Genomic DNA, 57,671 nt, shown 5'->3' with positions numbered 1-57,671 from the left:
ACTTATTGACGTGACCGCAACAGCTCCCGGAGGGTGGGGCTCCCGCATCGGGACACTCCCCACCCCCACCCTCCGGGAGGCACGCAGTGAGACGTCTTCGGGCATGTCTGGGCGCGGCGGCCGCCGTCACGCTCGCCGCCGCCGGCACCACCGCGCTCGTCGCGGGCAACGCCTCGGGCGCGACCACCGCGCTGAGCAACCGCTGGTACGCCGCGGCCCCGTATCTGATGCCGCTGGACAACGACCCGCCGGACCCGTCCGCCATCATGGACGCGACCGGCCTGAAGGCCTTCCAGCTGGCGTTCGTCCTCGCCCCCAACGGCGGTGGCTGCTCGCCCACATGGGGCGGCACCGCCGCCGTCTCCTCGGACACGGCCGTGCAGTCGGTGATCAACACCATCCGCGGCAAGGGCGGCGACGTCTCCGTCTCCATCGGCGGCTACGGCGGCACGAAGCTCGGCCAGGCCTGCGCGGACGCGACTTCCACGGCGGCGGCGTACCAGCAGGTCATCACCAAGTACGGCCTGCACGCGATCGACTTCGACCTGGAGGAGCCGGAGTACGAGAACACCGCGGCCATCAAGAACGAGATCGGCGCCGCGAAGATCCTCCAGCAGAACAACCCTGGCCTGTACGTCTCGGTGACGACGGCCGGCACGGCGGACGGCACGGGCTGGTTCGGCAAGCAGATGCTGCTGGAGGCCAAGTCCCAGGGCTTCACCCCGAACAACTTCTCCATCATGCCGTTCGATGGTGGCTTCAACGGGGCGGCCAGCCAGACCAGCGCGCTGACCAACTTCAACTCGATCCTCCAGTCGACCTTCGGCTGGGACCAGGCGACGGCCTACGCCCACGAGGGCTTCTCCGGCATGAACGGCCGCAGCGACACCGGCGAGTACTTCACCCAGGCCGACTTCCAGACCGTGCTGGACTACGCCACGAGCCACAACATGGACCGCTTCACGTTCTGGTCCCTGAACCGCGACCGGCAGTGCAGCCCGCCGGACAACGGCGGCCGTACGTCGGGCACGTGCTCCAGCGTGACACAGAACGACTGGGACTTCGCCACGTACTCCGTGAAGTTCGCCGGGGTGACCCCGCCGACCCCGACCCCGACCCCGACACCCACTCCCACCTCGTGCAAGACGGCCTGGAGCGCTTCGGCGGTGTACACGGCCGGCAACGAGGTCTCGTACGGGAACCACAACTGGAAGGCCAAGTGGTGGACCCAGAACGAGGTGCCCGGCGCCTCGCAGTGGGGGCCGTGGCAGGACGAGGGCACCTGCTGAACCTCTTGACGCCTTTGGTTCAGACCTTTAGGTTCACGGGTCACCAGCGGCCAAGGATGCGTTCAGCATTCATCATGCTGAACGCATCCGTCGGTTCGACCTCCGATCCGACGAAGGGACCCCCATGACCCGACCCCGGCTCCTCGCGGTGCCGACCACCGCCGGCCTCGCCCTCGCCCTCTGCCTGCTCGGCAGCCCCAGCGCGATCGCCGCCGATCCCCATGTCGCCCCCGGCGGCAACTTCGACCTGTCCGTCTGGGAACTCCAGGAACCCGTCGGCTCCCCCGGCAGCCCGACCACGATCCCGTCCTCCCGGCTCCAGGGCGCGAACGGCTACCAGGACGCGTACTTCTTCACCGACACCCGCGACGGGGCGATGACCTTCTGGGCACCGGAGAAGGGCGTCACCACCCCGAACTCCCGTTATGCCCGCTCCGAGTTGCGCGAGATGAACCGCGACGGCAGCGCCGCCGACTGGGCACTCGCCGGCTCGCACCGGTTGAGCGCGACCCTGCGCGTGGTGTCGGTGACGAAGAACGTGTGCGTGGGCCAGATCCACCTCGGCAGCGGCGGCTCCTCCACCAAGCCACTGCTGGAGCTGTACTACCACGCGAACGGCGACATCGTGCTCGGTACCGAGAACTCGCCGTCCGGCGGGCAGACGTCGCACAGCGTGGGCCACGTGGCGATCGGCAGGACGTGGAGCTACACCATCGCCGTCTCCGGCGGGAACACCGTCGACCTGACCGTGAACGGCACCACCACCCACTACGCCGTCCCGTCGTCCTTCCAGCAGTACAGGCAGTACTTCAAGGCCGGCTCCTACAACCAGTCCTCCTCCGACAGCACCACCGACGGCGCCCGTGTCGCGTTCTACGCCCTGACCGTCACGCACGACTGACACGCGGCCCGACCTGCGCGAGTGGTGCAAACGGCCGTACGGTCGTAGCGTCGACGTGGACGCGGTCGGACACAGCACAACGGTGGGAGCGACCATGCGTGGATCAGCAGTGGGAACGGCGGTGGCCCTGGCGGCAGGAACCCTGCTGACAGCGGCGATGACGACGGCGTCGGCCAGTCCGCCGACCACGGCCACCACCCCTGTCGCAGCCGCGCCGGCACAACCTGTGCTCGTCGACTGCTTCTTCCACCGCACCATCCGCCCGAACGACTTCATCCTGGCCTGCGGCGACGGCAACAGCCGGCTGACCGGACTCCACTGGACCGAGTGGGGTCCGGACGGGGCGAAGGCCGTCGGCGTGAACATGGTCAACGACTGCAAGCCGTACTGCGCGGCCGGCACCTTCCGCTCCTACCCGGTCATCATCCGGCTCAGCGGCGAACAGCCGTGGAAGAAGCATCCGCGCTTCGAGCGGTACACCAACATCAGCCTGACCTACACCGGCGCCCGGCCGGAGGCCTTCGGTCAGGTCGTGACCTACCCGCTCTGGGACTGAGCACCGCACCGGCCGGCACCCGGAAGCCCCGCCCGGGGCGCCGGGCGCTGAGCCGCACGTGCGACGGCGTGCGCCGCGGGCGGAGTCCGGCCGCGGCGCACCGGTGTGTCAGGCGATCTCGACGAGCAGGTCGCCGCCCTCCACCTGCTGGATGCGGTTGATGGCCAGCCGGGAGACCCGGCCCGCCTTCGGCGCGGTGATGGTGGCCTCCATCTTCATCGCCTCGATGGTGGCGATCGTGGCACCGGCGGCGACCTCGTCGCCCTCGGCCACCGCGAGGGTCACCACACCGGCGAACGGCGCCGCCACATGGCCGGGGTTGGCGCGGTCGGCCTTCTCCGTCACCGGCACGTCCGAGGCGGCCGCGCGGTCGCGGACCTGGATCGGGCGCAACTGGCCGTTGAGCGAGGACATCACGGTGCGCATCCCGCGCTCGTCGGCCTCGCCGACCGCCTGGAGCTCGATGAGCAGCCGGACGCCGGGCTCCAGGTCGACGGCGTACTCCTTGGCCGGCCGCAGACCGTAGAAGAAGTCCTTGCTGTCCAGGACGCTGGTGTCGCCGAAGGCCTGGCGGTGGGCGTCGAACTCGCGCGTGGGACCGGGGAACAGCAGCCGGTTGAGCGTGGCCCGGGTGTCCTTGGCGAGACCCTCACGGTCGTCGGCGGACAGTTCGGGAGCGGGCCTGGGCGCGCCGCGGCCCCGCAGCGCCTTGGTGCGGAACGGCTCGGGCCAGCCGCCGGGCGGGGTGCCCAGCTCACCGCGCAGGAAGCCGATCACCGAGTCGGGGATGTCGAACCTGTCGGGGGTCTCCTCGAAGGCCGCCGGGGAGACACCGGCACCGACCAGGTGCAGGGCGAGGTCGCCGACCACCTTGGAGGACGGGGTGACCTTGACCAGACGGCCCAGGATGCGGTCGGCGGCGGCGTACATGGCCTCGATGTCCTCGAAGCGGTCGCCGAGGCCGAGGGCGACGGCCTGGGTGCGCAGGTTGGACAGCTGGCCGCCGGGGATCTCGTGGTGGTAGACGCGGCCGGTCGGGGAGGCGAGGCCCGCCTCGAACGGGGCGTAGATCCTGCGGACGCCCTCCCAGTACGGCTCCAGGTCGCCGACGGCCTGGAGGTCGAGCCCGGTCGGACGGTCGGAGTGGTCCGTGGCGGCGACCAGCGCCGACAGCGACGGCTGCGAGGTCGTACCGGCCATCGAGGCGACCGCGCCGTCCACGGCGTCGGCGCCCGCCTGGATCGCGGCGAGGTAGGTGGCGAGCTGGCCGCCCGCCGTGTCGTGCGTGTGCAGATGCACGGGCAGGTCGAACTCGCGGCGCAGCGCGGAGACCAGCTTGGCGGCGGCCGGGGCGCGCAGCAGTCCGGCCATGTCCTTGACCGCGAGGACATGCGCACCCGCCGCCACGATCTGCTCGGCCAGGCGCAGGTAGTAGTCGAGGGTGTAGAGCCGCTCGGACGGGTCGTTGAGGTCGGCGGTGTAGCAGAGGGCGACCTCGGCGACCGCGGTGCCGGTCTCGCGTACGGCGTCGATGGCGGGGCGCATCTGGCGGACGTCGTTGAGGGCGTCGAAGATGCGGAAGATGTCGATGCCGGTGGCGGCGGCCTCCTGCACGAAGGCGTCGGTCACCTCGGTCGGATACGGGGTGTAACCGACGGTGTTACGGCCGCGCAGCAGCATCTGGAGGCAGATGTTGGGCACGGCCTCGCGCAGGGCGGCCAGGCGCTCCCAGGGATCCTCGGCGAGGAAGCGCAGCGCCACGTCGTACGTCGCGCCGCCCCAGCACTCCAGGGACAGCAGCTGCGGCAGGGTGCGGGCGACGACCGGGGCGACCGCGAGGAGGTCCTTGGTACGCACACGGGTGGCGAGCAGCGACTGGTGGGCGTCACGGAACGTGGTGTCGGTGACACCGAGGGTCGGTGACTCGCGCAGCTGCCGGGCGAAGCCCTCGGGGCCGAGGCCGACCAGGAGCTGACGGGAGCCGGCCGGGGGCTCGCCGGCCGGGAGCGGGGGCAGCTTGGTGACCGGGTCGAGCACGTCCGGGCGTTCGCCGTGCGGCTTGTTGACCGTCACGTCGGCGAGGTAGGTGAGCAGCTTGGTGCCGCGGTCGGCGGAGGAGCGGGCGGTGAGCAGGTGCGGGCGCTGCTCGATGAAGGAGGTGGTGACCCGGCCCGCCTGGAAGTCCGGGTCGTCGAGGACGGCCTGGAGGAAGGGGATGTTGGTGGCCACGCCGCGGATGCGGAACTCGGCCACGGCACGCCGGGCGCGTCCGACGGCGGCCTTGAAGTCGCGGCCCCGGCAGGTGAGCTTGACCAGCATCGAGTCGAAGTGTGCGCTGATCTCCGTACCGGCGTGGGTGGTGCCGCCGTCGAGCCGGATGCCGGAGCCGCCCGGGGAGCGGTAGGCGCTGATCCGGCCGGTGTCCGGGCGGAAGCCGTTGGCGGGGTCCTCGGTGGTGATACGGCACTGGAGGGCGGCGCCGCGCAGGGTGATGGTGTCCTGGGCGAGGCCGAGGTCGGCCAGGGTCTCGCCGGCGGCGATGCGCAGCTGGGCCTGGACCAGGTCCACGTCCGTGACTTCCTCGGTCACGGTGTGCTCGACCTGGATGCGCGGGTTCATCTCGATGAAGACGTGGTTGCCGTCGGGGTCGAGGAGGAACTCCACGGTGCCCGCGTTGCGGTAGCCGATCTCGCGGGCGAAGCGCACCGCGTCGTCGCAGATCCGCGCCCGCACCTCCGGGTCGAGGTTGGGCGCGGGCGCCAGCTCGATGACCTTCTGGTGGCGGCGCTGGAGGGAGCAGTCGCGCTCGTACAGGTGGATGACGTTGCCCTCGCCGTCGGCGAGGATCTGCACCTCGATGTGGCGCGGGTCCACGACGGCCTTCTCCAGGAAGACGGTCGGGTCGCCGAAGGCGGAGGCGGCCTCGCGGGAGGCGGCCTCGATGGACTCGCGCAGCTGGGCGGGGCCCTCGACCCGGCGCATACCGCGCCCGCCGCCGCCCGCGACCGCCTTGACGAAGACCGGGAAGCCGATCTCCTCGGCGGCGCGGACGAGTTCGTCGACGTCGGTGGAGGGCTGCGAGGAGCCGAGCACGGGGACGCCGGCCGCGCGGGCGGCGGCGACGGCGCGGGCCTTGTTGCCGGTCAGCTCCAGGGTCGCCGCGCTGGGGCCGACGAAGGTGATGCCCGCCTCCTCGCAGGCGCGGGCCAGCTCGGGGTTCTCGGACAGGAAGCCGTAGCCGGGGTAGACCGCGTCGGCGCCCGCGCGGCGGGCGGCGCTCACGATCTCCTCGACGGAGAGATAGGCCCGCACCGGGTGTCCCGGCTCCCCGATCTCGTACGCCTCGTCGGCCTTCAGCCGGTGCAGCGAGTTGCGGTCCTCGTGCGGAAACACGGCGACGGTACGCGCCCCGAGCTCGTAGCCCGCCCGGAACGCGCGGATCGCGATCTCACCACGGTTGGCGACCAGCACCTTGCGGAACATCCTGGATTCCCTTCAGCTGCCTGCCGGCGACGAACACCACGGTGTCTGCCACGCCTGCCGTATCTCGCGGCAACCATAGGGGTTCCCCCTGATATCGACGTGCGAAAACCGTCACACCGCCGAGGTGGCCCACGCCACAGCGAGCGCCACGGCCGCCGCCCCGGCCGGGCTCCGCGCAGGCGCCGGCCGGTCAGCGTTCCGCGGAGGTCATCGCCGCGTCCCCGCGCCGGTCGGCCCGAGCGGGGGCGGGCACGGTCCGCGACGGTGAGGGGGCGGGTGCGGGTGCCGGTGCCGTCCGGTCCGGCGCGGGCACCCGGTGGCGGGTGGGCAGCAGGGACCGCAGGAGCGCGCGCAGCCGCTCGCGGCGGCCGTGCAACAGGCCGAGGACGATCGCCGAGCCCACCGCGATCAGATGCTCGCGGCCGGCCAGGTTGGGAATGGCTATGGACTCCCACACCATGGAACCGCCGGTCAGGGTGAACACCACGGGGGCGCGCTTGATCACCGAGAGATAGGTGAACAGGCCGACGACGGCCGCCGAGGGTCCGGTGTCCAGCACATGTGCGGCCTCGGGCGGCAGCCCCAGGCCGCCCCAGCCGGGGCCCATCGCGATCATCACACGGGCGGTGAGCGTTCCGGCCAGCGTGGTGATGTAGGAGACCGCCAGCGTCCGGGCCCGGCCGAGGGTCAGTTCGGCCCAGGCGAAGGCGAGGAACAGCTGGGTGATGCCGGCCCACACCGGCAGGTCGAGCGCCGGGACGTACAGCGACACGGGTGTGCGCAGTAACGACAGCCACAGCGGCAGGTCGGCCTTGACGCCGCCGAGCCGGGTCACCCAGAGCCGGCCGAGGGGGTGCTGGGCGATGCCCTGGAAGAAGACGACGCCGAACGCGGCGACGAACGCCAGCAGCAGTCCCGACAGTCCGCGGCGCGCGAGCCGCTGGACCGGCTCGACGACGATCGCGTGCCATTCGCCGCGCAGTGTCCGCCCGGTGAACCGGGCGAGCCGCGCGAGCAGCGAGCGGCAGGCCTCGATGCGCCCCTCAGTCGTCATGAGGCACGGCAGCCCATCGCCTTCGACTCCCCCGTCATGCACACCGCCCCCTTCGCCACGGTCCCGGCATTCCCGCCGAGCGAGGCGCTTTCCCGACATCTGTCCTTTTCAGACGCCATCGTATAGATGTGCTTTTCTCCCCCGGTCGACCTACCCCCTGCGTGCGGGTCACGCCGCGCATGCCCGGTCCCTCCCCCGGTGTGGGCCTCTGTGGTGGTGAGGCCCGGTCGGTGACAGTTCAGCGACCCGAGCGGCGGGCGTCAAGATCCATGGCCGATGCACGGGTGTATGAAAAGACCCACAGGTCCGGGGCGCGGAAATCCGCGCACGGGAGGCAACCTGCGCCCCCGTGATTCCGTCCCCCCGTTCAAGACTTCTGTACGGCTCACCGGGCGTGCTCCGCCCGCCGCGGGGGCGTGAAGTGCCCCGAGTCATCCGGTTCGCGCTCAACGCACGGATATGACAGCCCACTTCATGGAACGAATGCGGAACCTTCCTTTTTCGATCACGAACTCTCGTATAGTGACCGCCAGTTCACCACTGAGTGTCACGTCACACCACCCGACCGTTCCCTCCAGCCCCCCACCGCCCGTCTCTGCCGCGAGGACCAGACCGGACCGATGACCCCGCCCACGCATCCCGGCGACCGACCCTCTCTCCGCATCTTCCTCACCGCCCTCGCCGTGACCGGCGCCCTGACGGCGCTCGTGGTCTGCGCGGCCGTGGCGGCGGCGCCGGGCTCGGTGCGTACCCCGCTGGCCTGGGGCGCGGGCGTGGCGGCGGTCGTGCTCAGCACGGCGGTCGCCACCGCCGTACACGCCCGGCGCAGCGCGCGCGGTCTGCGGCACCGGCTGGACGCCGTGACCCGGGACCTCGGGCGGCTCCTTCAGCAGCAGGCCCGTACGACCGACGAGGCCCGTCAGGAGCAGCAGCACCTCATCGACGAACTCGCCCGGCAGCGCACCGAGTTCACGGAGTCCTTCGCGGCCGAGCGGGCGCAGCTGGAGCAGGCGAGCGAGCAGGAGACGGACCGGCTGCGGCGGGAGAACGCCCGGCTCACCGGTGAGCTGGAGCGGGCCCGGCGTGAGCGGGCCGCGGCGGTCTCCGCGACCTCCAACGCCGCCGGCCGGATGCAGGCGCTCGCCACCGCCACGCTCGCCGACCTGCGCGCGATGGAGGACCGGCACTCCGACGAGGACGTCCTCGCCGACCTGCTCCGGCTCGACCACCGCACCGCACAGGCGGGCCGGCTCGCCGACTCCATCGCCGTGCTGACCGGGGCGCGTTCGGGGCGGCGGTGGGCGCGGCCGATCGGGATGGAGTCGATCCTGCGCGGTGCGATGGGGCGGATCGCCGGATATCAGCGGGTACGGGTGCACTCGGTCAGCGAGGCCGCCGTGGCCGGGCACGCCGCCGAGGGCGTGATGCACGCGCTGGCCGAACTCCTCGACAACGCCGCGAACTTCTCGCCGCCGAGCGCCGAGGTGCACGTCTACGTGGAGGAGGTGCCGGCCGGGGTCATCGTGTCCGTGGAGGACAGCGGCCTGGTGATGGGCGATGTCCAGCTGCGCCGCGCCGAGCGGGCGGTCTCCGGTGACGTCTCCGAGCTGGGTGGTCTGACCGGCACCCGGCTGGGCCTCGCCGTGGTGGGCCGGCTCGCCGCCAAGCACGGGCTGAAGGTGTCGTTCCGGCCGTCCGCGCGGGGCGGCACGGGTGTCCTGATGCGCATCCCCCAGGACATCCTCACCACCCCCACCCCGGCTGAACCCCCGGCCGCGACACCGCCGGCGCAGTCCCCCACGCCGGCCGAGGCTCCGTCCGCCGCGCCCGCCGCGGAAGCCACCCCGGTCCACGAGCCCGCCGCCCCGGCCCCGGAGGAGGGCCCGGCCGGCCTGCCCAAGCGCCGCCGCGGCCGCACCCTCGCCGAGGCCGAACGCTCCCGCTCGGGCCCCCGCACCGGCGGGACCCCGACGACCGGCCCCGACCCGGCCAAGACCCGCGCGGCCCGCTTCAGCAGCTTCCGCCAGGCGGTCCGCCCGACGGCCCAGGACAACACGGCCACCGCGCCGACACCGCCTGCCGAACGCACGGCATCTGCCGGCCGGACCGCCCGATCGGAAGCCCGCTCCGCCCACAGCCTCGCACCGGACACCGACCGGACCGCCGCCGCGCCGGACATCGAGCGGCACACGGCCGCTCCGGCCCTGCCGGACGCCGAGCGGCACACCGGCGCACCCGGCGTCCCGGCGGACACGGCTGTCTCCGGCGGCCGGACCGGCCGTACCCCGCAGGACGCCGTCCAGGAGGGCTCCTCCGGCACCCTTTCGCCGACCGCTCCCGCGCAGGCCGTACACCCCGCCGACCACCCCCGGCAGCACACCGCACCGGACGGCCGAGCCGGCCTCTTCCCGGCCACCCCCGCAGTGGTCGACGTATCCACCGCGCCCGCCGGCCACACCCCTGAGGGCGGCCCCCGCGACGGCCACGCGGCCGATGCCCCACAGGGCACGCTCCGGGACGGAGACGCGGCCGGAACCCCGCAGGGTGCCGCGCCCGCCGGTCCGGCCGCCGTGTCCGGCTCCGCCCACGCCCACGCACCGGAGAGCCGGCCCGATGACTCCACCACGGACACCCGTCCCGGTGGCTTCGCGCCGGACGGCGTATCGGGCGGCCGGGGCGGCGTTCCGCGCGGCACCGCCGGTGAGCACCCCTCCTCCACCCCCTCCCACCCGTATGCGCACCCGGAAGGCGACACCACTTCATGACCGGCCCGAGCACCGCCGACGACAAGCTCACCTGGCTCCTGGAGGGCCTGCTGGAGAGGACCCCGGGGACGCGGCACGCGCTCGTGCTCTCGCGGGACGGGCTGAAGCTGTGCCGCAGCCCTGAGCTGAGCGCCGACCAGGCCGACCAGCTCGCCGCGATCGCCGCCGGGATCCAGTCGCTGTCGCACGGGGCGTCGGTGGAGTTCGGTGACGGCAGCGGAGGCGTGCGCTCGGCGATGACCGAGTTCTACGGCGGCGTGCTGTTCATCGTGGAGGCCGGCGCCGGCGCCCATCTGGCCGTCGTCACAGGGGAGGAGGCCGATGCCGGGGTCGTCGGGCACAACATGACCGAGTTCGTGGAGCAGCTCGGCGAGCACCTGACCGCGCTGCCCCGTACCTCATGAGCGGTCCGGGGATGAACCGGCCGGGGCGCGATGATGCTCCCGACCGGCTGTACACCATCACCCAGGGGCGCAGCCGGACCGACCCCGACAGCCCCTTCGACCTCGTCACCCTCGTCGTCGCCGAGTCGAAGCCGGTCACCGGCATGCAGTCGGAGCACGTGGCGATCCTGCGGATGACCGAGTTCCCCGCCTCGGTGGCGGAGATCGCCGCCGAGCTGAAGCTGCCCGTGAGCATCACCAAGGTGCTGCTGTGCGATCTGCTGGCGGCGGGCCGCGTCAGCGCCCGGCATCCGCACAGACGGGCCATCACCGACCCCGACATCCTGGAGCAGGTGCTCGTTGGACTCCGCAACCTCTGACGCCCGCACCCCGTTGGGTGCCTCCGCCGACCACGGTTTCAAGATCGTGGTCGTGGGCGGCTTCGGCGTCGGCAAGACCACCCTGGTCCGCTCGGTCAGCGAGATCCGTCCCCTCAGCACCGAGGAGACGATGACCCAGGCGGGCGAGGCCGTGGACGACATCCGCCAGGTGCGCGGGAAGTCCGCCACCACGGTCGCCTTCGACTTCGGGCGGATCACCCTCGACACCCGCAATGTGCTGTACCTGTTCGGCGCGCCGGGGCAGGAGCGGTTCTGGTTCCTGTGGGACCGGCTGTTCTCCGGCACGCTCGGCGCGGTCGTCCTCGTCGACACCCGCCGCATCGACGACTCCTGGTACGCCATCGACCGCCTGGAGCACCACGGCACGCCGTTCATCGTGGCGTGCAACGACTTCGGTGGTCCCGTCCGCGCCGGCGAGGACGTCCGCGAGGCCCTCGACCTCGACCCGCACGTACCGCTGATCGACTGCGACGCCCGCTCCCGCGCCTCCGGCAAGCAGACCCTGATCACTCTGGTGCAGCACGTGAAGAACCGGTACGCCGACCCGTCCGCCCGGGCGGGCCTGCCCCGACAGGAGTTCGTGTGACCACCCCCGACGCCGTCCCGCTCGGCGGCCCCCGGTTCCAGACCGAACCCGCCCGCCTGTACCGGGAGATGCGGCGCGACCACGGCGCCGTCGTCCCGGTGCTGCTCGACGGCGACGTACCGGCCTGGCTGGTGCTGGGCTATCGCGAACTGCATCAAGTGACCGGCGATCCGGTGCTGTTCAGCCGGGACTCCGACCTGTGGAACCAGTGGGAGCACATTCCGGCCGACTGGCCGCTGCTGCCGATGATCGGCCGCAAGCAGCCGTCGATCCTCTACACCGTCGGCGAACGGCACCGGCAGCGCGCCGGGATGATCAGCGACGCGCTGGAGGCGGCGGACCCCTTCGAACTGCGGCGGCACGCCGAGCGGTTCGCGGACGAGCTGGTCGACGCGCTGTGCACGGCGGGCGAGGCCGACCTGGTCGCCCAGTACGCGATGCTGCTGCCCGTGCGCGTCCTCGCCCGGCTCTACGGCTTCCCGGACGAGGACGGTCCAGGGCTGGTCACGGCCCTGAACGACATGATCGACGGCCGCGAACGGGCCCTGGCCGGGCAGGCCCATCTGGCCACGTCCATGGGGCAGCTGATCGCCGACCGGAAGAAGGACCCGGCGCACGACGTGGTGACCCGGATGCTGGCCGACGGCAGCGGCTTCAGCGACGAGGAGATCACCCAGGACCTGATGGTGATGATGGCGGCCGGGCACCAGCCGACCGCCGACTGGATCGGCAACTCGCTGCGGCTGATGCTCACCGACGACCGGTTCGCCGCCTCGCTGTTCGGCGGTCGGCACAGCGTCGCCGAGGCGATGAACGAGGTGCTGTGGGAGGACACGCCCACCCAGAACGTGGCCGGCCGCTGGGCCGCCCGCGACACCCACCTCGGCGGCCGCCGCATCCAGGCCGGCGATCTGCTGCTGCTCGGGCTGCAGGGCGCCAACTCCGATCCCCAGGTGCGCACCGACGCCTCTGCGCTGACCGGCGGCAACAACGCGCACTTCTCCTTCGGCCACGGCGAGCACCGCTGTCCGTTCCCCGCGCAGGAGATCGCCGAGGTGATCGCGCGGACCGGCATCGAGGTCGTTCTGGACCGGCTGCCGGACATCGACCTGGCGGTGCCGGCCGAGTCCCTCACCCGCCGGCCCTCGCCCTGGCTCCGTGGACTGACCGAACTGCCGGTCCGGTTCACCCCGGTGCCGGCCCTCTTATCCCGCCCGTAGCCGCACGCCCGTCCCCTGCCACCCCCCTGCCCTGGAGGCACGTCACGATGACGACCGGTACCGAAGCATCGCGGATCGCCCTGGACCCCTTCGTCACCGACCTGGACGCCGAGAGCGCGGCGCTGCGCGCGGCCGGCCCGCTCGCCGCCGTCGAACTGCCGGGCGGCGTCCCGGTGTGGGCCGTCACGCATCATGCCGAGGCCAAGGCGCTGCTCACCGACCCGCGCCTGGTGAAGGACATCAACGTGTGGGGCGCCTGGCAGCGCGGCGAGATCCCCGCCGACTGGCCGCTGATCGGGCTCGCCAACCCGGGCCGCTCCATGCTCACTGTGGACGGCGCCGACCACCGCCGGCTGCGCTCGCTGGTGGCACAGGCGCTCACCCCGCGCCGGGTGGAGAAGATGCGCGAGCGCATCGAGAAGCTCACCCAGGACCTGCTGGACGCGCTGCCCGGGGACGGGGAGGTCGTCGACCTCAAGACGGCCTTCGCCTACCCGCTGCCCATGTATGTCGTCGCCGACCTCATGGGCCTGGAGGAGGCGCGGCTGCCCCGGCTGAAGGTGCTGTTCGAGAAGTTCTTCTCCACGCAGACCCCGCCCGAGGAGGTCATCGCCACGCTGACCGAGCTGGCGCAGATCATGGCCGAGGCGGTGGCGGCCAAGCGGGCCGCGCCCGGTGACGATCTGACCAGCGCCCTGATCCTCGCCTCCGAGGACGGCGACCACCTCACCGACGAGGAGATCGTCTCCACGCTCCAGCTGATGGTCGCGGCCGGCCACGAGACGACGATCTCCCTGATCGTGAACGCCGTCGTCAACCTCTCCACCCACCCGGAACAGCGCGCCCTGGTGCTGTCGGGCGCGGCCGACTGGTCCGCGGTGATCGAGGAGACTCTGCGCTGGTCCACCCCCACCTCGCACGTCCTGATCCGCTTCGCGACCGAGGACGTGCCGGTCGGCGACACGGTGATACCGGCCGGGGACGCCCTGATCGTGTCGTACGGCGCGATCGGCCGCGACGAGCGGGCGCACGGCCCGAGCGCCGGGGAGTTCGACATCACCCGGGAGTCGGAGAACCGGCACATCTCTTTCGGTCACGGCCCGCACGTCTGCCCGGGTGCCGCCCTGTCACGGCTGGAGGCGGGTGTGGCACTGCCCGCGCTCTACGCCCGCTTCCCCGGCCTGGACCTGGCGGTGCCGGCGGCCGAGCTGCGCAACAAGCCGGTGGTCACCCAGAACGACCTGTTCGAGCTGCCGGTGCGGCTGGATTCCTAGCCGGGCGCGGAGCGTTGCTTGACTTGGAGAGCGCTCCAACTCGTAGCGTCGCAGACGTACGGCACACGTGCGGGCTCCGCCCGCGTGCCGTACGGAGCGACCATCGAATATGCGGGAAAGGCTGGGACACCACATGCAGAAGCGCAGTCTGCGGGACCTCCAGGTATCGGCCATCGGCCTCGGATGCATGGGCATGTCCGCCTTCTACGGCACCGCCGACCAGGACGAGGGCATCGCGACCATCCGGCACGCCCTGGAGCTGGGCATCACCTTCCTCGACACCGCGCAGGTCTACGGCCCGCTCACCAACGAGTCGCTGGTCGGCGAGGCGATCCGGGGGCACCGCGACGAGTACGTCATCGCAACGAAGTTCAACTACCGGATGGACGACGCCGTACCGGGCGACATGAGCACCGTCGGCCGCCAGGACGGTTCCGCCGAGCATGTCCGGGAGTCGGTCCACGGCTCGCTGAAGCGGCTGGGCACCGATCACATCGACCTGTACTACCAGCACCGGGTCGACCCGAACGTGCCGATCGAGGAGACGGTCGGCGCGCTGGCCGAGCTGGTCGAGCAGGGCAAGGTGCGGCACATCGGGCTGAGCGAAGCGAGCGCGGAGACCATCCGGCGGGCCAACGCCGTGCACCCGATCACCGCCGTGCAGAGCGAGTACTCGCTGTGGACGCGGGACGTGGAGGCCGAGGTGCTGCCCGCCTGCCGGGACCTGGGCATCGGCTTCGTGCCGTACTCCCCGCTCGGCCGGGGCTTCCTCGCGGGCCGATTCACCTCGCCGGACGAGCTGGACGCGAACGACTTCCGGCGCAACAACCCGCGTTTCCAGGACGGCAACCTGGACGCGAACCTGCGTCTCGCGGCGAAGGTCAAGGAGATCGCGGCCGAGAAGGGCGTGACCCCGGCCCAGCTGGCCATCGCCTGGGTGCTGGCCCAGGGCGAGGACCTGGTGCCGATCCCGGGCACCAAGCGGCGCACCTACCTGGAGCAGAACGCCGGGGCGGTCGGCATCGAGCTGACCAAGGAGGACCTGGCCCGGATCGACGCCGAGCTGCCGCCGGTGTCGGGCGAGCGGTACGACGAGGCCGGGATGCGGGCGGTCAATCGCTGAACGCGCACCCCTGTGGGACCCTGCGCTCCCGCACCGCCTCTTCCGGTGCCGGAGATCCCCGGACAGGCTGACGTGCGGCCCGTCCGGCGGGGGAGCACGCTGTAGGAATGGGACCCCGGCTCGGGACCGGGGGTGTGCGGCAGCCGTTCCAGTCCTCGCACGCGCTGCTGCTGCTCCCGGTTCTGCTCATCGTGGTGATCACGGTGGTGGACGTGCGCGCACCCACCAGCGTGCACCTCGGCCCGGCGCTGGTGATCGCGCCCGCCCTGACCCCGTCCTTCGCCGGGCCCCGGACCACGGCGGCCATCGGAGCGATGGCCCTGGCCGCCCAGGTCATCATCGGCATCACGCACGGCGGGATCGCCACCACGAATCACGTCGTGCAGCTCATCACCCTCGCGGTGCTGTCGGTCCTGGTGGTGATCTACAGCGCCCTGCGCGAGCGCCGGGTGGCCACGCTGGCCCAGGTCCGTACGGTCGCCGAGGCCGCGCAGCACGTGCTGATGTGGCCGCTGCCCGAGCAGATCGGCCCGCTGCGGATCGCCTCGCTGTATCTCGCCGCCGAGGACGAGGCGCAGATCGGCGGCGACCTGTACGCGGTGACCCAGTACGAGGGCGGGATACGGGTCATGATCGGCGATGTGCGCGGCAAGGGCCTGTCGGCCATCGGCGAGGCCGCCCTGCTGCTCGGTGCGTTCCGGGAGAGCGCGCACCGGCGCATCCAGCTCGCCGAGCTGGCCACCCGGCTGGAGCAGAGTGTCACCCACTACATGGCGGACCTGGAGCCGCAGGAGGAGGCGGGCGAACGGTTCGCCACCGCGCTGCTGGTGGAGATACCGGACCGGGATCCGGTCACCCGTATGACCAGCTGCGGTCATCCGCCGCCCCTGCTGCTGAGCCCCGGCCACGCGGTCACGGTCCCGAGCCTGCACCCGTCACCGCCGCTCGGGGTGCACGGCGGCGCCGAGCACACGTTGGACGTGTTCTCCTTCGAGCCGGGCGACACCCTGCTGCTCTACACCGACGGCGTGGTGGAGGCCAGGGACGCCCGGGGCCGGTTCTATCCGCTCACCGACCGGGTCGTGAGCTGGACGGAGGACAGTCCCGAGGCGCTGATGCACCATCTGCGGCGCGATCTGCTCACCCATGCCGGTGGCCGGCTGGACGACGACGCCGCACTCATCGCGCTGCACCGCCACTCGGTCGACCGGCGCCGGCACCACGGCCGGGGCGGCGGCTAGGGCCGGTCCGGCGGATCGGGTCGGAGGAAATGCGCGGCTCCGTCCGGCCGGCCCGAGCGGGGACTGGTGCGTGCAGCTGCACGGCGGAGGAGGCCGTGACATCAGCCGCTGCCGCGGCGGGCGACGCGCTGGGGGTCCCCCGCGATGGGGGTCCCCCGCGCGAGCCCCGTTCGAGCCTGAGGGAGTCGGCGACCGGCGACAACGCCGCAGATGTGCGTGCCGGCCCCCGCGTCTCCGGCAGGATCCGCCGGACAGGCCCCAGGTCCTCCGGCTCGGGTGGCCGGGGAATCGCTCAAGGGCGTGGGCCCCGCTCCGAGTGGGGCGGGGCGGGGCCGCACGCCCCGGCTCAGCGGACCGGTACGGCGTCCGGGTTCAGCGGACCGGCTTGAGGTCGGTGATCTTCAGGGTCTTCAGGTCCGACTGGACGTCGATCCGGCTGACCTCCGGGTGCTTGCCGTCGCTCCAGGTGAGCGTGACCCGGCTGGTGGCGCGGCCCGCGCCGGAACCGGTGTACGTCACTTTCCACTTCACCGGGACGTTCTGCGCGAAGAGGATGCCGTCGGCGTGCTCCTTCTTCTCGAAGGCGGCGACCTTCTTCTGCGCGGCGGCGGTGAGGTAGAAGCCGCGCAGGGCCTTGGCGGCGGGCCCGGCGGACGTGTCGCCGGTGGCCCAGACGGCGTCGATGTAGGCACCGTAGAAGTCGGCCACGTGCTGGGTGGCGTTGCGCGGGTCGCCCTCGGCGGAGGACACGGCGGCGGCACGGGTGGTGTGGCTCGCGCCGGTCCCGGCGAGGGCGGGTGTCACGGCGGCCAGGGTGAGACCGCCGGTGAGGGCCACGGCGGTGAGCAGGATCTTACGGCTGTGCGTGCGACTGCTGACGGACATACGTCTCATTCCCCCGGTTACGGAACGACCAGGCCGATCCCGGCCGTCGGCGGACCTTAAGACCGCATTTCCCTCGCGTCGGTTCCGATTCCCGAGCCCCTCTTTTCCTCCCCCGCGGGCCGCCCGGCGCCCGGTCCCTCGACGAGCCGGGCGAGGTTGTCCAGGGCCATCCGGGTGCCCAGTTCGTTGTCCGCGCGGGGGATGTCGTCGGGGATGCCCTCGTGCAGGATCTCCACGTCCGTGCCGCCGCCGGCCGGGGTGAGCGTCGTCGTCATGGTCATGGTGCCGCGCACGGCGTCGTCGTCGGTCTCGAAGGCGAACACCTCCACGACCAGCTCGCCGGGCACGAGCCGGGCGAAGTGGCCGCGGTAGGTGTCGGTGCAGCCGCCGGACTTGCCCGGGGCGGAGTCGTCGTCGTAGGTGAGGGACACCCGGAAGGCGCCGCCCTCCCTGGCGTCGAAGTGGTGGACGCGGGCGGTCATCCCGTCCGGGACCCGCCAGGCCGCGATCGCGACCGGGTCGGTCAGCGCCCGGTAGACGACGTGCGGGGGCGCCTGCACACGCCGGGAGACTCGGGTGGCGTACATGGGCTCACGCTACCGGCCCCGGCCTCCCGACCGGTCACGGCTCACCGGCGACCACCCCGCCGCCGACGGCCCTGCTGGCGAACGTCCCCCATCCCCACGGCAGTTCACCTCTCCCGGTAGATTCACCAGTACCGTGTGACATCCACCCCCCTTCCCGGAGAGCCGACGTGACAGACACCGGATTCAGCCCGGAGCGGATAGACACCGGAAAGCCGCACTCCGCCCGGATGTACGACTGGTACCTCGACGGCAAGGACCACTACCCCGTCGACGCGGAGGCCGCGGAGGCGGTGCTGAGGCTGTTCCCCGACGTCAAGGACAGCGCCTGGGCCAACCGCGAGTTCATGCAACGGGCCGCCCGCTTCGTCGCCCGCCAGGGCGTGGACCAGTTCCTGGACGTGGGCACGGGGATCCCCACCGAGCCGAATCTGCACCAGGTCGTGCAGGAGGTGACCCCGAGCGCGCGGGTGGTGTACGCGGACAACGACCCGATCGTGCTGCGGCACGCCGAGGCCCTGCTCCGGGGCACACCCGAGGGCCGTACGGCCTATCTCCACGCCGACGTCCGCGAGCCGGAGCAGATCGTGGAGTACGCCCGCGAGCATCTCGACCTCACCCGGCCCGTCGGCCTGTCGCTGATCGCGCTGCTGCCGTTCGTGACGGACGAGCAGGACCCCTACGGCATCGTCCGGACCCTGCTGGACCCGCTGCCGTCGGGCAGCTTTCTGACGCTGTCCCACGGCGGCACGGAGCTGTTCGACCCGGAGGTGTGGGAGCGCATCGACGCCGTGTACCGCGCCGGGGGCACCGCGGTGCGGTTGCGCTCGCACGCCGGCGTGGTCCGGTTCTTCGACGGCCTGGAGCTGTGTGAGCCGGGAGTCGTCCAGGCCACCCACTGGCGCCCGGAGCCGGACATGCGGGTCCGCACGGACCAGCCGGTGTACGTGGGGGTGGCCCGCAAGCCCTGACCGCCCGCCGCGCCGCGCCGTCCCCGAGGACCTGTGCTGCGGAATGTCCGCCCCGTAGGGAGTCCCGATGGCCGACGTGCCGTCCAGCCCCGAGGAACTGACGCTCCGGCCCCTCGGCTTCGCGTACCTGGCCGCCGTCCGCGACCTCGGTCACCGGGTGTACGACACCGACGCCATGCCCTGCACCGGCTGGGCGCTGTCGGCGGTCGCCGGGCATCCGGACGCCCCGGACCCGGCCCGTCCGGTGATGCTCGCCGGCGACCGGGTGGCCGGGTTCGTGCTCGGGTCGCCGTCGTTCGAGCAGCGGGCCGACCGGGGTTGTCCGGAGTGGATCGCCGTCGACCCCGACTGACAAGGGCGCGGGATCGCCTCGCGCCTGGTGCGGGAGTGCTGTGCGCGGCCGGCGGCGGCCGGGGCGGTGTCCGTGGTCACGGACGTGGAGCGGGGCAACACCGCCTCCGCCGGGCTGATACGCCGTAACGGGTGCGTGGAGGAGGCGACCGTCAGCCTGTTCGTCCGGCCGCTCACCGAGGGCTCCGGCAGGGCCGAGCTCCGAGGCCAGGAGGCGCTGCCGGGCCTGTACGGCGGCGTCGACGGGTTGTCGGAGGGGCTGAACAACCCGCTGCCCGCCCCCGCTTGTGCACGCCCTCCACCTTCTCGGAGGAGGGCATGCGCATCGTCCGCGAGTTCCGCGCCTTCTCCGGCCTGCTCCACCACAACGTGCCGCAGGGCAAGGGCTCTTACGACGTCACCCCCGGTCGGAGCGCGGCAGCCGCCCGGGCGGTCACGGCACGCTGAGTGGGCTGCTGTCCGGGCGCCTCCCGGCCCTCACGCGCCGGGCATCAGTCCCGCCGCGACCGTGGCCCCCAGCTCCCAGCACGCCTGGATGTCGGCCTTGCCGGGCTCGCCGGTGACGGTCACCGGCTCGGCCGCGCCGCGCCAGCCGAGGCCCGTGGTGACGGCCTCGATGGCGCGGACGGCGCCGGTGACGTCGTTGCCGCCGTGGACGTAGTAGCCGAAGGGGCGGCCCCTGGTCTCGTCCAGGCAGGGGTAGTAGATCTGGTCGAAGAAGTGCTTGAGCGCGCCGGACATGTATCCGAGGTTCGCCGGTGTGCCGAGCACATAGCCGTCGGCTTCCAGGACGTCGCAGACGGTGGCGGCGAGGGCCGCGCGCCGCAGGACACGGACGCCCTCGATCTCCGGTGTCGTCGCGCCGGAGACGACGGCCTCGAACAGCGCCTGGCAGTTGGGCGACGGCGTGTGATGGACGATCAGCAAGGTAGGCACACCCGCACCCTGCCATGAAGCCGCGCTCGCATGCCACATGCGTACGGCGCCGTCGCTGCCCTCGGTTACAGTTGCGCCCTTGTCCAGGAGGGGAGAAGAACGGTGCAGGTCGGGGTGGGGTCCGTGGCAGGCCGTGTGGTCGTGGCGCTGACGCTGGCGGCGGTGCTCGGCGGGTGCGCGGGGTCGGGGGACGGCGACGGGAAGGCGGGGGCGAGCGCGTCGGCCGGCGCCGGCGCACGGGGTGCGAAGGGCACGGGGGGTGTGCCGAGCGGGGGCACGATCGGCGCGAGCGGGTCGGACTGCGAACTGCCTGTCACTTTCGACATCGCTGCGTCCTGGCAGGCCAAGGGCATCGACGCCGAGACCGAGCGGTCGAAGGCGTCGCAGAAGCCCGGCGGCGATCTGAGCGGAGCACTCGCCGACCGCTTCCTGCGCCAGGGGCCGGTCACCGCCGCCTGCGAGATCGACGCCAAGCCGGCCGGTCACATCGGGTTCCTGCGCGTGTGGACCGGGAAGGGCCCACACGCCGACGCGGGCACGGTGCTCCGGCAGTTCGTCACCGCGGAGGACAACACCAGCAAAGCGACGTACCGCTCCGTCCGGACCGGCGGCGGCCTGTCCGGCGTCGAGGTGGACTACCTCTACACCAGCAAGCTCCTGGACGAGACCAAGAAGGAGACCGCCCTCGCGGTGAGCACGCCCGACGGGCCGGTCGTCCTGCACCTCGGCGGGATGGACACCGAGGAGCACGAGGGAATGCGGCCCGCATACGAACTCGCCAAGCGGACGCTCAAGTTGGCCTGACGCCCCGCGTCATTCCGCGGTCGTGGAGCGCCCCAGGTACGTGAGGGGACCGGCGCCCTCGACCGCGATCTCGTGGAAACCGAGCCGGTCGTAGAAGGCGCGGGCGGCGGTATTGACGGTGACCATGCCGAGATGGACGGCCGCGACCCCCTGTCCGCGCAGAGCCCCGAGGCGGAAGTCTTCGACGAAACGCCCGGTGTCCGCCGTACCGACGATGTAGCCCACAGCCCGGCCCGTGCCGTCGTCCAGGACGAAGGCGAGGTCCGGGTCGAAGTGACCGTACGGCTCGGCGAACAGCGCCGGCATCAGGCGCAGGTCCGGGTAGACAGCTCGGCTTTCCAGGACGGGGAACTCGGGCGGGCGGAGTGAGGGTGGTCAGTAGGGCAGGCGCCGGGCGCGGAGATACATGATCAGGCCGGACAGAGCGAGCAGCGTGCCGAGGGCGGCGGGCCAGAGGTGGACGCCGCTCAGCACCGATCCGTCCCGCGCTGCGGTGAGTCGGGGTTGGGCGAGGGCGGGCGGAACGGTCGGGGACACCGGCGGCGCCACCTCTGTGCGGGCCGGTGGGGTCGACGTGCCGGCCCGCGGCAGCTCGCCCGCGGCAACCGTCGTACCCGCGCCGGGAGTTGCCGTCGGCGTGGGTGTCGTACCGGAGGCGCCACCTCTGGAGCCGCAGGCACGGCCGGAGTTGATGCAGTCGACCATCTCGCGCATGAGGTTGTCGTCGAAGACGTCGATGAAGTCGCCGTGGTCGGTGACGGGCTTGTGGAGTTGCTCGGGGAAGGAGTCGATCGCGAAGAGCGGGACGGTACGGCCGCCGTCCGTCAGGCTCGGGGCCGAGACGTCGTAGACGATGCGCTGCACCAGTTGCGGGATGGCACGGAATCCCGGCGGGCAGGAGCCGTCGGGGGCGGTGAACGCCACATGGGTACGGTGGTTGGCGCTGTCGGTGTTACGGCCGTCCCAGCAGCTCTGGAACCGGAAGGTGCGCACGACGTCGCTGCCCGGCGGGCACAGCGGGTACTTGTCCGTCAGCTGCCGGTCCTCGTAACCGGTGCAGCTCCAGGACGCGTTGGCGTTGCCGGGACCATTGACGAAGGCCTTGGCGTCGCCGGTGACGATGCGCAGGAAGCGCGGCATGGCGGTGACCTTGCCGCGCGGGTTGCCCACGAAGGTCAGCGTGACCTGCTTGGGTGTGACGATCCGGCCCGCGTTGCCCTCCGTGCCGCCGCCGGGGGACCGGGCGTCGCGCTCCTGTGTGCCGTTCTGCAGGCGCAGCACGGGCCAGTAGTACGAGGACTTGTCCCCTCGATCCGTGCAGCTCGTGCCCGCCTTCGCCAGGTCGTCGTCGCTCGCGAAGGCGTTGGTGCCCTGGTTGCCGACGTAGTCGTGGACGTGGTGGGCGCCGTTGGAGACGCCGGGCGCGACGATGACATTGTCGGAGTTGAACAGGCCGCCCGCGTCGACACCGCAGTCGGAGGTGAACGTGCCGCGCGAGGCGTCCGCTTGCTGGGGCGGGTTCGGCAGGCGGGGTTCCACGGAGGTGATGTTCGCGTAGTCGGAGACGACGGGTCCGTTGCCGGCCTGACCGGCGCCGCTCGGGTGCTGCGTGTGGCTCTGGCTCTGGCTCGGGTTCTGGCCTTGACTCTGGCTCTGGCCGGTGGTGTCCGCGCCGGGTCCGTCGCCCCGCCCTTCGGTCGCCGAGGCGTAGACGTTCGCCACGTTCGCCGCGACGAGTCCGGCGCCGCTCAGCATCAGGGCGACCGCCGCGAAGGTCGCGCGTCGTGCGCCGGTCCGGCGTCTGCGGGTGGTGCGTGCCAAGGTCGTGGTCCTCTGTCTGTTCGCCGGTCCGGGCATGGAGCTCCCCCGCCTTATACGAGGGACGGCGGCGCCGTGTTCAACAGGATCGCGAATTCACGTGGATCTCACAGGAAAACGCGATTCCCGCCTCTTCCCTCTCGAACGTCACCGCGAACATCACAATTACGTATCGGACATTCCACGCTCCGACCTTCACACGAGGTACACACTTTGGCTAGGTTGACGCGAGGCCGCCCGGCTCAGCCGGACGCAACGGCCCAACTGCCCTGCGGGGCAAGGAAGGAGCACGTCTTCCATGGCGCCGGAGAGCCGCGACGAGGTTCGGCAGCGGATCGCATCCCTCTACGACCAGGCCGAGGACGCGACGGGCAACTACAACGCGACCCGGGCCATGGCGGCGGTGACGCGCTCACGGGGCGTACCGCTCGCCAAGCGGTCGGGGCGGCGGCCGGATCCCGCGCTCGACGCGATGGCCCGGCAGTGGTTCGACGCGGCACGCGCCAAGCTGGGCCCGACCGTCCCGGCCGCGCTCCCCGCCGATCGACTCCCCGACCGCCCGTCGGCTCCGGCACCCTCCCGGAGCCGTTCGGGGAGCAGCGAACGGGACGCCCTGGACACGGGCCTGTCCGTACGGCAGCCCCGGGCGCTGGAGCGAGCCGACGACCGCCGGCCGGCCGAACTCACGACCGGCGGCACGGCATCGGATCCGACGAGTCCCCCCGGGGCCGACCTGAACACCCCCGGCCGCGCAGCCTTGCTCGCGCCCAGGCGACCCGAACTGCCGGGAATCGCAACGAACTTGGCGGGGTCGGCCGCTGAGGCAGGCCCGCTCGACGCCCCTCGCACCGCGCAGCCGACGACGTCAGGCACGGGGGCGTTCACTCTGCCGGGCCTCGGGGCGGCGCAGGGGGCGGCAGTTTCAACCGCCCCTGCCACGGAGCCGACCGCGACTTTGATGACCCCCGGGGCGCGGGGGGCGGGGTCCTTGATGGCGCCCGGCGCGCAGGAGGCCGGGATGCCGATGGCCCCTGGTGCACAGGAGGCTGCGGTACTGATGGCCCCCGCAGGGCAAGAGGCTGCGGCCGTGACGACTTCCGACACACAGGGAACGGCCACCTTGATGGCGCCCGGCACGCAGGGGGATTGGGCCGTGATGACACCTGGCGCAGGCGGGGCCACGGCCGTGATGACCGCCGGCGTGCAGGAGGATTGGGCTGCGACGACGCCCGACGCAGGCGGGGCTGCGGCCGTGATGACTCCCGACACGCAGGGGGATTGGGCCGTGATGACACCTGGCGCAGGCGGGGCCACGGCCGTGATGACCGCCGGCGTGCAGGAGGATTGGGCTGCGACGACGCCCGACGCAGGCGGGGCTGCGGCCGTGATGACGCCCGGCACGCAGGGCACGGCCACCTTGATGGCGCCCGGCACGTGGGAAGCGTCGGCCCTGACGACACCTGGTGCGCAGGGAACTCCGCTCGGAGGAGGCACCGCCGAGACCGCTGCCCTGCCGGTCACCGAGCCGGCCGCCGCCCCGGGCGCACCGGTCCGGGAACCCGGCTCCCTCCCCGGTGCCGCTGTGCCCGGCCGACCCTCCCCCGCCACGTCGAAGGCGTACAACCAGCGCAAGCTCGCCGCCGCGAGCGACCAGCTCACCCGGCACACCAGCCGCCTCGCGGCAGCGACAACGGCCGTACAATCCACCCCTGTTCAGGCCACACAGCCCGATGCGGGCCAAGCAGGGCAGACAACCGGTCAGTGGCAGCAGTCGCAGTGGGCGGCGCCCGACGGATCGGCAACGACACCGCAAGCACCGGCCGGAACCATCTGGCCGGACGCCGCCGCCTCCCCCATCACCACCGGGTCCTTCCCGTCACCGGCCATCCCCGCGCCCACTGCCACGGACACCGGCTCCGTCCCCTACCCGGCCAACGCCACAGGCTCGTTCCCGTCCCCCGCGATCCCCGCGCCCACCACCACCGACACCGGCTCGGTCCCGGTCGCGTACCCCGGCGGCACAGCCCTCACCGCCACCGGTTCCTTCCAGGCTCCCGGCACACCCGCTTCCCCTCTCGACACGGGCTCCTTCCAGACCCTCGGCCCCGCTTCCACCGCCGGTACCGGTGTCCTCCCGCAGACATCCCCGGTCACGCGGGCCGCCAAGGCCATCGCGTTCGCCCGGGCGCAGATCGGGAAGCCATGCGTGTGGGGGGCGACGGGGCCGGACTCGTACGACTGCTCCAGCCTGACGCAGGCCGCCTGGCGGGCCGCCGGGGTCACGGTGCCGCGTGCCGCGCACGAGCAGGCGTTCGCCGGCGCCCCGGTCACGCCGGAGGGTATCGAGCCCGGTGACCTCGTGCTCTTCTTCGACGACGACCGGCACGTGGGTCTGCATGTCGGCGGCGGCATGATGGTCCATGCCCCTGGTCCGGGATCGACCATCCGCGAGGAGTCGATCTACGGCGCCGGGGAGTCCGCGATCCACCGCATCGTGCGGCCCGCCTGAGATGACGGATCCGCCCGCGGAACAGGCGGCCCCGGTTCAGCCGTGGCGTCGCCGTGTGCGTCGGCTCACGTAGTGGTCGATGAGCGTCTCCTCCAACGGCCGGTAGACAAGGCCGAGTTCCTGGATGCTGCGGCTGTTGTCGACACGGAAGCGGATGCCGAGGTGTTTGCGGATGTAGTCCTGGGTGAGGCCGAAGGCGGGGCCCAGGACGCGCACCGGCCAGTGCGGGAGCCTGGTACGCGGCAACCGCAGGTCGTAGGGGTGATGGGCGCGGATGATGCGGGACATCTCGTGTAACGACGCCATCGTCTCGGCGGCCACGATGTAGCGTCCCTTGGCCGCCGGATTCTCCGCCGCCGCTATGTGCGCGTCCGCCACGTCCCGCACGTCCGCCGTGGTGAAGCTGAAGTCCGGTGCGCCGTAGCAGAAGTAGCCCTGAAACAGCTCGTCGAGCAGGAACAGACTGCCGGAGTCGGAGGCGGGCGTGAACGAAGGGCCGAGGATCAGGCCGGGGTTGACCGACACCATGCGCCAGCGGTGCTGCGCGGCCTCCGCCTCCCAGGCGGCGCGTTCCGCGACAGTCTTGGCGTAGTGGTACGGGTTGTTCGCCACCGTGCTGGTGGTGTTGAAGTAGCGTTCCGACAGCACCTGGCCGTCCATCGCGAGCACGTCGGAGTAGTCGCCGAAGATCGCGCCGGCGGTCGACGTGAAGATCAGGGTGTGGACCTCCGCGGTCCGCTGAACGGCCGCCAGGACGTTACGGGTGCCGAGCAGCGCCGGGTCCACGACGTCCCGTCGGCCGTCCCGGATGCGCTCCGGCATCAGGAACGGTGAGGCCACATGGAAGACGGTCGTGCAGCCGTGGAACGCCTGGTCGAAAGCCCCCTCCCGCAGCAAGTCCGCCTCGAAGAGGGCGAGTTGGCCGGGGAAGGCTTCCTGCAGGTCCCACAGCGGGCGGACCTTGCGGGCATCGGCCCTGTTGCGTACTGTCGCGTGCACCCGGTAGCCGCGTTCCAGCAGTCGCCGTACCAGGTGGCTGCCGACGAAGCCGCTGCCCCCCGTCACCGCCACGGTCGCCCCCGCGCCTTCGTGCACGCTGACTCACCCCTCGCCGCCGGTCACCGTCGCATCCCCGAGCAGGATGCCCCGCGACCACCCCCATAAGGAACCCCTGAACCAGCCATAAGATCACCTTATGGGGTCATAGACCGGACCCCCGTACTGACTTAGGTCTGCCTTAGTTTAGGCTTCATCCCATTCGAGCCGCCCTGTCCACGTTCGAAGGGAACCTGATCATGCCGCGCCCCCTGCGGGTAGCCATCGTCGGAGCCGGCCCCGCCGGGATCTACGCCGCCGACGCCCTGCTCAAGTCCGAGGTGGCCGCCGACCCCGGCGTGTCCATCGACCTCTTCGAGCGGATGCCCGCCCCGTTCGGCCTGATCCGGTACGGCGTCGCCCCCGACCACCCGCGCATCAAGGGCATCATCACCGCCCTGCACCAGGTGCTCGACAAGCCGCAGATCCGGCTGTTCGGCAACGTCGACTACCCGACCGACATCAGCCTGGACGACCTGCGCGACTTCTACGACGCGGTGATCTTCTCCACCGGCGCGATGGCCGACCGTGAGCTGCCGCTGCCCGGCATCGACCTGGACGGCTCCTACGGCGCCGCCGACTTCGTCTCCTGGTACGACGGACACCCGGACGTCCCGCGCACCTGGCCCCTGGAGGCCGAGAAGGTCGCCGTGCTCGGCGTCGGCAACGTCGCCCTCGACGTGGCCCGCGTCCTCGCCAAGACCGCGCACGAGCTGCTGCCGACCGAGATCCCGCCGAACGTCTACGACGGTCTGAAGGCCAACAAGGCCGTGGAGATCCACGTCTTCGGCCGCCGGGGCCCCGCCCAGGCGAAGTTCAGCCCGATGGAGCTGCGCGAGCTCGACCACTCCCCGAACATCGAGGTCATCGTCGACCCCGAGGACATCGACTACGACGAGGGCTCGATCGAGACCCGGCGCGGCAACAAGCAGGCCGACATGGTCGCCAAGACGCTGGAGAACTGGGCGATCCGCGACGTCGGCGACCGTCCGCACAAGCTGTTCCTGCACTTCTTCGAGTCCCCCGCGGAGATCCTCGGCGAGGACGGCAAGGTCGTCGGCCTGCGCACCGAGCGCACCGCCCTCGACGGCACCGGCAACGTCAAGGGCACCGGCGAGTTCAAGGACTGGGACGTCACGGCGGTCTACCGCGCGGTCGGCTACCTCTCCGAGAAGCTGCCCAAGCTGCCCTGGGACGTCGACTCGGGCACCGTCCCGGACGAGGGCGGCCGGGTCATCGAGGAGGGCGGCAGCCATCTGCAGTCCACCTACGTCACCGGCTGGATCCGGCGCGGCCCCATCGGCCTGATCGGTCACACCAAGGGCGACGCCAACGAGACCGTCGCCAACCTGCTGGACGACCACGCCAACGGCCGTCTGCACACCCCGGCCTCGCCCGAGCCGGAGGCCGTCGACGCCTTCCTCGCCGAGCGCGAGATCCGCTTCACCACCTGGGAGGGCTGGTACAAGCTGGACGCCGCCGAGCGTGCGCTGGGCGAGCCGCAGGGCCGTGAGCGCGTGAAGATCGTCGAGCGCGAGGACATGCTGCGGGAGAGCGGGGCGTAAATCCCGGATCCGGGTGAGTCCCGCCTTTCTGTGAGGCTCCGAGGGGGCCGGCGTCACCGCGCCGGTCCCCTCCCTCCGTTCAGGTCCCCCTCCCCTCGTCAGCCCTCCGCGGCCCGCGCGAACAGCTCGTGCAACGGCACCGGCGGCAGCAGCCGTACGAACGGGCCGTGCACACCGCCCAGGCCCGTCGGCGAGGCCAGGTGGGTGGCCAACTTTCCCCGTTCCAGCGGCAGATGGGGCGCCTTCAGGGTCTCCCATGCGTCGCGTATGAAGACGGTGCGGCCGGCGCGGGCCCGGCGGGCGGTCTCGACCGCGCCCACGGCCAGCAGCTCCGCCTGCGCCGCCTTGTGCCGGGCGGCCGTCCAGCCGTTCCAGCGGCGGATGTTGCGGTCTGTCGGCCGGGCGAGCGCGCGCAGTTGGAGGTGGAGCGCGGCCGCGTCCGTGCCGACGCCGAGCCGACGGGCGGTGGCAGCGACTGCGTCGGGCGCGCTGAGCAGGGGATTCGCCTCATAGCCGCCAACGGGAACGGGAGTTGCGGTGGCACGGTCGGCCATTCTGGCCAGGCCGTCGAGGACCGTCCGGAACTGCTCGACGTCCGGCCGCAGCCAGGACACGCCCGTGCGGTCGCACACCTCCAGGGCCCGCGCCACGCCCTCCGGATCGGCGAGCGCGGCCGGGCGCAGGAAGATGTCGCCGGTCGGGACGGCCACCACGAACACCCCGTCGTCCACCACCTCCGCCACCTCGGTCACGCCGTCGTGGAGCGGCTCCGGGCAGGGCAGCACCGTGCCGTCGTAGAGCTGGAACGCCACGTCGGCCTCGGCCACCTGGGCCACCGCGCGCTGCCCGGTCAGCTGGATGAGCGTGCCGGGGTCCGCGCACCGTGCCCGCAGCCCGGCGTGGAGCCGGAGCGCGCCGTCGGCCGCCGGATCGCCGACCGGCCGCTCGGTCAGCGCCCAGGCGATCACGGACAGTTCCTGGACGTACGGCACCCGGTCACGCCATGGCCGCTCCCCGAGCGAACCGTCGGGCAGCACCGGGCGCAGGTCGAGCCTGCCGTTGCGGGTGCCCACCAGCACGGACCCGGTCTCCTCGACGGGCGGTCGCCCGGCGGGCAGGGTGCGGGCCCAGTCGACGGGCAGGCCGAGGTCCGTCTCCAGCGTCTCGGCCAGGTCCTCGTCGACGTACTGCTCTGCGCCGAGCAGTTCGGCCCAGACCGCGGCCATGCGTGCGGCCGCCCGCTGCGGGCCCTGCGGTGTCCAGAGGTCGGCCGGGTCCTCGGGCACACCGGCGGCGAGCACCGCGCGCCGGCCCCGCTCGCCGAGCCGGTGGCAGAAGCTGTCGTACTCCGCGGCCGTGGTCTTGTTCGCCTTGTAGGGCGCGGAGCGCAGCATCTTGGTGTGCTCGTCGTGCTGTGCGCGGCGCGGGAGGCCGCCGAGGACGAGGGCGGCGACGGAGCGCCGTACTCCGGTGCTCCGGCAGAAGACGGTCAGCGCCTCGGGCGTCAGCGGGAGCGGGCCGTTGCCGTCGGTCAGCTCCAGCAGGCGGGTGAGGCGTGCGGCATCGTCCGCGGTGACGGTGACGGTCCGCTCCTCCTCGGTGTGCCCGGGGGCGGGGTCGGCGGCCGGTTGCAGGAAGCGGGCGAGACCGCGGCGTTCGGGACCGGCTGCCGCGCCCGGGGCGGCGGCCAGGGCGTCCAGTGGGGCCCGGCCGGTGCGCCAGCTGCCGCCGGGCGCGGCGAACGGCTGTCCGCTCCAGGTCCGCAACAGGGCCTGCAGGGCCGCGCGTTCGTCGTCGGGGGTGGTCGCGACGGCGGCCCGCCAGGCGACGGCGTCGATGTCGCCCAGGAGCACCTGCCACTCCACGGGCCGCACGGGCGGGGCGAGGGCACGGGTCTCGTCGTCGATCTCCCCGCGCAGGAACCGGCCGTCGGCGGCGACGGCGGTGAGGGTGCCGGGATGCCTCTCGGGCGTGTGAGCCTCGTAGGAGCGCAGGTCGGGCAGGAGTCCGGCCAGGGCCGGGGCGAGGGTGGTGTCGGGGACGGCGGCGGGAAGGGTCACGACGGGGCCTGACCGCATGACGCCGACCCGGCGGGACAGCTCCTCGCGGCGGCGCAGCACGCCGGCCGCGAGCAGGGCGGCGCGTGCCACGCCGGCGCGCACCCGGGCGTCCCCCGCCTCCGGCAGCAGTCGCGCGGCGGCGGCGTCCAGGTGCGCGGGGTCCGCGCTCTCCAGGGCGGCGTCCAGGAGGGCGCGCACGGTGGTGTCGGCCACGGTGCGCAGCGCCTTGGAGGAGCGCTCGTCGCGTGCGGTGAGGAAGTGCCAGTAGGCGGGCGGCGGCACCGGGCCGGCGTCCTCGCCGAGGGTGGGCGGGCGGTCCCGGTCGCGGTCGGCGGGCGGGACGAAGCCGTGGACCTGCCACAGCAGCGAGTTGTCGTCCGCCGCGTGGCAGCGCACCGTCGTCTGCCCGACGAGGACGGCCTGCTCGCCGCCCTCGGGCAGCCCGATGATGCCCCAGGGGCGGCGGCCGAGGCGACGGCTGCGGTAGTGCGCGGTGCGGCCGTCGGCCGACTCCAGCAGGAAGTCCGTCGGGGACGGGCCGCGGTACGGCGTGCGGTGGTAGACGCGGCAGCCGACGAGCCGGCCGTGCCGGCCGAGCGGGGAGGCCGGGGCGTCCTCAGGGAGCGCGGCGAGCGAGTAGCTGCCGCCGAACACGCCCCTGCCGGGCGGGAGTTCGATGTCGCGGTGGAATTCCGGGAGACCGGGCTCGCCGGTCCGGTCCCCCGTGACCGGGTCGTACGGCATCCAGCCCGCGCGCGTGTGGAACACCTGGGCGCTCCAGAACCGGTGCCCGTCGCTCAACTGGAGGTCATGGTGGCCGATGCCCTCCCGGCCGCCGGGCCGCAGCACCCGCTCCCCGTCGAACCGTCCGCCGCGGTCCGGGGTCTCGAACTGGTAGCCGAGGCCCCCCTGGATCAGTCCGCCGTAGGGCCGCAGGCCGAAGGTGTCCTGCGGGGTGAACACCTCGTCCGGCCGGTCGGTCCAGAAGGCCCGGTCGGCGCCGGAGTGGCGGTCGCCGGTGCGCCAGCTGACGAGGAACTGCCCGCCGACGTAATGGACGGCGTGTCCGGTCGCCTCGTCAGGCACCCGGAAGGTGCACGACGCGCGTGTGCCCGCGTGGTCGACGGCCACCGCGCGGCCGGCGCCGAAGACGGTCAGCACGGGCCAGGTGCAGGTCACACGGAGGGTGTCGGCCGGGTCGAAGCCGGCGAGGGCGGCCTCCAGAGCGGGCCAGCCCAGCTCCTCGGGGAGTCCGGCGCGCAGGGTGCGGGCGAGTGGTCCGGTGAGGTCGAGGGCGGCCAGCGCCTCCTCGATGCCGTCGAGGGCGGTGGCCGTGGGCCGGTCGAGCAGCGTGGCAAGCTCGGTCACCGCCTCGTCGGCCGCGGCGAGGCCGCCGCCGCGCAGGGAGCCGAGCAGGGCCTCGATACGGGTGTGCACCTCGGCGGCGATACCGGCGTTCTCCGGAAGCCGCGTGATCGCCGTACCGGCGCCGCGCAGCCCGGCGTGCACGGTGCCCTCCAGGCGCCGGCCGAACAGCGGGTCGGCGGCCAGCGCCTTGAGGTCGCGGCGGGAGCGGTCGCCCCAGAAGGTCAGCCCCACCGCGTCGCCGGGATCCTCGACGGCGACGCCCTCGGCGAGGCAGGCGTCCAGGAGGTCGGCGTCCAGGCCCGGCCAGTGGTACTGGTCCTCGTGGATGCGCACCGGGGTGCCCGCCGCCCGGAGCCGGGGCGCGAACCGGGCGACGATCTCGAAGAGTTCGGCCGGCATGGGCTGGCGCTCCACTCCGCCGTAGGCCGCCCTGCGGTGCCGGTACGCGCGTGTGTAGCGGCCGAGCCAGCCGGCCGCGCCGCCGTCCGGGGTGAGGTGTCCGGCCGCCACCGCGTCGACGACGCCGGCGCTCAGCAGCAGGCGCAGCCAGGACGCCGCGTCGTTCCTGCTCTCCGGGAACAGGTCGAGCAGCGCGGCCTGCACGCCGGGGTCCTGGGGGTGTTCGGTCAGGGGCGCGGTGGCGGCCTCCAGCAGGGCGTCCGGGACCGCCTTGCCGCGCGCTCCGCCGAGGAGAAGGCCCAGCACACGGGCGTCCTCGGCGGTGCCGAGCCCGGCGGCGCGCGCGGAGGCCCGGACGCGGCAGGCAAGGTCGGCCGGGAGCTCGCCCGGCGAGGCGGCCCACGCGGTGAGGACGCGCATGTACTCCTCGTGGGCCTCGGCGGCCGGCAACTGCCCGGCCAGCCAGCGCTGATGTTGGCTCAGCTCCTTGACGGGCAGCTCCCCGCGGGCCGCGCACAGCAGTGCCTGCGCCCGCCGCCAGTCGGGGTCGACCGCCAGCGCGTGCTGCTGCTCCGCCTTGCGCGCCAGGGTGTAGGCCTTGGCGGCCGTGCCGCCGGGATAGCCCAGCAGGCGGTGCGTCACGGTGTCCCAGAACCAGGGCAGATGGGCGGGCGGCACCGAGTGTGCGCGACGCCGCAGTTGGTCGAGGCAGCGGCCCATCTTCGGATAGGCGCGGGACACGGCCGTACCCACCTCGTCGAGGAGCGCCAGTGCGGCGCTGTGCTCCGCCGGGTCGTGGGCGGCGGCCCAGAGGGCGTACGTCGTCGAACGGTGGGGTTCCGCGGGCAGCAGGGCGTGCTTGTGCATACGGCCGATCTTGGCACGCGGGTCTGACACTCCGTCCGGGCCTGTGGACAACTCGCCCCGGCCCGGGGTGACATGCGCCGCGTCAGCGTGCCGCCAGTTCCCGGCGGCCGGCGACCGCCAGCGCCACGGTCAGCAGGGCGAGGGCGCTCGTCTGGCCGAGGCTGCTGTTCCAGTAGCCGGCGGGGACGGGCACGCCGAGCCAGGGGTAGAGAGCGGCGACACGTACGGCCAGGAGCAGCAGGCCGAGCACGGCGAGCGCGAGGCCGCCGCCGGGGGCGCCGCGGTCCGGGCGGCGGACGGTCCACACCAGCCAGCCGAGGGCGCCGACGACGAAGCAGTTGGCCGGGGCCCACACCAGGTCCGTCGCGGCGGGCAGCAGCACGAGGGACGCTCCCGTCAGGACACAGGCCGTCATGAAGACCAGGCCGGGGGTGCCGGCGGGGAGCCGGGCCGGGGGCGCATCGCGGTGGTGGGCGGCGCACAAGGCGAGCGCCGGCAGCCAGACGAGGAGCGCCAGCATGGCGACGAACGCCGGTTCCGTGAGGATCGTCGCGCCCGTCAGCGAGCCGATCAGCGGCCACAGGCTGGGCAGCGCCGCCACCAGGGCGCCGGTCCGGGCGAGTCGGCGACGGTCGTGCAGGAGGGCGAAGTAGGCGACCGTCCAGCCGAGCGGCAGGATCCACTGGGCGACGACTGCCGTGTCGGTGACGATCCCGTGGCCGGTGAAGTCCGAGAGGAACAAGCGCCGTTCGGCGCTGCCCCGGGTGAAGGTCCAGGTCAGCCGCAGCACCGGCTCGACGACGGCGGAGGCCGCGAGCAGGAGCACGGCGGACAGGGCGACGAGCCGGACGCCCGAACCGAGCACGGCGTAGCGCCGGGGCGCGCCGGCGGCGCCGAGGCGGCAGCGCACCGCCAGGGCGGCGATGCTCGCCACCTCGCCGGCCGTGGGCCGGCTCTGGTCCTGGGTGTCGCGGTCGACTCCCCACAGGTACGTCTCGACCATCTCCTCCTCCCGTTCGCGCCGGTAGTAGGCGGGGAGCAGGCGCAGCACCGTGCGGTAGCGGGCTTCCAGCAGCGTGGTCATGCGAGTCCTCCCGCGAGTCCAGGTGCGGTCGGGGGTTCGAGGCCGGCCGGGCCGTGGAGAGGCGTGCCCGCACGGCCCTCGGCGATGCGCCGGCGGGCGGCCCCGGCACCGGCGGCCATCCGCTCGGCCTCCGCCTCCAGGGCGGCCACCCCCTCGTCGGTCAGCCGGTAGTAGCGCCGCAGCCGGCCCTGCTGGACCTCCTCCCGGTCCAGCACGATCAGGCCGTCCGCGGTGAGCCGGTCCAGCACGCCGTACAGCGTGCCGACCCGCAACTGGACGTCCCCGCCGGACAGTTCCTCGACCTCGCGCAGGATGCCGTAGCCGTGCCGCGGCTGGTCGGCGAGGGCCGTGAGGACGAAGAACGCCGCCCGCGTCATGCTCTTCGCTGTCATGCAGCCAGGATATATCGAGAGCCGATATATATCGAGAGGGTGCGCCTTCCGGCGAACGGCGGCCACACGCGCGTGCCGTCGGACATGTGCCGCGCCTGGAAAACCGGGCCGCGCGTGTCCAGGGGGAATCACGCGCGCGTGTCCAGGGGAAAGGTGTGCCGCGCGTCCACGCGCGCGTGCCGTGGGAACGGGGTCCACCCCTGAGCGGATGGACGGGCGGACCCCGTTCGCCGGACCATTGTGGGCACCGGAGAACGGTCCGGCCACGTGCGCACAGCAGTCACCGGACGCGTTCTCCGCGCACCCTGCGCGGACGGCGCACACCCCGTGCGCGGGGCGCGCACCCGTCGCGACGCGCCACCCCCGGCCCCGGACGACATGCTTTCCCGCCGAGCGGCGATACTGGGAAGCTCACCCGCCCCCATCAGCAGATTGGCCCATGTCGAACTCCGCCACCGACCGCGCCTCCTACCCGCAGACTCTCTGGGCCGTCCGCGGCCGCCACACCGGTCCCGCTCCCGAGGAGGTCGTGCGCCGCACCCTGCGCCGGCACCGGGAAAGCGGGGACATCGACGACTTCGCCGAACCTCCGCTGCCCGAGGACGCGACCGAGCGGATCTTCGAGGCGCGCTGGCGGGCGGCCGGCACGGTGACCGTGCGGGCCCGGCTCACCCTCGTACCGCACACGGGGCGGCCGCAGGGACACGAGTGGCGGCTCGTCGCGGAGGCCGAGCACCCCTGGGACGAGACCTGGCCCTCGCCCGCGACCCTGTTCTGGCCCGAGCGCGGGACCGGCGAGGGCGACGACGGCGCCTGGGACCACCACGCCACGGTCACCGGCCTGCGCCTGCGGCAGGTCAACGCGCTGCCCGAGGACGACCGGGAGATGCGCCGCCGGCTGCGCGACGCGGCCCGCGAGGGCTGGTGCGTCAACGTCGTCGTGCACGAGGCGATGACCCCGGACGAGGCGGGCCGGCTGCCGCTGGCCCGGCTGCTCCCGCCCGGCCTGCGGCACCGCGTGGTGGAGCACCGGGCCGCCCCGCAGCAGTTCCGCGCGGTCAACTACGCGCTCAAGGACCTCGGCGTCGAGGTGCCGCGCGGCGGCGCCGTGGTGCTGCCGCCGCACCCGGCGCCGGAGGGCTACGACAGCCGTGAGCACCAGGTGCGCAGCGTCTTCCTGGACGGATCCGAGCCGGCCGGACTCTTCGCCGTGCTGCGGCATTTCGCCGCCCAGCCCCGGCCCCTGCCGCAGGAGGCCGAGGAGGCGCTGAACGACCTGCGCGAGAACTGGACCCTGATGACCCTCCGGGAGGAACTGGAGCGCGAACGCCGGCTGGTCGCCCGCTACGCCGAGGCGCTGGAGGCGATGACGAAGTCCCGGGACCTGTACAAGGACGCGGCCGAGCAGGCCCTCGCCGCCCTGGCCGCCTACCGCGACGTCCCGCCGCCGGCCCTGCCCGAGCAGCGGCCCGCATCCCGGACGCCGGGCGCGCTCCAGCAGCTGACCCGGACCTTCGAACGGCTGAGGTTCCCGGCCAGGGGCCAGCGGCAGCAGACCCCCGGCCCACAGGGCCCGGCGGACGCCACGCCGGGCGGCACGCGGGACACGCCGGCCGAGGGCGACGGCCCGGCCCCGGCCGACGCCACGGACCGGACGTCCTGACCCACCGCCGGGCGATGCCGTAGCCCTGCTGCCGGCCGGCGGACGCAGGAAGCCCGGAAGGAGGCGGTAGGGACACCACGGCCACCTTGTTGGTGATCGGCGCCGTCGTCGCGGCGGCGCCGCTCGCCGTCGCGCCCGTCCTGCTGGTACGGCTGGTGCGGCCCGGAAGTCGCTGCGGCGGGCCGGGCTGCCGACGGGCCCGCGCCGGGTGTTCTGGGGCGCGGTCGCCTACCTGCCGCTCCCCACCGATCTGCTGCCGGACCCTGTCCATCTGGACGACATCGGCGTGCTGCTGCTCGCGCTGCGCAGCCTGCGCGCCGCCCGGCCGTCGCCGCCGGCCGAACCCTGAACGGCCGCCGGATGGCGCATCATGGAGCGGTGCAGCCTGAGTTCACCGGGATCCCCGGTACGCCCATCGCTCCGCGCGTGGCCGTGGTCGTCGACGTCATGCGCGCGTTCACCGTGGCCGCCTGGGCGTTCCGGCGCGGCGCCGAGCGGATCGTGTTCGCCGGTACGCAGGAGGAGGCCCTGGAGCTGAAGGCGCGTCACCCCGGCTGGCTGGCCTTCCAGGACGGAGCGCCGGTGCCGGGCTTCGACCTGGCCAACTCGCCCGCCCGGCTGCGCGCGCTGGACGTGCGGGGCCGTACGGTCGTGCAGAAGACGACCGCGGGGACGGCGGGGGCGCTCGCCGTGGCGGACGCCGGGCTGCTGCTGTGCGCGAGCTTCGTGGTGGCCGGTGCGACCGCCGAGCTGCTGCGGCGGGCCCGGCCCCGCACAGTGACCTTCGTGGTCACCGGGGACGGCGGGCGGGCCGAGGAGGATCTCGCCTGCGCGCAGTACATCGCCGACCGGATCCGCACCGGCGACACGGATCCGGGCCCTTATGTCGACCGGGCCCGGCGCTCCGACGCCGCGGCCAGGCTGGCCGACGGCGCGCGGCGCGGCTGGGCCGGTGTCCACCCCGAGGACGTGTCGATGTGCCTGGAGGCGGACACCTTCCCGTTCGCCATGGCGGCCGCCCGCATGGACGGCCACCTGGTGCTGCGCCCGGTGTATTCCGCCAGCACGGAGCCGGGCAGCGGCACGGAGCCGGACCGCCCGGCAGACGCCCGCCCGACGCACCCCGCGAGCGCGGACCCGGCAGGGACCGAGCCCGCAGACGTGCACCCCGCAGGCGCGGAGCCCGGCGGCGCGGAGCCGGGCCGCCCGGCGGACTGACTCCGGGACGCGACCCGCGCCGCGCCGTCGGTGAACCGCCGACGCACGGGTCAGCCCGTGTCCTCACGGTGGGCGCGGCCCGTCAGGTAGGCCCGTGGGCAGGACCGCAAGCGCCCCGAGCGCGCCCGCCGCTGCCGCCGTGGCAGCGAGCCGGGGCGGGCCAGGCGGTTCTGTCCCACAGCGGGGCCAGGCAGGCAGGAAGCGTCGCCCGCCGAGGAGCTGCCCGGCGGCACGTACCGCGATGACACCGAGCGCGGCAGTCGCCGTGCCGTGCCGGACCTTGCGCCGCGCGGGCGGGCGGGGCGAGGGCCGGCAGGACACACAGACCCGAGGCGTCAGCGGTGGCCGCGAGGCCCCCCTGGGACGGTCCGGCCCAGAAGCGCGGGGCGTGGGCCGCTCCGCGCAGCAGGACCAGCAGCGCCGGGTGGGAGACCGCGGTCGCCCGGGAGGCCTCCGGCCGGGACGCCTCCGCCGCACGCCGAGCCGCGACGGGACGGGAACCCGCGGCCCCATGGAAGTCATCGGCCGCATGCCAGTCCTCGACCGGGCGGGACGCCTCCCCCGGCTGGGAGACCACGTGGGGAGCCTCGTACGAAACGCCGTACGAGCCCTCGTACGAGACCGTGTGGGGACCCTTGTACAAGACCGCCTGGGGAGCAGCGTCCGGGCCCCGTACCGGTCCCCGTCCGGGCCCTCGTACGAGCCCTCGGGATGCGGCGCTTCGGGTATCCGGGGCGGGGGCGGTCCGGCCGGACGGGTCAGGGGGGCGAAGAGCGGGTGGTCACCCAGGCTCCGGTCGGAGGGTGCCACCGGGGCAGCGCCCCCTCGCGTACGGCCGCGGCATCGCACTCCGTCAGGAGGAGCCTCCTGTCGGACCCGCCGCCCAGGACGCCCCCGGCCGGGCCATGTGAGTGGCATCGACCCGATGGCGGGGCGGCCCGCGTTCTCCCCCCTTGCCCAGGTGCATTCCGTGCTCCTCGTGGCGCATTCTTGCTGTGTCAGCCACCCGGAGGGCGCACGGGACGAGGTAGGGCCGATGGCTGGGAGCGGCGGCGAGCAGTTGGTCCGTACGCGGGCCAGGCTGGCCGCGCTGCTTGCCGACGTCTCGACCGGCGCGGTCGGCGCGGCGGGCGGCCGGGTGGCGGGCGTGTATCTGCGCTCGGGCACGCCGGGTCTGCTGCGGCTGGCGGTGGTCGCCGGGCTGCCCGGCCCGCTGTTCCGTCCCTGGTGGCGGCTGCACGTGGGCCGTCCCTTCCCCGTCGCCGACGCCTACCGTCTCGGCGTGCGGGTGGTGCTGGCCGACGCCGCCGAGACGATGCGCCGCTACCCCCAGTTCGCGGCGGGCCTGCCCTTCCCGTTCGGGTCGGTGCACGTGCCGGTGCCGGGCGGCAGCGAGCCGCTCGGTGTGCTCACGGTGCTGCGCCCCGCGATCGCGGACGACACGGACGAGCCGCTGGACCAGGAGCTCCTCGCCCGGCTCGCCGAGGGCCTCGGCGCCGAGCTGCTCGCGCTGGCCGCCGGGAACCCGGAGGCGGTCGTCTGGGACGCCGAGCCGCTGAGTGTGCGGCCGCCCGCGAGCCGGTCGGCACAGGCCGTGGTGGGGCGGTTCAGCTGGGATCCGGTGACCTGCGCGGTGCGCGCGGACGACCGGTTGCACGCCCTTCTGGGCTTGCGCCCCGGCGAGTTCGCGGGGACGGACGAGGCCCTCGCGGCCGCCGTCGCCCCGGCTGACGCGGACCGCATCCTGGCCGCGCTGCGCGAGACCGCCGGCGGGAAGCCGCCGGGGGCGCCGCTGAGCCTGCGGGCGGGGGACGGCACGCTCCGGCTGCTGGACCTGTGGCCGGCCCCGGAGAACGCGGCGGCGGAGCCGGTCGGCGGGGTGGTGGTCGACCCCGGACCGGGCGCCTTCGCCGACGGCGCGGCCGATCTGCTGCCGCAGGGGGTGTTCTGCCTCGACCGGCTGGGGCTGGTCGTGTACGCCAACGAGGCCGCGGCCCGCCTCACGGGCCAGGAACGGGGGCGGCTGCTCGGGCGCCCGGTGTGGGAGGCGATGCCGTGGCTGACCGGGCCGCCGTACGACGACCATCTGCGCGGCGCGCTGCTGGCCCCGGAACCGGTGCACTTCCACGCCAGACGCCCGGCCGGAGCGGACCGTGAGCAGCCCGGTGAGGGGGACTGGCTCGCCGTGTCCGTGCATCCCGGCGCGGACCTGCTGACCTGCACACTCGTCCCGGCCAGCCGCATGGACGCGCCGGTCGGGCCGGTCACGCCGGTCACGCCGACCGGGCCGGTCGCCGAGACGTACCTCGCCGGCGACGCGGCCGGTCCGTCGATGGCGCCGGCGTACCGGCCGATCGCCCTGGCCATCGCGCTGACGGACGCGGTGACCGCACGACAGGTGTCGGCGGTGGTCGTGCAGGAGCTGCTGCCGGCGTTCGGCGGCGGGTGCCTCGCCATTTACGTGCTCCAGGACCGGCATCTGTACCTGGCCTGGGAGAGTGGCTTCCCGCAGGGGTTCCTGGCCCCGTTCGAGGGGACCGGGCTGGACGCGCGTCTGCCCGGTGTGGAGTGCCTGACCACGGGCCGGCCGCTGTTCTTCGAGTCGATGCAGCAGATGGCGGCCGCGTATCCGGGCATGCCGCTGGACGCCGAGGAGGGCGCGCGGGCGTTCCTGCCGATGATCGCCTCCGGCCGGCCCGTCGGCTCGTGCATCCTCGGCTTCGATTGCCGGCGCAGCTTCAGCACCGAGGAACGTACGGTCCTCACCGCGCTCGCCGGGCTGATCGCGCACGCCATGGAGCGGGCGCAGCGCTACGACAACGAGGCCGCCCTCGCCCGGGGCCTGCAGCAGGCGCTGCTGCCGCACCGGTTGTCGACGCACCCCCGGGTGGAGACCGCGGGCCGGTATCTGCCGGGCACGCAGGGCATGGACGTCGGCGGCGACTGGTACGACGTGGTCGAGGCCGGTGACGGGATCGCGCTGGTGATCGGTGATGTGCAGGGGCACGGGGTGCAGGCGGCCGCCACCATGGGCCAGCTGCGCAGCGCGGTGCGGGCGTTCGCGCTGGGCGACCGGCCGCCGGACGAGGTGCTGAGCGGCACCAACCGGCTGCTGATCGACCTCGACCCCGGCCAGTTCGCCAGCTGCTGCTATCTGCGGCTGGACCCGGCCACCGGCCGGGCCCTGGTCGCGCGGGCGGGCCATCCTCCGCCGTTGCTGCGCTGCCCCGACGGCCGTACCCGGCTGCTGGACATCCCCGGCGGGGTCGTCCTCGGCGTGGATCCGCTCGCCCGGTACCCGGTGGCCGAGCTGGTGCTGGAGCCGGACGCGATCCTCGCCCTGTACACGGACGGGCTGGTGGAGCGGCCGGGTGCCGACATCGACGACGGCATCGCCGCGCTGCGGCTGGCGCTCGGCCGGGCCGGGGCCGCCGCCGGGCGGCGTGGCGGGCGTTCGCTGGCCGGGGTCGCGGACCGGCTGACCGCCACCGCCCGGCGTGCCATGGACCGGCCCGACGACGTGGCGCTGCTGCTCGCCGCCCGCCGTTCGGCTGCCCGGCCGCGCCGGTGACCGGATCGCGCGGACCCGGGCGGCGGATCACCGGTGGTCACGGTCTCGCCTGAGCGGGCTGGGCAGTGTAGACATGGGCACATGGTGCGACTGTCCGGCCGGTCCGCGACCCGGCCGCCCCGAGCGTTCGGGCGCCCGCACGCACCGAAGGGCCCGGCAGGGGACGCCTCGGGCGTGGACGGTGACCGGCCGGGCATGCTGCGGTCGGCGGTGACCGGACGCAGTGTCGCCGGGCAGGTCTTCCTGCTCCAGGTCGTGATCGTGCTGCTGCTGGTGGTCGCGGCCGTGGTGGCGCAGGTGCTCCAGGTGCGGCGCGACAGCGACACCGAGGCGCAGAACCGTTCGCTCGCCGTCGCCGAGACGTTCGCCAACGCGCCGGGCACGGTGGCCGGGTTGCGCGCCCCGGATCCGACGGCCGTCCTGCAGCCGAAGGCCGAGGCGGTCCGCAAGGCGACCGGCGTGGACTTCGTCGTCGTGATGAACACCGACGGCATCCGCTACACCCACCCCAAGCCGGACCGCATCGGCAAGAAGTTCGTCGGCACGATCGGGCCGGCGGTGGCCGGGGGCATCGTCACCGAGCACGTCAACGGCACGATAGGCCCGCTGGTGCAGGTCGTGGTGCCGGTGAAGGACACCTCCGGCAAGGTGGTCGGCCTGGTGTCGGCCGGGATCACCACGGCGCACGTGGGCGGGGCCGCCGCCCAGCAGCTGCCCCTGCTGCTCGCAGCGGCAGCGGTGGCGCTCGCGCTGGCCACCGGCGGCACGGCCCTGGTCAGCAGACGGCTGCTGCGCCAGACCCGCGGTCTCGGGCCGTACGAGATGACCCGGATGTACGAGCACCATGACGCGGTGCTGCACTCGGTCCGCGAGGGCGTGCTGATCGTCGGCGACGGCGGCCGGCTGCTGCTCGCCAACGACGAGGCGCACCGGCTGCTGGACCTGCCCGAGGACGCCGAGCGGCGCAGCGTGCTGGAGCTGGGCCTGGACGACGAGACGGCGGCGCTGCTGGCCTCGGGGCGGGTGGCGACGGACGAGGTGCACCTGGTCAAGGACCGGCTGCTGGCGATCAACCAGCGCCCCACCGATCTGCGCGGCGGCCCGGTCGGCAGCGTGACCACGCTGCGCGACTCCACCGAGCTGCGGGCGCTGTCCGGGCGGGCGGAGGTGACGCGCGAGCGGCTGAACATGCTGTACGACGCCGGGGTGGGCATCGGCACCAGCCTGGACGTGACCCGCACGGCGCAGGAGCTGGCCGAGCTGGCGGTGCCCCGGTTCGCGGACTTCGCGACGGTGGACCTCTTCGACGCGGTGCTGCAGGGTGAGGAGCCGCGGCCCGGCACCGCGCTGCGCCGCACGGCGGGCGCCGGGGTACGCAAGGAAGCCCCGCTGTACCCGGTCGGCGAGCGGATCCGGTTCGTGGCCACCTCGCCGCAGGCACGCAGTCTGACCACCGGTCAGTCGGTCGTGGTGCCCGTCCTTCGGGACGCGCCCGGCTGGCGGGCGCAGGACCTGGAGCGCACCGACCAGGTGCTGGAGTACGGCATCCACTCGATGATCACCGTGCCGCTCCGGGCGGGCAGTCTGGTGCTGGGGGTGGCGAACTTCTGGCGTTCGGAGAAGCCGGAGCCGTTCGACTCCGAGGAGCTGGCGCTCGCCGAGGAGCTGGTCGCGCGGGCGGCGGTGTCCATCGACAACGCCCGCCGGTACACCCGCGAGCACAGTATGGCGGTGGCCCTGCAGCGCAGTCTGCTGCCGCGCACGCTGCCCGAGCAGGGCGCGCTGGAGATCGCCTATCGCTATCTGCCGGCCCAGGCCGGGGTGGGCGGCGACTGGTTCGACGTGCTGCCGCTGTCCGGGGCCCGGGTGGCGCTGGTGGTGGGGGACGTGGTGGGGCACGGACTGCACGCGGCGGCCACCATGGGCCGGCTGCGCACGGCGGTGCACAACTTCTCCGCGCTCGATCTGCCGCCCGATGAACTCCTCAGTCTGCTGGACGAGTTGGTGGGCCGGATCGACCAGGACGAGACCTCCGCCGACGGCACGGCGGCGATCACCGGCGCGACCTGTCTGTACGCGGTCTACGACCCGGTGGCGCGGCGCTGCACCCTGGCCCGGGCCGGGCATCCCCCGCCCGCGCTGGTGCATCCCGACGGCAGCGTGGAGTTCCCGGACGTGCCGGCGGGACCGCCGCTGGGTCTGGGCGGGCTGCCGTTCGAGACGGCCGAGCTGGAGCTGGCCGAGGGCAGCCGGCTGGTGCTGTACACCGACGGGCTGGTGGAGGACCGCGACCGGGACATCGACGAGGGCCTGGAGCTGCTGGGGGACTCCCTGCGCCGGACGCCGGGCGCCTCTCCGGAGGAGACCTGCCGTACGGTGCTGGAGCGGCTGCCGGCCCGGCCGAGCGACGACGTCGCGCTGATCGTCGCCCGCACCCGGGTGCTGGACACCGACCGGGTAGCCCAGTGGCAGGTGCCGTCCGACCCGGCGGCGGTGTCGCAGGTGCGGTCCTCGGTGACCGCGCAGCTGGCCGCATGGGGGCTGGAGGAACTGGACTTCACGACGGAGCTGATCCTGAGCGAGCTGGTCACCAACGCCATCCGCTACGGGCGTGGCCCGATCGGGGTACGGCTGCTGCGCGACCGCACGCTGATCTGCGAGGTCTCCGACGCCAGCACGACCTCGCCGCATCTGCGGTACGCGGCGAGCACCGACGAGGGCGGCCGGGGTCTGTTCCTGGTCGCGCAGCTCGCCGACCGCTGGGGCACCCGCTACACCCCTCAGGGCAAGGTCATCTGGGCGGAGCAGCCGCTGCCGTAGACGCATCGCCGGTGGCGCTGCCGGAGCTGGTGCCGGCGTACGAGCACGAGGGACGCCACCGCGAGGCGGTCACCGAACTCTCCCGGTACGAAAGGACGTCGGCGGACCGGCCGGACCGCTGTCTGCTGGTGTTCAACGCGGTCCTGGCGGGCGATCCGGAGCCGGCCCGGCGTCAGCACGCGCTGCTGTCCGACCCCGAAGAAGCGCAGTGGCGGCCCGCACGCGACCGGCCGAACCGGGGGCTCGCACGGGCGGCCGACGCCGAACGGGCGCCCTCGCCCGGCCCGTCCGAGCTGCGCGGCCGGCAGTACGTGAGCTCCGGCACCGTCCTCGGCACGCTGTCGCCGTACGGCTTCGACGCCGGGACGAACGGCCGGTACGCCTGGCTGCAGGACACCCCGGACCAGTGGCTGCGCGGCCTGCTGCGGCTGGGCGCCCTGCCGGCGGCGGCCGAGGTGCGGCCGCGCTCGGTGTCGCTGCTGCCCGACCGGGACTCGCCGCGGCCGAGGCGCCGGGCCTGCCGGCCGAGCCGTTCGCCCCGGACCGCACGGACACGGTGGTCGTGGCGTCCGACCTGGACGGGCCGGCGGCGCACGACGGCGGCCCGGAGATCATCGGCACGCCCTTCGAGCGCGCGCCCGGGCAGGTGCTGCACGCGCACGCGAGCTGCTGGACCGGCCCGCCCGCGCTCACGGCGGACAGCGTCGCCCTGCTGCACCAGTCGGTGGTGGCGCCCTGGGGCGAGCGGCTGCGCGCGGGCGCGGACGGCGGGGTCGGGTGGGGTCCGGCGGACGACCGGCCGGAGGCGGAGATCGCCGAGACGATCACGGCGGCCGGCCCGGAGCCGGATCCGGGGGGACGGCGCGGGACCGGCGGACGGTGACGCGGAGTTCGCGGCGTTCGCGGTGGCCGTCAGGGGCAGCCGGCTGCGCGGTGACCGGGCGCGGGTCGGCTCCGCCGGGCCGTCACCGGCTCCCGGTTCACCTGAGCCCGAAGGGCCGTTGCCCTGGTCCTCAGCCGAGGGCGCGGTCTAGGTTGAAGGCGGCGCTGATCAGGGCCAGGTGCGTGAACGCCTGCGGGAAGTTGCCCTGTTGCTCGCCGGTGCGGCCGATCTCCTCGGCGTACAGGCCGAGATGGTTGGCGTAGGTGAGCATCTTCTCGAACGCCAGCCGGGCCTCGTCGAGCCGGCCGGCCCGGACCAGGGCCTCGACGTACCAGAAGGAGCAGATGGAGAAGGTGCCCTCGTCGCCGCGCAGCCCGTCGGGGCTGGCCTGCGGGTCGTAGCGGTAGACGAGGGAGTCGGAGACCAGGTCCTCGCCGAGGGCGTCCAGGGTGGACAGCCACTTGGGGTCGGTCGGGGCGACGAACTTGCCGAGCGGCATCATCAGCAGCGAGGCGTCGAGGACGTCGCTGCCCTCGTACTGCACGAAGGCGCCGCGCCGATCGGACCAGCCGCGGTCCATGATCCGCCGGTAGATCGTGTCGCGGGCCTGCCGCCATCGGGGCAGGTCGGCGGGCAGACCGCGCCGGTTGGCGAGCCGGATGGCCCTCTCGATGGCGACCCAGCACATCAGCCGCGAGTACGTGAAGTTCCGGCGGCCGCCGCGGGTCTCCCACACGCCCTCGTCGGGCTGGTCCCAGTGCGCGCACACCCAGTCGACCACCTGGCACACGTCGTCCCACTGAGCGCTGGAGATCGGCTGGGCCCATTTGTCGTAGAGGTAGATCGAGTCGATCAGGGCGCCGTAGATGTCCAGCTGGAGCTGGTCGGCGGCGGCGTTGCCGACCCGGACCGGGGCGGAGCCCAGATAGCCCTCCAGATGCGGAAGGATGCGCTCGGGCAGGTCGGTGCGGCCGTCGATGCCGTACATGATCTGCAGCGGTGGGGTGCCGTCGGCGCTGTCGCAGGGGCTGACGTGGGTGGTGAGGAAGCGCATGAACGCCTCGGCCTCGCCGCTGAAGCCGAGCCTGAGCAGCGCGTAGACGGCGAAGGCGGCGTCGCGTACCCACACGTACCGGTAGTCCCAATTGCGCTCGCCGCCGAGCTGCTCGGGCAGGCTGGTGGTGGGGGCGGCGACGATGGCTCCGGTGGGGGCGTAGGTGAGCAGCTTCAGGGTGAGGGCCGAGCGGTGCACCATCTCGCGCCAGCGGCCCCGGTAGCGGGACTGGTGCAGCCAGCGCCGCCAGTAGGCGACCGTGGCGTTGAACTGGTGCTCGGCCTCGGCGTGGGCGCAGCCGCGGGGGGCGATCTCCGCGCCGACCTGGTCGAGGGCGAACACGGCGGTCTCGCCCTCGGCGAGCTTGAAGTCGGCGCGGGCGTCCCGGGCGTCGCACTCCAGCGTGACTGTCGAGGTCAGCGCCAGGGACAGCTCGGCGGACTCGAACAGCACGGTGCCGTCGGCCGCCGTGCTGAGCGTGTGCGGGACGGCGCCGTAGCCGAAGCGCGGCGCGATGAGCGCCCGGAACGGGACGGCGCCGCGGACGCAGACCACGCGCCGGATCAGCCGGTGCCGGCCTGCCTCGCCGGTCCCGGCCCCGCCGGCCGCGCTGTCCGAGGTCACCGGCATGAAGTCCTGCACCTCGCCGACGCCGTCCTCGGTGAAGAAGCGGGTGATCAGGACGTTGGTGTCGGGGAAGTAGAACTGCTTGGTGCGCGCGGGTACCGTGGCGGCCAGCTCGAAGCAGCCGCCGCGCTCGGCGTCGAGGACGGCCGCGAAGACGCTGGGCGCGTCGAAGGACGAGCAGCAGTACCAGTCGATCGTGCCGTTGGTGCCGACCAGGGCCACGCTGCGCAGGTCGCCGATGAGTCCGTGCTCGGCGATCGGCAGATAGCGCGGGCCGGGGCGGAATCCCTCGGCGAACGGGGTCTCGGCCATCCGCGGCCTCCCGGTGAGCGTGAGCGAGCTGCTTTCCAGCTTAGGAGCGAGTGCTCTCCGGTGGCGTGGGAAGGCGCCGCGGTGAATGGTGAGAGTGTGCCCCGTTCGGGGGCACCGGCACGGATGCGGTCATCCGGACCGAGGAGGAGGCATCATGTCGACATCCACACCCGACGCGTCCCGGTCGCCCGACGACCACTGCACCCCGGACGCCCTGCTCCACACCGCTCCGGCCCGGGACATCACCCCGGAGGACTATGTGATGGCGGCGGGCAGGGACGTCACCCCGAAGAACCTCGACTGGGCCCGCCGCAAGATGGAGAAGGAGGGCCCGACAGCGGTCGAGAGGCTGCTGCCGTAGGGCGTCCGGGGAAGCCGGAGACAAGGGGCGCGGGCCGTGTGCGGAGCACAGCACCGCGCCCCCTGGCGCGCCCCGGTCCGGCAGTCAGTCCGTCGGCTGTTCCGCCAGACCCGCCGTCCACTTCTCCTCGATGCGGCCCGCCTTCCACACCAGCAGGGCGACGGCCCAGGTGGCGAAGAAGAGGCCGACGATGACGAAGCCGACGGTGTTGAGGTCGAGGCCCGAGATCCAGTCCCAGAACGCGCCGTGCAGGTCCAGCCGGTCGGCGAGGAGGCCCAGCAGCTCGACCGTGCCGATGATCAGGGCGACGGCCACGGACAGGCCCGTGATGGTGAGGTTGTAGTAGACCTTGCGGACCGGCTTGGAGAACGCCCACTCGTAGGCGAAGTTCATGAACGAGCCGTCGATGGTGTCCAGCAGCGACATGCCCGCGGCGAACAGGACCGGCAGGCACAGGATGGCGTACCAGGGCAGGCCGGAGGCGGCGCCGGAGCCGGCGAGGACCAGCAGGGCGATCTCGGTGGCCGTGTCGAAGCCGAGGCCGAACAGCAGGCCCAGCGGGTACATCTGCCACGGCTTGCGGATTGCGCCGGTGAGGCGGCCGAGCAGGCGGTTCATGAAGCCGCGGTTGTTCAGCTGCTGCTCCAGGGCGGCCTCGTCGTAGTGGCCCGAGCGCATCCGGCGGAACACCTTCCAGATGCCGGCCAGGATGACGAGGTTGATGCCGGCGATGAGGTAGAGGAAGGTGCCGGAGACCGTCGTACCGATCAGGCCGGTGACCTGGTGGAGGTGGGAGTTGTCGGCGCGGACCGGGCCGGCCAGGGCCTTCATGCCGAGCGAGAGCAGCAGGGAGAGGCCGAAGACGACGCTGGAGTGGCCGAGGGAGAACCAGAAGCCGACGGACAGCGGGCGCTGCCCCTCGCCCATGAGCTTGCGGGTGGTGTTGTCGATCGCCGCGATGTGGTCGGCGTCGAAGGCGTGCCGCATGCCGAGGGTGTAGGCGGTCACGCCGATGCCGATGCCGAAGGATTCCTTGCCGACGCTGAAGTGCTGCGGCGCGATGATGCCGGCCAGGGTGCCCCAGCCGATGACGTGCAGGGCGAGGACGAATCCGGCCATCCCGCCGACCCTGGTCCACTCCTGTCGCGTCATGGAGGCGCGGACGCGCCGCCAGAGCGACGGCTTGCCGTCGGCCGGGGCGGGGAGGGACGGAGCGGATCCGGGGGCGGCCGTCATCGGGAGGGTCTGTCCTTCGGTCGTGCGGGTACGGCCGCACCGCGCAGCCTCATGCCATCTTCTCCTACTTGCAATTCATGTGCAGCAGGGGGTTGGTAAAGGCGACGGCAGGCCTTTCCCATGAGGAGGGAAAGGCCTGCCGTGGAACGCCGGGAACCGGGGGTCAGGCGGAGAGCATGCCCCGGCCCAGCCAGTCCTTGGCGTCCTTCACGCCGGGCAGGGCGAAGAAGTAGCCGCCGCCCGTGGGCGAGATGTAGTCGACGAGGGGCTCGTCGATCAGCCGGGTCTGCACGGCCTCGAACTGGCGCTTGACATCCTGGTTGTAGCAGCAGAACACCAGGCCCATGTCGAGGTTGCCGACGTTGTCCACGCCCCGGTCGTAGTTGTAGCCGCGGCGCAGGATGCGGGAGCTGTCGCTCTTCGCGGTGCGCGGGTTGGCCAGCCGTATGTGGGCGTCCAGCGGGATGGCGTTGCCCTGCGGGTCCTTGGCGTACTGCGGGATGTCGGTCTCCTGGGCGCCGTCGAGCGGGGCGCCGGTGTCCTTGCGGCGGCCGAACATCTTCTCCTGCTCGCTCAGCGAGACCCGGTCCCAGAACTCCACCAGCATCCGGATGATCCGGATCACCTGGTAGCTGCCGCCGGTGGCCCAGGCGGGCTCGCCCTGGCCGTCGCCGACCCAGATCAGCTTGTCCGTCTCGCGGGCGGAGGTGACGTCCGGGTTGGCGATGCCGTCCTTGAAGCCGAGCAGGTTGCGCTGGGCGCCGGTGGGGCGTGGCGCGTTCTGGAAGCCGTCGATGCGCCACTTGATCTGCATGGCGCCGCGGGTGTGCCGGGCGATGTCGCGCAGCGCGTGCAGCACGGTGTCCGTGCTCTGGGCGCAGATCTGCAGCGAGAGGTCGCCATGGCACTCGGCCGCGTTCAGGTTGTCGTTGGGGAAGGTCCGCATCGGGGTGAGCCGGGCGGGCCTGGCCTTGGCGAGGCCGTAGCGGTCGTCGAAGAGGGAGGCGCCGACGCCGACGGTGACGGTGAGGCCGTCGGAGGGGACCTCGGGGCCGAGGATGCCGTTGTCGGAGGGCGGCGCGCCGACGCCCAGGTCGGCCGGGGCCCCGCCGGAGGTGAGGAAGCGGGCCCGCTCGGTGATCGTCTTCAGCAGGTCGGTGAGGCCCTTGCGGTCGTCGGCGATGACGTCGAGGGAGACGAAGGTGGCGGCGGCCGGCGCGGGGGTGATGATCCCGGCCTGGTGGGCGCCGTGGAAGGGGACCTCGGCCGCGCTGTCGGGGTGGGCGGACTGCGCCTGCGCGGTGCCGCCGCTCTCGCCGAGGGCGAAGCCGCCGCCGGCCAGGACCGCTCCGGCGGCACCGGCACCCAGCGCGGTCCGCACGAAGGAGCGGCGGGCGGGGCCGACGGGGCAGGTCGGCGTGTCGGCGGTGGACATCGGAGGGTTCCCTTCGGGGTGCGGGTGCGGGTGCGGGTGCGTCGTCGGGCGGGCTTCGGTCATCAGGCGGACTTCCGGATCTCCAGCAGGTCCGGAATCGGGGCGAGGTCCTCCAGCAGCTGGCCGGTGGCGCCGTTCAGCCGCTGCCGGTCGTTCGCGGCGAGCTTGTCGACGGCCGTCCAGCGGTCCCCGTCGTGGGCGGCGTCCAGCAGCTTCTGCACGCGCGCGATGTCCGCGTCGACCGTGGGGAGCAGCTTGGGCGCGCGGCTGGTGAGCAGCGGCTTGAGGACGGTGAGCAGTTCGCGGGTGCCGTCCAGGTTGGCGCCGGCGGTCGCGAGGTTGGTACCGCTGCCCTCGTCGGTGTCGCCGGTGAGCTCGAACTGGAGGGTGTTCTCCAGGATCTCGTGTGCGCGCAGCGGCAGGTCGCCCGGGTCGAAGTCCTGGCTCGGGAACGCCTTCTGAAGGCCCGCGACGTCGGTGACGAGCTGCTGGGCGGGCCCGGTCAGGTCCTTGGCCGACTGGCCGTGCCACAGGCCGTACTCGATGCGGTGGAAGCCGGTGAAGTCCTTGTCCTGGACGCCGTCGGTCAGTCCGTCGGCCCGGCCGTTGATCTTCTTGTCGAAGTCCTCGAAGGTGCCGTAGGCGGCGCCCAGCGAGGAGTAGGTCAGATGGGCGGTGAGCCAGTCGGTGCGGGCCTTGTCGAGGTGGTTGCCCTTGATGTCGTCGGCGAGGGTGCGGGTCTGGCCGACCAGGGTGGCCAGGCCCTGGCCGACGTACGCCTTGTACGCCTTCAGGGGCGTGGCGAGGTCCTGCTCGGAGACGGGGACGACCGGCTTGGCCGCGCCGCCGCCGGTGACGGTGACCGACCCGGAGGTGACGGCCTTGCCGCCGGTGGGGACACAGCGCCAGGCGTAGGTGCCGCCGGCGACGGTGGCGACGAGGTCGCGGGTGGTGCCGGGGGCGAGGCCCTCGATCTCGCCGTAGACCGCGTTGGTCGACGGGTCGACCAGGTACACCTCGGAGGTCTTGCCGCCGGTGTTGTGCATCTGGAAGGTCTGCCGGCCGGGCTTGGGGGCGGTGAAGCCCTTGCCGCACTCGGTCTCGGAGACGGCGACGGTCTGGTCGCCGGCGGGCTTGGGACGGGCGAAGGCGACGACGAGTCCGGCGATGACGGCGGGTACGGCGACCACGGCGGCCGGTACCACCCAGACCGGCCGGCGCCGCTCGGGCCGCTCGGCCTCGGTCTCCCGCTCGGGGCTCTCCTTCGCCGCCTTGGGGGCCGTGGCCCGCACACCGCGCACGAACAGGGTCATCACGACGGCCAGGTAGGCGACGTAGGCGACCACCTGGAGCCAGGTCATGGTCGGGGTGAGGTTGAAGACGCCCTGGACCAGGGTGCTATACCAGGAGCCGGCGTCGACGCTGCTCGCGAGGTCGACCGCGTAGGCGGTCTTGCCGGGCAGTACGCCGCCCTCCTGGAGGTCGCGCAGGCCGTAGCCGAGGACGCCCGCCGCGATGACGATCAGGACGGCGCCGGTGGCGGTGAAGAACTTCGTCAGGTTGATCTTCAGGACCCGGCGGTACAGACCCCAGCACAGGCCGGCCGCGAGGACCAGGCCGATGCCGGCACCGGTCATCGGGCCCGCGGACTCGCCGGCCGCCCGTGCGGTGGTCCACAGGAACAGGGCGGTCTCCAGGCCCTCACGGCCGACCGCGAGGAAGGAGGTGAGGATCAGCACGCCCGAGCCCATGGCGAGCGCGCCGGTCACCTTCTCCTTCAGCTCACCGGACAGGCTGCGCGCCGAGCGGCGCATCCAGAACACCATGGCGGTGACGAACGCGACGGCGATCACGCTGAGGACGCCGCCGAACGCCTCCTGGGCGGTCTGCGGCATGGAGGCTGCGGTGAAGGTGAGCACCGCACCGAAGCTCATGGCCAGCGCGATCGCGGCCAGGACGCCGGTCCACACCTGGGGCAGCCGTGAGCGCGCCTCGGCCCGGACCAGGGTGGCGACCAGGATGGAGACGATGAGTCCGGCTTCGAGTCCCTCCCTCAATCCGATCAGGAAACTCGGAAACGCGTCGTCCCACATGACCTGCGGCCCTCCCAGACCAACTTAGCGAAGGCATGCCTTACCTTCGCGGACCATCATGACCATGGCCATGTAGTCATTCAGTCACGAAAAGGCAATGTGCAGGTAAAGGCCGGGAACGATCGGCGCCCTCGATTCGTCTACAGACCGGTCGACCGTCTACAAATATGTAGTCGTAGTAGTCGCGACCCATTCGCAAAAAGCCGAAGAAGAAGCCGAAGGAAGGGCGTACGGCGATGGCCACTCCCCCACACCTGGCATCGCAGCTCGCGGTCAACGTGCTCGATGCCCACTCGCTGCTCGCCGCCTTCGGCGTGCTCGGCGTCGGCGTGGTGCTCTTCGCCGAGACCGGCCTGCTGATCGGGTTCTTCCTGCCCGGAGACTCGCTGCTGTTCACCGCGGGCCTGCTGTGCACGGGCTCCGCCGACCGCGGGCTGCATCTGTCGCTCGGCCCGCTGCTGGTCGCGGCCGCCGTCGGCGCGCTGGCCGGCTCGCAGTGCGGGTTCCTCATCGGCCGCAAGGCGGGCGGCGCGCTGCTGGCCCGCACCCGGTCGGCGAAGCTGCGCGAGGGCGCCCGGCGCGCCGAGGAACTGCTGGAGCGCTACGGCCACGCCAAGGCGATCGTGCTGGCCCGCTTCGTCCCGGTGGTGCGCACGGTGCTGAACCCGATGGCGGGCGCCCTCGGGGTCCCGGCCCGGACCTTCACCGTCTGGCAGACGATCGGCGGGCTCGTGTGGAGCCTCGGCCTCACTCTCGCCGGATACGCGCTCGGCTCCACGATCCCGAGCATCGACACGTACCTGCTGCCGATGATCGCGCTGATCGTCGTCGTCTCCCTGCTCCCGCTCGCCGCCGAGCTGCTGCGCTCCCGCCGGGCCGCCAAGGAGGTGCGCGGATGAACCTCGCCCTGACGGGCGCGTCGGTCGACGGCCCGCTCTACACGGACATCGTGGACCTCGCCCACCGCGCCCCCGGCTGGCTGGACGGCGTGATCGCGGTGTGGTCGGCGTACGGACTCGCGGTCTTCGCCCTGCTCATGCTCGCCGGCTGGTGGCGGGCCCGGCGGGACGGCGCGACCGCGGCCGTGACGGCACTCGCCGTGCCGGTGGCGGTGGTGCTGGCCTACGCGGTGACCAGCGTGGTGAAGCCGCTGGTGGCCGAGGACCGGCCGTGCCGCCACCTGGCCTTGCGCACCCTGGAGGCGTGTCCCGCACGCGGCGACTGGTCGTTCCCGAGCAATCACGCCGCGATCGCCTTCGCGGCGGCGACCGCCCTGTTCTTCGTCTCCCGGCGGCTCGGCGTGGTGGCGGCCCTGTGCGCGGGCGCCATGGCGGCGTCCCGGGTATGGGTCGGGGTGCACTACCCGCACGACGTCGCCGTGGGCGCGGCGCTCGGCGCGGCGGTGGCGTTCCTCGCGATGACCGCCCTGAAGCGGCTGCCGGCGGACCTGCCGGAGCGGCTGTCGGGGACCCGGCTGCGCCCGCTGCTGGTGTCGGACCCGGCATGAGGCCCCGCAACCTGGCGGAGCCGGCGGTCACCGTGGCCCTGGGCGCCTGGCTGGCGTTCACGGTGCTGGCCGCGCTGGTGATCAGCGACCAGGGCCCCCTCTTCCCGGACCTGGACTTGTTGTCCTGGTCCGTGGGACACCGCCCGCCGGTGGCGGTGGCCCTCGCCCGCGGGCTGACCGCGACGGGCACCGGTGTCGTGCCGTACGTCCTGGCAGTGCTGGCCGGGCTGATCGCGGGGCGCACCGCACCGCAGCGACTGGTCGCCGCAGCTCTCGCCGTGGCCTGCCTCGCCGCGGGCCAGGCGGTGCGCTACGGCGTGATGGACCTGGTCGCGCGGGCCCGGCCGCCGCAGTACGACTGGCAGACGCAGGCCTCCGGCTGGTCGTTCCCCTCCGGACACACCACGACGAGCGCGGTGACGGCGGGGCTGCTGATCCTGGCCCTGGGCCTGCGCGCCGGGCGGAGCCGCACCGCACTGTGTCTGCTGGTCGCCGTATGGGGCGCCGGGGTCGGGCTGACCCGGGTCTACCTCGGCGTGCACTGGTTCACCGACGTCGTCGGCGGCTGGTTGTTCGCCGCCGGCTGGCTCGCCCTGTCCGTCCGCGCGGCGGCCCGGTGGCTGCCCGCGGGCTTCGTCCCGCGTGCCCCGCAGCCGGGCACGTCCGACCCGAGCGATCCGGCCGATGCGCCGGTGGAGAGTGATGCGCCCCAGGATCCTCATCGTCGAGGACGATCACGCCCTGCGTGACGTGCTGCGCCGTGGTCTGCACGACGAGGAGTTCGACACGCTCACGGCCGCCGACGGCGCCACCGCGCTGCGGCTGGCGACGCCGGACGTGTCCGCCGTCGTGCTGGACGTCGGCCTGCCCGACGCCGACGGCCGCGACGTCTGCCAGGCGATGCGCGCGGGCGGATTCCTCGCCCCGGTCGTCTTCCTGACCGCGCGGCGCGGGCTGACCGACCGCCTGTCGGGCTTCTCGGCCGGCGGCGACGACTATCTGCCCAAGCCGTTCCACCTCGCCGAGCTGGCCGCCCGGCTGCGGGCCGCCCTGCGCCGGGCCGCGCCGCCGCCCGCCGGCGGCGCGGACGGCCTGACGCTCGACGCCGTGCGGCACAGCGCCACCGTGCACGGCCGGCGCATCGACCTCACCCCGACGGAGTTCCGGCTGCTGGCCGCACTCGGCGCGGCGGGCGGGGAGCTGGTGCGCCGCCGCGAACTGCTCCGCGCGGGCTGGCCGGAGGGGGCTCAGGTCAGCGACAACACGCTGGACCAGTATCTGACCCGGCTGCGCCGCAAACTGCGCGCGGCCGGCAGCGAGCTGACCATCGCCACGGCACGCGGAATCGGCCACCGCCTGACATGAGTCTCCCTTCCCCGGTCCGCTCGTTGTCCGCCCGGCTCGCGCCGCGCACCCTGCGCGGGCGGCTCTCCCTGGTCGCGCTGACCACGGCGGCGCTGCTGATGGTGATCCTCACCGTGGTGTTCAACACCGTGGTCCGCCACCGCCTGCAGCGGGAGGCGGACGACGAACTGCGCACCCGCGCGGCGGCCGTGGCCACGACCGTCGACACCCGGCACGGCCGGGTGCGGGTCCTGGAGACCTCGGGCGACCGGCTTCTGGACACCAACGCCTGGATCTATGCCGGCGGCCGACTGCTGGAGCGGCCCCCGTCCGGGGCCGGTGAACTCACCCGCGCCGCCGCTGCCCTGGCCGCCCGGGGCACGCGCGCGTGCCGCACGACGCACGGTGCCGACACGGTACGGCTGTGCGCCGAGCCGGTGCCCGGCGGCGCGGCGCGGGCCACCGTGGTCACGGCGCTGGACCTCGCGCCGTACCGCAACTCGGCCCGGACGCTGCTGCTGGGCTCGTTCGCGCTGGACGCGGTGATGCTCGCCTGCACCTATGCGCTGACCCGGCTGGCGGTGGGGCGGGCGCTGCGGCCGGTGCGGACCATGACGGACCAGGCGACGCAGTGGAGCGCCGTCGGCTCCGAGGAGCGTTTCACGGGCGGCGGCCGGCCGGCCGAACTCGCTGCGCTGGGCGTCTCGTTGGACTCCCTGCTGGACCGCATCCGGGCGGTGCTGCGGCATGAACGGCAGCTGACCGGCGAGCTGTCCCACGAACTGCGCACCCCGCTCAGCCGGATCGTCGCCGAACTGGACTGGTGGCACGCCCGCCCGCGCTCCGCCGCCGACACGAAGGCCTCCCTCGATGTCGTGGCCGAGGCCGCGCAGTCGATGCGCACCATCTGCGACACGCTGCTGGACGAGGCCCGCGAGGGAATGCCCACGGCTCCCGGCACGGCCGACGTGCCGGCCGTACTGCACCGGCTGGCCGCGCAGTCGGACGCCTCCCCTTCGGTGCGGGCGGCCGCCCCGGGGCCGCTGACGGCAGGGGTCCAGCCGGCCCTCCTCGAACGGATCGTCAGTCCGCTGCTGGCCAACGCGGTGCGCTACGCCCGTACGACGGTCACACTGAGCGCGAGCCGCGAGGAGGGCCTCGTGCGCATCGAGGTCACGGACGACGGCCCGGGCGTGCCCACGGCGTTCACGGCGCTGCTCTTCCAGCCCGGCAAGCGGGCCGACCCCGGCGACGGGCACGCCAGCGCGGGCCTCGGCCTGCCGCTCGCCCGGCGTCTGGCCAGGTCAGCAGGGGGTGAGGTGTCCTACGACCCGGGGCACGGGCCGGGGGCGCGGTTCGTGGTGACCCTGCCTGCGGGGTGAGCGCGGCCGGCTCGGCCGGATGGCTCGTGGCTCGTGGCTCGGTGACGTCCTTGCGGATCACTGGTTCGTGGCGGGTCAAGCGGTGCGATCCGCGAGGGGCGGTGACGCGCGACGCGGTCGGCGATCTCCCGCCTGGCCCGGAGCCGGATGGGGCCGCGGAGTGCCGTCTGTGACGAGCCGGCCGGCGTAGCGGAGATCGCCGTACCTACGACGGTGGACAGTGCCGCGGTCGAGACGGCGGTCACGCGGTCCCAGCGGTCGAAGCGTTCCGCCGCGGTGTTGTGAGCAACGTGCAGAACCCGTTGGCCTTCTGCCCAGTCGTCGATCACGTGCAGGCGGCTCGCAGCCGCGCCCTGCCTCATCCGCGAAGTCCCCCTCCTCGCCGACGCGCGCTGTCCTGACGCAAGCCCTCTGCCGGTGGCGGGGCGACTGAGATTTCTACCCCGGCGGGCAGGCCTGGAAGCGCCTGACCAAGCTCTACCGGCTGTTGACGGCCACCGTCTCGTCGGGCACCGGGGGCGACTGCGCGCCCGGCCCGCGCCCTGCGATGCGCATGGCGACGCAAGCCCCCAGGTACAGCAGGGCGACGACCAGCAGCAGCGCCTGATAGCCCGTCACCAGCGCCAGATATTCGAGCGCGCCCCCGGTCAGCGCGCCCAGCAGATTCGCGCCGAACGCGGATGTCGGGTCCGCGGCGAGCGCGAGGCGGTCCGAGAAGATGAGGTTGGCGCAGAAGATGGGGGCGAAGGCCAGGGCGATGGCGGCGGCGAGCCGTCCGGCGAAGGGCAGCGAGAGCACCGCGTGCGCCGGGACGAGCCAGGCCACCGCGAGGGTGCCGAACAGCAGAAGCTGCAGCGCCGGCTGGTTGACCCGCCGCAGCCGGCGCCGGACCTCGACCGCCGCGAGGACGGCGAGCAGGACACCGATGAAGACCAGGGCGTTGACCAGCCAGGTCGTACCGAAGTAGAGCGCGAAGCCGATCACGTTCTTCGTTTCGAGCAGCATGAAGGCCGCGCCCATCAGGAACATGTCGGTGTAGCGGACCGTGCTTCGGATCCGGACTCCGGTCAGGCGCACCGCAAGGAGCGTCACCAGCAGGATCGCGCCCAGCGTGCCCAGGTAGAGCGTGGGAATGGTCCGGTGCAGCAGATACGGGAACGGGTGGTCGTCGCTCGCGGCCGCCGGGACCGCGCCGCTGGGCTGCCAGATCCGCTCGCACGACTGGTCGGCGGTCGTCATCCCGGCCACCAGCACGGCCGCGTTCTTGCCGAACGTCGTCATACAGGGGGCATGGCCGTAGATGTCGTCGAGGGAGCCGGCGAAGCGGTCGACCAGCCAGCTCGTCCGGTAGTAGTTGTACATGGCGAACGCGCCGTTCGGCGCCAGGTGATCGCGTGCGGCCTCGAACGCCTGCCGGGTGAACAGGTAGCTCTCCAGGCGCAGATTGCTCGCCCCGGCCACCAGCGTCAGCGAGTCCGGCAGCGCCAGGACGACGAGGTCGTACTTGGCGTTCGTCCGCTCCAGGAAAGCCCGTCCGTCATTGATGTGGACGTGCACCCGGGGGTTGTCGTACGGCTTCGCCGGGTGCAGCTGTGCGCCGATCTGCTGCAGCCGGGGATCGATCTCGACCGCGTCCACGCGCTGCGCTCCGTGGGCCAGGGCGACCGCGACGTCATTGCCGTTGCCGGCCCCGATGACCAGCACGCGCTTGTGCGGGTTGCCGGGCGTGCGGTCGTACGGCTGCCGATAGGGCGAGTTCTTGCGCATCAGCACCGGGAGCGGCGCGATGCTCTGGTGCGGGACACCGTTGGCGGAGATGCGGTACCCCCCGGCGGTGGACGGCACGGGCGTGAGCTGGACCTTGTAGTAGGGCGACCAGGAGATGCCGGCTGTCGCCGTCTCCACGAACAGCGCAGCGACCATCGCCATGAGCGGGATGCCGTACCGCAGGGTGTTGCGCCGCCCCCCGAGGATCAGCAGGGCCGCGGCGGCGAGTACGCCCCATACGACCGAGGGAGCGCGGAGCCAGGACACCAGGGCGAAGGCCACCGAGCCGATGATGCTGCCGAGCAGGTCGAAGCGGTAGGCGTCGAGCGAGGGAAGCCGGCGGAAGAGATCGGCGGCGATCTTGCCGATCGCAGCCATGATCACCGCGGTGAGCAGGAAGATGGCCGGCAGCGTCACCCACTCGGGGAAGCCGG

Annotated in this window: 41 protein-coding genes and 4 pseudogenes (1 of these 45 cut by a window edge); 29 read left to right on the top strand and 16 right to left on the bottom strand. The window is 73.1% G+C overall.

Features of this window, described 5'->3' with window-relative positions; translation table 11 throughout:
• Nucleotides 1-86: 86 nt before the first annotated feature.
• From LE548_RS17060 to LE548_RS17050, 3 genes are all read left to right on the top strand, one after another.
• Nucleotides 87-1,289, top strand: a complete 1,203-nt coding sequence (locus LE548_RS17060; RefSeq protein ID WP_225097702.1) for a chitinase — start codon at nucleotides 87-89, stop codon at nucleotides 1,287-1,289.
• 124 nt (nucleotides 1,290-1,413) lie between these two features.
• A complete protein-coding gene (locus LE548_RS17055; protein ID WP_225097701.1) occupies nucleotides 1,414-2,190 on the top strand; it encodes a polysaccharide lyase family 7 protein in 777 nt (258 codons plus the stop codon).
• A 94-nt stretch (nucleotides 2,191-2,284) separates the two neighbouring features.
• The gene (locus LE548_RS17050) at nucleotides 2,285-2,746 is read left to right on the top strand and encodes a hypothetical protein (RefSeq protein ID WP_225097700.1); all 462 of its coding nucleotides are present in this window, start codon (nucleotides 2,285-2,287) and stop codon (nucleotides 2,744-2,746) included.
• Between the two features lie 108 nt (nucleotides 2,747-2,854).
• Here LE548_RS17050 and LE548_RS17045 read toward each other — a convergent pair whose 3' ends face one another.
• The gene (locus LE548_RS17045) at nucleotides 2,855-6,229 is read right to left on the bottom strand and encodes a pyruvate carboxylase (RefSeq protein ID WP_225097699.1); all 3,375 of its coding nucleotides are present in this window, start codon (nucleotides 6,227-6,229) and stop codon (nucleotides 2,855-2,857) included.
• A 190-nt stretch (nucleotides 6,230-6,419) separates the two neighbouring features.
• A complete protein-coding gene (locus LE548_RS17040) occupies nucleotides 6,420-7,283 on the bottom strand; it encodes a hypothetical protein (protein ID WP_225097698.1) in 864 nt (287 codons plus the stop codon).
• Between the two features lie 620 nt (nucleotides 7,284-7,903).
• Here LE548_RS17040 and LE548_RS17035 point away from each other — a divergent pair.
• From LE548_RS17035 to LE548_RS17000, 8 genes are all read left to right on the top strand, one after another.
• Nucleotides 7,904-10,048: an ATP-binding protein gene (locus tag LE548_RS17035; protein ID WP_225097697.1), complete on the top strand. Its 2,145-nt coding sequence runs from the start codon at nucleotides 7,904-7,906 to the stop codon at nucleotides 10,046-10,048.
• A complete protein-coding gene (locus LE548_RS17030) occupies nucleotides 10,045-10,452 on the top strand; it encodes a roadblock/LC7 domain-containing protein (protein ID WP_225097696.1) in 408 nt (135 codons plus the stop codon). Before LE548_RS17035 ends, LE548_RS17030 begins: the two co-directional genes overlap by 4 nt.
• An 11-nt stretch (nucleotides 10,453-10,463) precedes the next feature.
• The gene (locus LE548_RS17025) at nucleotides 10,464-10,811 is read left to right on the top strand and encodes a DUF742 domain-containing protein (protein ID WP_225097787.1); all 348 of its coding nucleotides are present in this window, start codon (nucleotides 10,464-10,466) and stop codon (nucleotides 10,809-10,811) included.
• Nucleotides 10,792-11,418: an ATP/GTP-binding protein gene (locus LE548_RS17020; protein WP_225097695.1), complete on the top strand. Its 627-nt coding sequence runs from the start codon at nucleotides 10,792-10,794 to the stop codon at nucleotides 11,416-11,418. Before LE548_RS17025 ends, LE548_RS17020 begins: the two co-directional genes overlap by 20 nt.
• On the top strand, nucleotides 11,415-12,638 hold the full coding sequence (locus LE548_RS17015; protein ID WP_225097694.1) for a cytochrome P450: 1,224 nt from the start codon (nucleotides 11,415-11,417) through the stop codon (nucleotides 12,636-12,638). Before LE548_RS17020 ends, LE548_RS17015 begins: the two co-directional genes overlap by 4 nt.
• Before the next feature lie 47 nt (nucleotides 12,639-12,685).
• Nucleotides 12,686-13,912: a cytochrome P450 gene (locus LE548_RS17010; RefSeq protein WP_225097693.1), complete on the top strand. Its 1,227-nt coding sequence runs from the start codon at nucleotides 12,686-12,688 to the stop codon at nucleotides 13,910-13,912.
• A 133-nt stretch (nucleotides 13,913-14,045) separates the two neighbouring features.
• Nucleotides 14,046-15,035, top strand: a complete 990-nt coding sequence (locus LE548_RS17005) for an aldo/keto reductase (RefSeq protein ID WP_225097692.1) — start codon at nucleotides 14,046-14,048, stop codon at nucleotides 15,033-15,035.
• A 107-nt stretch (nucleotides 15,036-15,142) separates the two neighbouring features.
• The gene (locus tag LE548_RS17000) at nucleotides 15,143-16,276 is read left to right on the top strand and encodes a PP2C family protein-serine/threonine phosphatase (RefSeq protein WP_225097691.1); all 1,134 of its coding nucleotides are present in this window, start codon (nucleotides 15,143-15,145) and stop codon (nucleotides 16,274-16,276) included.
• A 372-nt stretch (nucleotides 16,277-16,648) separates the two neighbouring features.
• Here the strand turns inward: LE548_RS17000 and LE548_RS16995 are convergent, their stop codons facing one another.
• Together LE548_RS16995 and LE548_RS16990 are read right to left on the bottom strand one after the other, a co-directional pair.
• Entirely contained in the window at nucleotides 16,649-17,161 is a 513-nt protein-coding gene (locus tag LE548_RS16995) for a hypothetical protein (protein ID WP_225097690.1), read from the bottom strand.
• Between the two features lie 56 nt (nucleotides 17,162-17,217).
• Entirely contained in the window at nucleotides 17,218-17,748 is a 531-nt protein-coding gene (locus LE548_RS16990) for an SRPBCC domain-containing protein (protein WP_225097689.1), read from the bottom strand.
• A 167-nt stretch (nucleotides 17,749-17,915) separates the two neighbouring features.
• Here LE548_RS16990 and LE548_RS16985 point away from each other — a divergent pair, with 167 nt between their 5' ends.
• The 3 genes from LE548_RS16985 (at nucleotide 17,916) to LE548_RS45475 (ending at nucleotide 19,514) form a co-directional block, all read left to right on the top strand.
• The gene (locus LE548_RS16985) at nucleotides 17,916-18,716 is read left to right on the top strand and encodes an SAM-dependent methyltransferase (RefSeq protein ID WP_225097688.1); all 801 of its coding nucleotides are present in this window, start codon (nucleotides 17,916-17,918) and stop codon (nucleotides 18,714-18,716) included.
• A gap of 67 nt (nucleotides 18,717-18,783) precedes the next feature.
• The gene (locus tag LE548_RS16980) at nucleotides 18,784-19,068 is read left to right on the top strand and encodes a hypothetical protein (protein WP_225097687.1); all 285 of its coding nucleotides are present in this window, start codon (nucleotides 18,784-18,786) and stop codon (nucleotides 19,066-19,068) included.
• Between the two features lie 317 nt (nucleotides 19,069-19,385).
• Entirely contained in the window at nucleotides 19,386-19,514 is a 129-nt protein-coding gene (locus LE548_RS45475; protein ID WP_263636180.1) for a hypothetical protein, read from the top strand.
• A gap of 30 nt (nucleotides 19,515-19,544) precedes the next feature.
• On the opposite strand, the gene LE548_RS16975 is transcribed toward LE548_RS45475, so the two are convergent.
• Complete coding sequence (locus tag LE548_RS16975; protein ID WP_225097686.1) at nucleotides 19,545-20,003, bottom strand: NAD(P)H-dependent oxidoreductase; 459 nt, start codon at nucleotides 20,001-20,003, stop codon at nucleotides 19,545-19,547.
• Between the two features lie 102 nt (nucleotides 20,004-20,105).
• Here LE548_RS16975 and LE548_RS16970 point away from each other — a divergent pair, with 102 nt between their 5' ends.
• Nucleotides 20,106-20,807, top strand: a complete 702-nt coding sequence (locus LE548_RS16970; protein WP_225097685.1) for a lipoprotein — start codon at nucleotides 20,106-20,108, stop codon at nucleotides 20,805-20,807.
• Nucleotides 20,808-20,816: 9 nt separating this feature from the next.
• On the opposite strand, the pseudogene LE548_RS16965 reads toward LE548_RS16970, so the two are convergent.
• Both LE548_RS16965 and LE548_RS16960 read right to left on the bottom strand, forming a co-directional pair.
• Nucleotides 20,817-21,146: pseudogene (locus tag LE548_RS16965) on the bottom strand (GNAT family N-acetyltransferase); the annotation flags it as partial.
• 36 nt (nucleotides 21,147-21,182) lie between these two features.
• Nucleotides 21,183-22,403, bottom strand: a pseudogene (locus LE548_RS16960) (DUF1996 domain-containing protein); the annotation flags it as partial.
• Between the two features lie 1,510 nt (nucleotides 22,404-23,913).
• On the opposite strand from LE548_RS16960, the gene LE548_RS16955 reads away from it, so the two are divergent.
• Nucleotides 23,914-25,134 (top strand): NlpC/P60 family protein, encoded by a 1,221-nt coding sequence (locus LE548_RS16955; RefSeq protein ID WP_225097683.1) that lies wholly within the window; start codon nucleotides 23,914-23,916, stop codon nucleotides 25,132-25,134.
• A 36-nt stretch (nucleotides 25,135-25,170) separates the two neighbouring features.
• Here the strand turns inward: LE548_RS16955 and LE548_RS16950 are convergent, their stop codons facing one another.
• A complete protein-coding gene (locus LE548_RS16950) occupies nucleotides 25,171-26,229 on the bottom strand; it encodes an NAD-dependent epimerase/dehydratase family protein (protein ID WP_225097682.1) in 1,059 nt (352 codons plus the stop codon).
• Between the two features lie 200 nt (nucleotides 26,230-26,429).
• Here LE548_RS16950 and LE548_RS16945 point away from each other — a divergent pair, with 200 nt between their 5' ends.
• Nucleotides 26,430-27,794, top strand: coding sequence for an FAD-dependent oxidoreductase (locus tag LE548_RS16945; protein WP_225097681.1), 1,365 nt, complete (start codon nucleotides 26,430-26,432; stop codon nucleotides 27,792-27,794).
• 98 nt (nucleotides 27,795-27,892) lie between these two features.
• Here the strand turns inward: LE548_RS16945 and LE548_RS16940 are convergent, their stop codons facing one another.
• The 3 genes from LE548_RS16940 to LE548_RS16930 all read right to left on the bottom strand — a co-directional run bounded on the left by LE548_RS16940 (nucleotide 27,893) and on the right by LE548_RS16930 (nucleotide 33,949).
• A complete protein-coding gene (locus LE548_RS16940) occupies nucleotides 27,893-32,488 on the bottom strand; it encodes a hypothetical protein (protein WP_225097680.1) in 4,596 nt (1,531 codons plus the stop codon).
• Between the two features lie 82 nt (nucleotides 32,489-32,570).
• Nucleotides 32,571-33,572, bottom strand: a complete 1,002-nt coding sequence (locus LE548_RS16935; RefSeq protein ID WP_225097679.1) for a hypothetical protein — start codon at nucleotides 33,570-33,572, stop codon at nucleotides 32,571-32,573.
• Nucleotides 33,569-33,949 (bottom strand): PadR family transcriptional regulator, encoded by a 381-nt coding sequence (locus LE548_RS16930; RefSeq protein WP_225097786.1) that lies wholly within the window; start codon nucleotides 33,947-33,949, stop codon nucleotides 33,569-33,571. Before LE548_RS16930 ends, LE548_RS16935 begins: the two co-directional genes overlap by 4 nt.
• A 454-nt stretch (nucleotides 33,950-34,403) precedes the next feature.
• Here LE548_RS16930 and LE548_RS16925 point away from each other — a divergent pair, with 454 nt between their 5' ends.
• From LE548_RS16925 to LE548_RS16900, 6 genes and pseudogenes are all read left to right on the top strand, one after another.
• Nucleotides 34,404-35,627, top strand: a complete 1,224-nt coding sequence (locus LE548_RS16925) for a hypothetical protein (protein ID WP_225097678.1) — start codon at nucleotides 34,404-34,406, stop codon at nucleotides 35,625-35,627.
• 92 nt (nucleotides 35,628-35,719) lie between these two features.
• A pseudogene (locus tag LE548_RS16920) lies at nucleotides 35,720-35,976 on the top strand (hypothetical protein).
• An 11-nt stretch (nucleotides 35,977-35,987) separates the two neighbouring features.
• A pseudogene (locus LE548_RS16915) lies at nucleotides 35,988-36,680 on the top strand (2-phosphosulfolactate phosphatase); the annotation flags it as partial.
• Nucleotides 36,681-37,881: 1,201 nt separating this feature from the next.
• A complete protein-coding gene (locus tag LE548_RS16910) occupies nucleotides 37,882-40,416 on the top strand; it encodes a SpoIIE family protein phosphatase (RefSeq protein WP_225097677.1) in 2,535 nt (844 codons plus the stop codon).
• Nucleotides 40,417-40,611: 195 nt separating this feature from the next.
• Nucleotides 40,612-43,236, top strand: a complete 2,625-nt coding sequence (locus LE548_RS16905; protein ID WP_225097785.1) for a SpoIIE family protein phosphatase/ATP-binding protein — start codon at nucleotides 40,612-40,614, stop codon at nucleotides 43,234-43,236.
• Nucleotides 43,237-43,642: 406 nt separating this feature from the next.
• A complete protein-coding gene (locus tag LE548_RS16900; RefSeq protein WP_225097676.1) occupies nucleotides 43,643-44,119 on the top strand; it encodes a hypothetical protein in 477 nt (158 codons plus the stop codon).
• A gap of 130 nt (nucleotides 44,120-44,249) precedes the next feature.
• Here the strand turns inward: LE548_RS16900 and LE548_RS16895 are convergent, their stop codons facing one another.
• Nucleotides 44,250-46,112, bottom strand: coding sequence for a glycoside hydrolase family 15 protein (locus LE548_RS16895; protein WP_225097675.1), 1,863 nt, complete (start codon nucleotides 46,110-46,112; stop codon nucleotides 44,250-44,252).
• Between the two features lie 154 nt (nucleotides 46,113-46,266).
• Here LE548_RS16895 and LE548_RS16890 point away from each other — a divergent pair, with 154 nt between their 5' ends.
• Nucleotides 46,267-46,473: a hypothetical protein gene (locus LE548_RS16890; RefSeq protein WP_225097674.1), complete on the top strand. Its 207-nt coding sequence runs from the start codon at nucleotides 46,267-46,269 to the stop codon at nucleotides 46,471-46,473.
• An 84-nt stretch (nucleotides 46,474-46,557) separates the two neighbouring features.
• Here the strand turns inward: LE548_RS16890 and LE548_RS16885 are convergent, their stop codons facing one another.
• From LE548_RS16885 to efeU, 3 genes are all read right to left on the bottom strand, one after another.
• The gene (locus LE548_RS16885; RefSeq protein ID WP_225097673.1) at nucleotides 46,558-47,709 is read right to left on the bottom strand and encodes a HoxN/HupN/NixA family nickel/cobalt transporter; all 1,152 of its coding nucleotides are present in this window, start codon (nucleotides 47,707-47,709) and stop codon (nucleotides 46,558-46,560) included.
• A 163-nt stretch (nucleotides 47,710-47,872) separates the two neighbouring features.
• The gene (efeB, locus tag LE548_RS16880; RefSeq protein WP_225097672.1) at nucleotides 47,873-49,144 is read right to left on the bottom strand and encodes an iron uptake transporter deferrochelatase/peroxidase subunit; all 1,272 of its coding nucleotides are present in this window, start codon (nucleotides 49,142-49,144) and stop codon (nucleotides 47,873-47,875) included.
• Between the two features lie 62 nt (nucleotides 49,145-49,206).
• Nucleotides 49,207-51,237 carry an iron uptake transporter permease EfeU gene (efeU, locus tag LE548_RS16875; protein ID WP_225097671.1) on the bottom strand — a complete coding sequence of 677 codons (2,031 nt, stop codon included), beginning with the start codon at nucleotides 51,235-51,237 and terminating at the stop codon, nucleotides 49,207-49,209.
• 236 nt (nucleotides 51,238-51,473) lie between these two features.
• Here efeU and LE548_RS16870 point away from each other — a divergent pair, with 236 nt between their 5' ends.
• The 5 genes from LE548_RS16870 to LE548_RS16850 are packed head-to-tail and all read left to right on the top strand — an operon-like array spanning nucleotide 51,474 to nucleotide 55,470.
• On the top strand, nucleotides 51,474-52,136 hold the full coding sequence (locus LE548_RS16870) for a DedA family protein (protein WP_225097670.1): 663 nt from the start codon (nucleotides 51,474-51,476) through the stop codon (nucleotides 52,134-52,136).
• Nucleotides 52,133-52,744 (top strand): phosphatase PAP2 family protein, encoded by a 612-nt coding sequence (locus LE548_RS16865; protein WP_225097669.1) that lies wholly within the window; start codon nucleotides 52,133-52,135, stop codon nucleotides 52,742-52,744. Before LE548_RS16870 ends, LE548_RS16865 begins: the two co-directional genes overlap by 4 nt.
• Nucleotides 52,741-53,493 carry a phosphatase PAP2 family protein gene (locus tag LE548_RS16860; protein WP_225097668.1) on the top strand — a complete coding sequence of 251 codons (753 nt, stop codon included), beginning with the start codon at nucleotides 52,741-52,743 and terminating at the stop codon, nucleotides 53,491-53,493. Before LE548_RS16865 ends, LE548_RS16860 begins: the two co-directional genes overlap by 4 nt.
• Nucleotides 53,447-54,109 carry a response regulator transcription factor gene (locus LE548_RS16855; RefSeq protein WP_225097667.1) on the top strand — a complete coding sequence of 221 codons (663 nt, stop codon included), beginning with the start codon at nucleotides 53,447-53,449 and terminating at the stop codon, nucleotides 54,107-54,109. Before LE548_RS16860 ends, LE548_RS16855 begins: the two co-directional genes overlap by 47 nt.
• Nucleotides 54,106-55,470 (top strand): HAMP domain-containing sensor histidine kinase, encoded by a 1,365-nt coding sequence (locus LE548_RS16850; protein ID WP_225097666.1) that lies wholly within the window; start codon nucleotides 54,106-54,108, stop codon nucleotides 55,468-55,470. Before LE548_RS16855 ends, LE548_RS16850 begins: the two co-directional genes overlap by 4 nt.
• Nucleotides 55,471-55,947: 477 nt before the next feature.
• On the opposite strand, the gene LE548_RS16845 is transcribed toward LE548_RS16850, so the two are convergent.
• Nucleotides 55,948-57,671 carry the 3' portion of a spermidine synthase gene (locus LE548_RS16845; protein ID WP_225097665.1) on the bottom strand. 325 nt of this gene lie beyond the right edge of the window, so the window shows 1,724 of its 2,049 coding nt (coding positions 326-2,049); the start codon falls outside the window, past its right edge; its stop codon occupies nucleotides 55,948-55,950.

It is taken from the genome of Streptomyces sp. CoH27, assembly GCF_020181035.1.
In the GTDB taxonomy this organism is placed as follows: domain Bacteria; phylum Actinomycetota; class Actinomycetes; order Streptomycetales; family Streptomycetaceae; genus Streptomyces; species Streptomyces camelliae.
Note: the sequence above shows the minus strand (reverse complement) of the source record. Positions and strands in the feature narration are given on the sequence as shown.

Coding starts and splice junctions, on each gene's coding strand:
- LE548_RS17055 (WP_225097701.1), top strand. CDS start 1,414: ATGACCCGACCCCGGCTCCTCGCGGTGCCGACCACCGCCGGCCTCGCC.
- LE548_RS17050 (WP_225097700.1), top strand. CDS start 2,285: ATGCGTGGATCAGCAGTGGGAACGGCGGTGGCCCTGGCGGCAGGAACC.
- LE548_RS17045 (WP_225097699.1), bottom strand. CDS start 6,229: ATGTTCCGCAAGGTGCTGGTCGCCAACCGTGGTGAGATCGCGATCCGC.
- LE548_RS17040 (WP_225097698.1), bottom strand. CDS start 7,283: ATGACGACTGAGGGGCGCATCGAGGCCTGCCGCTCGCTGCTCGCGCGG.
- LE548_RS17035 (WP_225097697.1), top strand. CDS start 7,904: ATGACCCCGCCCACGCATCCCGGCGACCGACCCTCTCTCCGCATCTTC.
- LE548_RS17030 (WP_225097696.1), top strand. CDS start 10,045: ATGACCGGCCCGAGCACCGCCGACGACAAGCTCACCTGGCTCCTGGAG.
- LE548_RS17025 (WP_225097787.1), top strand. CDS start 10,464: ATGAACCGGCCGGGGCGCGATGATGCTCCCGACCGGCTGTACACCATC.
- LE548_RS17010 (WP_225097693.1), top strand. CDS start 12,686: ATGACGACCGGTACCGAAGCATCGCGGATCGCCCTGGACCCCTTCGTC.
- LE548_RS17005 (WP_225097692.1), top strand. CDS start 14,046: ATGCAGAAGCGCAGTCTGCGGGACCTCCAGGTATCGGCCATCGGCCTC.
- LE548_RS17000 (WP_225097691.1), top strand. CDS start 15,143: ATGGGACCCCGGCTCGGGACCGGGGGTGTGCGGCAGCCGTTCCAGTCC.
- LE548_RS16995 (WP_225097690.1), bottom strand. CDS start 17,161: ATGTCCGTCAGCAGTCGCACGCACAGCCGTAAGATCCTGCTCACCGCC.
- LE548_RS16990 (WP_225097689.1), bottom strand. CDS start 17,748: ATGTACGCCACCCGAGTCTCCCGGCGTGTGCAGGCGCCCCCGCACGTC.
- LE548_RS16980 (WP_225097687.1), top strand. CDS start 18,784: ATGGCCGACGTGCCGTCCAGCCCCGAGGAACTGACGCTCCGGCCCCTC.
- LE548_RS45475 (WP_263636180.1), top strand. CDS start 19,386: ATGCGCATCGTCCGCGAGTTCCGCGCCTTCTCCGGCCTGCTCCACCAC.
- LE548_RS16955 (WP_225097683.1), top strand. CDS start 23,914: ATGACACCTGGCGCAGGCGGGGCCACGGCCGTGATGACCGCCGGCGTG.
- LE548_RS16945 (WP_225097681.1), top strand. CDS start 26,430: ATGCCGCGCCCCCTGCGGGTAGCCATCGTCGGAGCCGGCCCCGCCGGG.
- LE548_RS16940 (WP_225097680.1), bottom strand. CDS start 32,488: ATGCACAAGCACGCCCTGCTGCCCGCGGAACCCCACCGTTCGACGACG.
- LE548_RS16935 (WP_225097679.1), bottom strand. CDS start 33,572: ATGACCACGCTGCTGGAAGCCCGCTACCGCACGGTGCTGCGCCTGCTC.
- LE548_RS16930 (WP_225097786.1), bottom strand. CDS start 33,949: ATGACGCGGGCGGCGTTCTTCGTCCTCACGGCCCTCGCCGACCAGCCG.
- LE548_RS16925 (WP_225097678.1), top strand. CDS start 34,404: ATGTCGAACTCCGCCACCGACCGCGCCTCCTACCCGCAGACTCTCTGG.
- LE548_RS16910 (WP_225097677.1), top strand. CDS start 37,882: ATGGCTGGGAGCGGCGGCGAGCAGTTGGTCCGTACGCGGGCCAGGCTG.
- LE548_RS16905 (WP_225097785.1), top strand. CDS start 40,612: ATGCTGCGGTCGGCGGTGACCGGACGCAGTGTCGCCGGGCAGGTCTTC.
- LE548_RS16895 (WP_225097675.1), bottom strand. CDS start 46,112: ATGGCCGAGACCCCGTTCGCCGAGGGATTCCGCCCCGGCCCGCGCTAT.
- LE548_RS16890 (WP_225097674.1), top strand. CDS start 46,267: ATGTCGACATCCACACCCGACGCGTCCCGGTCGCCCGACGACCACTGC.
- LE548_RS16885 (WP_225097673.1), bottom strand. CDS start 47,709: ATGACGGCCGCCCCCGGATCCGCTCCGTCCCTCCCCGCCCCGGCCGAC.
- efeB (WP_225097672.1), bottom strand. CDS start 49,144: ATGTCCACCGCCGACACGCCGACCTGCCCCGTCGGCCCCGCCCGCCGC.
- efeU (WP_225097671.1), bottom strand. CDS start 51,237: ATGTGGGACGACGCGTTTCCGAGTTTCCTGATCGGATTGAGGGAGGGA.
- LE548_RS16870 (WP_225097670.1), top strand. CDS start 51,474: ATGGCCACTCCCCCACACCTGGCATCGCAGCTCGCGGTCAACGTGCTC.
- LE548_RS16865 (WP_225097669.1), top strand. CDS start 52,133: ATGAACCTCGCCCTGACGGGCGCGTCGGTCGACGGCCCGCTCTACACG.
- LE548_RS16860 (WP_225097668.1), top strand. CDS start 52,741: ATGAGGCCCCGCAACCTGGCGGAGCCGGCGGTCACCGTGGCCCTGGGC.
- LE548_RS16855 (WP_225097667.1), top strand. CDS start 53,447: ATGCGCCCCAGGATCCTCATCGTCGAGGACGATCACGCCCTGCGTGAC.
- LE548_RS16850 (WP_225097666.1), top strand. CDS start 54,106: ATGAGTCTCCCTTCCCCGGTCCGCTCGTTGTCCGCCCGGCTCGCGCCG.